The sequence below is a fragment of the Streptomyces sp. NPDC004134 genome (assembly GCF_042874195.1).
Taxonomy (GTDB): domain Bacteria; phylum Actinomycetota; class Actinomycetes; order Streptomycetales; family Streptomycetaceae; genus Streptomyces.
Map to the genome: position 1 here is coordinate 1 of NZ_JBIAMS010000038.1, position 57,671 is coordinate 57,671.

Below are 57,671 nucleotides of genomic sequence, written 5' to 3' on the forward strand. Positions count from 1 at the left end.
CCATCGTTCAACGACACCAGCGGAGCACCCGCCGAGATCGCCCTGTCCATGATCTTGTGGATCTTCTCCGCATGCGCCTCACCCAACGCACCACCAAAGATCCGGAAGTCATGCGCGTAGACGAACACCGTCCGCCCATGCACCGTCCCCCACCCCGTGATCACACCATCCGTATACGGCCGCTTCGCCTCCAGCCCGAACCCCGAAGCACGATGCCGCCGCAACGGCTCCACCTCACTGAACGACCCCTCGTCCAGCAGCAGATCGATCCGCTCCCGGGCAGTGAGCTTCCCCTTCGCCCTCTGCGCGGCAGTCGCCCGCTCACTCGGCCCCGCCTGCGCCTGGGCACGGATCCGGCGCAGTTCGGCCGCCCGCCCCCGGGCCTCGTTCTCGACGGCGCCTGCCGTCGCTGCCGCGTCGGAGGGGGCGTAGTCCACTGTGGTCATGAAACGACGGTACGGGTACTTGGGCATCGAACCTTATGTCATTTCCCTACAACGTCGGCCGGTAAATCATGAGCACCCGGCACTATGTGCAGGTGACGGGGCCAGAGATCGGCCAACGACACGTCGATCAGGGCTGTAGGGCTTCGACAAGCAGTTGGACAGATCGTTGATGCGCGAGAAGGTTCCGTAACAGACCTTCTTGTTAGCCTGGAGCCATGACCATCATGCCCGTATCCCGCGCGCCCGAACGTACCGTGCCGGACGTCACCGGCATCCTCATGCACACCGCGCACGTGCTCAACACCCGGCTGTCCGCCGCACTGACGGAGGTCGGCCTGCTCCAGCGCGAGCAGTGCGTGCTCGTCCACGCACTCGGGGCCGAGCGCACCCAGGGACAGCTCGCCGAGCTGTCGCGCATGGACAAGACCACGATGGTCGTGACCGTGGACGGCCTGGAGAAGGCCGGGTACGCCGAGCGGCGGCCGTCGAGCACGGACCGCAGGGCCCGCATCATCCACGTCACCGAGGCCGGCGCGGAGGTCGCCGCCCGCGGCCAGGAGGTCGTCGACCGGGTGCACCAGGAGGTGCTCGACGCCCTGCCTGCCGCGCAGCGGGACGCCTTCGTCGCCGCCCTGGAGGGCCTGATGGCCGGCCCGCTCGCCGAGCCCGTCCCGTCCGACCAGCCGGTGCGCAGGGCGCGGCAGGCCCGGCGGTAGCCGGCGAGAAGGTCCGTACAAGAAAACTGAATAAGAGATAGTCCCGTAGAAAACCATCTGCTACGGTCTCTCCTGTTGCCCAACGCATCAGGAGAGACCGCATGAACGCCACCGACGCACCGCAGGACCGATCCCGCTGGTTCGCACTCGCGATCCTCTGCACCGGCGCGCTGATGATCGTCCTCGACGGCAGCATCGTCACCGTCGCGCTGCCCGCCATCCAGCAGGACCTCGGGTTCTCCCCCGCCGACCTGACCTGGACCGTCAACGCCTACATGATCGCCTTCGGCGGTCTGCTCCTCCTCGCCGGCCGCCTCGGCGACCTGCTCGGCCGCAAGCGGGTGTTCGTCGCCGGCATCGCGCTCTTCACCGCCGCCTCGCTGCTGTGCGGCCTGGCCACGGAGCCGTGGACGCTGATCGCCGCCCGCTTCCTGCAGGGCGTCGGCGGGGCCCTGGCCTCGGCCGTCGGGCTCGGCATGATCGTCACGCTCTTCACCGATGCGAAGGAGCGGGCGAAGGCCATCGGCGCCTTCGCGTTCACCGGCGCGGTCGGCGCCTCGCTGGGCCAGGTGCTCGGCGGTCTGCTCACCGACGCGCTGAGCTGGCACTGGATCTTCTTCATCAACGTGCCCATCGGGCTGGCGACCGCCGCGCTGGCGCTGCGCCTGCTGCCGGGCGACCGCGGCATCGGCCTGGCCGCGGGGGCCGACGTCGCCGGGGCGCTGCTGGTCACCTCCGGGCTGATGCTCGGCGTCTACACCATCGTCGAGACCGAGAGCCACGGCTGGGGCTCCGGCCGCACCCTGGGCTCCGCCGCGCTCGCCGCGGCCCTGCTCGCCGGCTTCGTGCTCCGCCAGGCCCGCGCCGCCGCGCCGCTGCTGCCGCTGCGCGTGTTCCGCTCGCGCACCGTGGCCGGCGCCAACGCCGTCCAACTGCTCGTGATCTCGGGAATCTTCGCCTTCCAGATCATCGTGGCGCTCTACATGCAGCAGGTGCTGGGCTACGGAGCCGCCGAGACCGGTCTCGCGATGCTGCCGGCCGCGCTGACCATCGGCGTCACCTCGCTGCTCGTCTCCGCCCGGCTGGTGGCGCGGTTCGGCGAGCGGTCGGTGCTGCTGGCCGGTCTCGTACTGCTCGCGGCCGGTCTTGCGCTGCTCGTCCGGCTCCCGCGGGACCCGGCCGAGGTGAGCTACGCGGTCCACCTGCTGCCGACGATGCTGCTGCTCAGCGGCGGCGGGCTGGTGCTGCCCGCGATGACGGCGCTGGGCATGTCCGGGGCGCGCGAGGACGACGCCGGGGTGGTGTCGGGGCTCTTCAACACCGGGCAGCAGATGGGCGGCGCGCTGGGCGTCGCGGTGCTGACCACGCTGGCGGCGGGGCGCACGGAGTCGCTGGCCGCGGGCGGGGAGGGCCGGGACGCGGCGCTGACGGGCGGCTTCCAGCTCGCCTTCGGCATCGGGGCGGTGCTCGTCGCCGCGGCGGCGGTGCTGACGGTCGCGGTGCTGCGGCCGCGTACGGCCGGCGGACCGCGGCAGCCCGGCGGCGGCGCGGAGGCTCCCGGTACGGGGAGCGCCGTCGCGCAGAGCGCGGACGGGCAGGGTGCCGGTGCCGGCTCCGGCACCGCGGCGGCGCCCGGTGCTACTCCTGCGGCACGACTCCGGCCCGCAGCAGACCGTAGGCGTACGCATCGTCCAGCGCCTGCCACGACGCCGCGATGACGTTGTCCGCGACGCCGACGGTGTCCCACTCGCCCCGGCCGTCGCCGGTGGTGATCAGCACCCGCGTCGTCGACGCGGTGCCGTGGGTCCCCTCCAGGATCCGCACCTTGTAGTCGATCAGCTCGAAGTCGGCGAGCTGGGGGTAGATCCGCTCCAGCGCCACCCGCAGGGCCCGGTCCAGCGCATGGACCGGGCCTTTGCCCTCCGCCGTGACGACGGCCCGCTCCCCCTTCGCCCACAGCTTGACCGTGGCCTCGTTGGCGTGGGTGCCGTCCGGCCGGTCCTCGACGATGGCCCGCCAGGACTCGGTACGGAAGTAGCGCCGCGTCCGCCCGGACTCGCGCAACTGCAACTCCTCGCGGAGCAGCAGCTCGAAGGAGGCGTCGGCGGCCTCGTACGTCAGCCCGCGGTGCTCGTTCTCCTTCACCCGCTCCACCACCCGGCTCAGCAGCTCGCGGTCGTCGCCGAGGTCGAGGCCGAGGTCCTTGCCCTTCAGCTCGATGGACGCCCGCCCCGCCATGTCGGAGACCAGCATGCGCAGCCGGTTGCCGACCAGCTCGGGGTCGATGTGCTGGTAGAGGTCGGGGTCGACCTTGATCGCGGAGGCGTGCAGGCCGGCCTTGTGGGCGAAGGCCGAGACCCCGACGTACGGCTGGTGGGTGGCGGGCGCGATGTTGACGACCTCGGCGACGGCGTGCGAGATCCGGGTCATCTCCGCCAGCTTGCCCGCGGGCAGCACCCGCATGTCGTACTTCAGCTCCAGCGCGGCCACCACGGGGAAGAGGTTGGCGTTGCCGACGCGCTCGCCGTAGCCGTTGGCGGTGCACTGCACGTGGGTGGCGCCGCCGTCGACGGCCGCCAGGGTGTTGGCCACGGCGCAGCCGGAGTCGTCCTGGGCATGCATGCCCAGCCGCGCGCCGGTGGCGGCCAGCACCTCGGCGACGGTCTCGCGCACCTGGCCGGGGAGCATGCCGCCGTTGGTGTCGCAGAGCACGACGACGTCCGCGCCGGCCTCGTGCGCGGCGGCGACGACCTGCTTCGCGTACGCGGCATTGGCCCGGTGGCCGTCGAAGAAGTGCTCGCAGTCCACGAAGACCCGGCGGCCGTGTTCGCGCAGGTACGCGACCGTGTCGCGGATCATCGCCAGGTTCTCGGCGAGCGTGGTGCGCAGCGCCAGCTCCACGTGCCGGTCGTGCGCCTTGGCGACCAGGGTGACGACGGGGGCCTTCGACTCCAGCAGGGCGAGGACCTGGGGGTCGTCCTCGACCCGTACGCCCGCCTTGCGGGTGGCGCCGAAGGCGACGAGCTGCGCGTGCCGGAAGTCGACCTCGTCGCGGGCGCGGCGGAAGAACTCCGTGTCCCGGGGCACCGCGCCTGGCCAGCCGCCCTCGATGAAGCCCACGCCGAAGTCGTCGAGGTGCCGGGCGATGGCCAGCTTGTCCGCGACGGTCAGGCTGATGCCCTCGCGCTGCGCGCCGTCACGCAGCGTGGTGTCGAAGACGTGGAACGCGTCGTCGGGGGCCCCGGGGGCGGCGGGCTCTGTGCTCATCGAAGTGCTCCTGTCGGGATGGTGTGCTCTCAGGTCCCGGAAACGGAAAAGACCCCTCGCGGGTCGCGAGAGGTCTGCGCGCGGGTCTGGGACGCGGTGAGCCGGCACCGCATGCGGATCGCGGTACGGGTCAGCGCGGACCGGCGCGCCTGTTGCCAATAATCATGACGGCAGACGAGGTCACGTCGGGAAGTCTGGCACACACTCCGCCCGACCTGGAGACCCGTCTCACCATACGGGCAGAGTGCCCACGTTTCGTACGGGGAGGTCAGGGCGCAATTGCGGTCTTGTGTGGATGACATGCGCGTGCCAATTTGGTCCCCGGCCAGTCGGTACGGCACCTCCCACAACCCCCACATGGTTCACACAAAGGAGAACCACCGCATGAGCCCCCTGAAGTCCGCGCGTCTGGGCGGCACCCTCGCCGCCCTTCTCCTCCTCGGCACCGCCGCCCTCGGCTCCACGGCCGCCGCGGCGCCCCCGCCGGCCGACCGTCCCGGGCAGGGGGTGCAGGCCGACGCCGCCACCCTCGCGCTCGACGCCGACGTCACCCGCACCCTCGGCGGCGACAGCGCCGGCACGTATCTGGACGCCGGCACCGGCGAGCTGGTCGTGACGGTCACCGACGAGGCCGCCGCCGCCGAGGCCCGTGCCGCCGGCGCCCGCGCCGAGCTGGTCGAGCACAGCGCCGCGGAGCTGCGCTCCGCGATGGGCGCCTTCGAGGACCGGGCGAAGATCACCGGCACCTCCTGGGGTGTCGATCCGGCCACCAACCAGATAGCCGTGCAGGCCGACTCCACCGTCTCGGCCGCCGGGTACGCGAAGCTCAAGCGCGTCGCGAAGAGCCTCGACGGCGCGGCCCGGGTGGAGCGGATACCCGGGGCGTTCAAGAAGGAGGTCCTCGGCGGCGACGCGATCTACGGCGGCGGCTACCGCTGCTCCGCGGCGTTCAACGTGACCAAGAACAACGCCCGCTACTTCGTCACCGCGGGACACTGCACCAACGCCGGCGCCTCCTGGTCGGCCACCAGCGGCGGCGCGGCCATCGGCACCCGCGAGGGCACCAGCTTCCCGACCAACGACTACGGCATCGTCCGCTACACCGACGGCTCCTCCCCCGCGGGCACCGTGAACCTCTACAACGGCAGCACCCGGGACATCTCCAGCGCCGCCAACGCCGTCGTCGGCCAGGCCATCCAGAAGAGCGGCTCCACCACCCAGGTCACCAGCGGCACCGTGACCGCGGTGAACGTGACCGTCAACTACAGCGAAGGACCCGTCTACAACATGGTCCGCACCACCGCCTGCTCCGCCGGCGGCGACAGCGGCGGCGCCCACTTCTCGGGCAACGTCGCGTACGGCATCCACTCCGGCAGCTCGGGCTGCACCGGCACCAACGGCTCCGCCATCCACCAGCCGGTCACCGAGGCGCTCAGCGCGTACGGCGTGAGCGTCTACTGACGCACCGGACGCACCGGCAGCGCCACACGGCACGAAGGGGGCCGCCGCCGCAGCCCGGCGGCGGCCCCCGGCGCCGCGGTACGGGAGCCGCCGGCCCCGTACCGCGGCGTCAGCCAGCACCGTGCCCCGGCCCGGCCCGGCCCGGCCCGCGCTTCGGCGAGCCCCTGCCTCAGCCCAGCTCGTGCATCCACCCGTGCGGGTCCGGCGCCTGCCCCGTCTGCACGTCGACCAGCGCCTTGCGCAGCCGCGCCGTGATCGGCCCCATCGCCCCGTCGGCGACCGTCCACTCCGCCGTGCTCGACTTGGCGTGCCCCACCGGCGTGATGACCGCCGCCGTGCCGCACGCGAAGGTCTCCGAGATCGTGCCGTCCAGGCAGCCGGCCTGCCACTCCTCCTTGGAGATCCGCACCTCGCCGGTGCGGTAGCCGAGGTCGGCGGCGATGGTCAGCAGCGAGTCGCGGGTGATGCCCGGAAGCAGCGTGCCGGTCAGCTCGGGCGTGACCACCTCCGCCGCCCCTTCCTGCCCGCCGGGCCCGCCGCCCCGCACGAAGTACAGGTTCATCCCGCCCATCTCCTCGATCCACCGGCGCTCCACCGCGTCCAGCCAGACCACCTGGTCGCAGCCCTGCTGCACGGCCTGGAGGGTGGCGGCCATCGCGCCCGCATAGTTGCCCGCGCACTTGGCCTCGCCGGTGCCGCCGGGCGCGGCGCGCACGTACTCCTCGGTGAGCCAGACCGACACCGGCTTGATGCCGCCCGTGAAGTACGCGCCCGCGGGCGAGGCCAGCACCATGAACAGGTACTCGTGCGCCGGGGAGTTCACGCCGAGGCCGACCTCGGTGGCGAACATGAACGGGCGCAGATAGAGCGACTCCTCGCCGGTGCCCGGCACCCACGCCTTGTCCTGGCGCACCAGCGCGTCGATGGCCGCCACGAAGGTCTCGACGGGCAGCTCCGGCATCGCCAGCCGGCGCGCGGAGAGCTGGAAGCGGCGCGCGTTGGCGTCGGGACGGAATGTACGGACGCTGCCGTCCGGCTGCCGGTACGCCTTCAGCCCCTCGAAGATGGACTGCCCGTAGTGCAGCGCCATCGTCGCCGGGTCGAGGGTGAGCGGCGCGTACGGCTGGAGCTGCGCGTCGTGCCAGCCGCGGCCCTCGGTCCACTTGATCGTGACCATGTGGTCGGTGAAGTGCTTGCCGAAGCCGGGGTTGGTCAGGATCGCCTCGCGCTCCGCGTCGGACAGCGGGTGCGCGGACGGCTTGAGCTCGATCGTGGTCATGAGATTCGTGTCCTTCACCGTTCGGTGGGTGGCGGACCGCGTCCCGTACCGAGGTCCTCGCACCCGAAGGTACTAGGACGTCCGAGCATTACCCCGTGCCGCGGCCCCCTGTCGATTATGACGGGGGCGCGTGCAGCGGCAAGCGTGGCGGTGGTACGCGGCCCGAAGGGTCATCGTCGCACCGGCGCCGCCCGGAGGGCAGCGCCGGTCGGCCGTAAGGAGAAACCTGACCGGCCGGGCCGGCCGCGGCGAGCGTGTGTGGTCCCGGCGGTCAGCCGGATACTCGGGCGGCGAGCGCGTCGCCGATCTCGTCCGTGCTGCGGGCCGCGGTGCCCCGCGCGGCGAGGTCGGCCTCGACGGCCTCCTCGACACAGGCGGCCTGCGCGGCGTACCCGAGGTGGCGCAGCAGCAGGGCGACCGACAGCACCGTGGCCGTCGGGTCGGCCTTGCCGGTGCCGGCGATGTCCGGCGCGGAGCCGTGGACCGGCTCGAACATCGACGGGAAGGCGCCGGCCGGGTTGATGTTCCCGGAGGCGGCGAGGCCGATGCCACCGCTGATGGCGGCGGCGAGGTCGGTGAGGATGTCGCCGAAGAGGTTGTCGGTGACGATCACGTCGAACCGCTCGGGCTGGGTGGTGAGGAAGATCGTCGCGGCGTCGACGTGCAGGTAGTCCGTGCTGACGTCGGGGTACTCGGCGCCGACCCGGTCGAAGGTGTTCTTCCACAGGTGGCCGGCGTAGACGAGCACGTTGTTCTTGTGCACGAGCGTCAGCTTCCGGCGCGGGCGGGCCTGGGCGCGCTCGAACGCGTCCCGGACCACGCGCTCCACGCCGTACGCGGTGTTGACGCTGACCTCGGTGGCGACCTCGGCCGGGGTGCCGGTGCGCAGGCTGCCGCCGTTGCCGGTGTACGGGCCCTCGGTGCCCTCGCGGACGACGACGAAGTCGATGGCGGGGCGGCCGGCGAGCGGGGTCTCGGTGCCCGGGAAGAGCTTCGACGGGCGCAGGTTCACGTAGTGGTCGAAGGCGAAGCGCAGCTTCAGCAGCAGCCCGCGCTCCAGCACGCCGGACGGCACCGAGGGGTCGCCGATGGCGCCGAGCAGGATCGCGTCGTAGTCCTTGAGGGCCGCCAGCTCCGCGTCCGGCAGGGTCTCGCCGGTGGCGTGCCAGCGCCGGGCGCCCAGATCGTAGCTCTCGGTCTCCAGCTTCACGTCCTGCGGCAGGACGGCGGAGAGCACTTTCAGGCCCTGGGCCACGACCTCGGGGCCGATGCCGTCGCCGGGAATGGACGCGAGACGAATGCTGCGAGACATGTGGGGGAGCCTACGCGCTACGTCTTGCGGGATGACACCGCCGTCCGGGATGTGGACATACCGCGGGCGTTCACCACGCCGACGGCCGCGGTTCTCCGGTGAGTCGGCGACGAGGGGGAATGCTCGGGCTTATGGAGACCCCCGGCTTCGGCATCCCCCCGCGGCTCGCCCGCAGCATGAGCATGGCCGAACAGCACGAGTACCTGCGCCGCGCCCTCTCCCGGCGCCGCGTCGTCACCGGCGCCGGCGGGCTGGCCGGCGGCCTGCTGCTCGCCGGGTGCGGCGCCGGCGGCACTCCCGGGCGTACGGACGACTCCTCGGCGGAATCCGTCAGCGCCGCGCCCACCGGTGCGGCGGCGTTCGGCCGGCATCTGGCGTTCGGCGCCGACCCGCGCAGCCAGATGCGGGTGGGCTGGCAGCTCCCGCTGCCGGTGCGCCGGCCGTACGTGCGCTTCGGCACCGTGGACGGCGACCTCGGCGAGCGCGTCGAGGCGGAGATCCGGCCGCTGAAGACCCCGGCGCTCAGCGGCCTGCCGGCGGTGGAGCAGCACTACGTGCACGCCTCGCTGGACGGCCTCGCGCCCGGCACGGCCTACGTCTACGGCCTCGGCCACGACGAGTTCGACCCGGCCTCCCGCGACGCCGCCGGGCACCTCGCGACGTTCCGTACCGCGCCCGCCGGGCCCCGGCGCTTCGTCTTCACCGCCTTCGGCGACCAGGGCACGGGATCCGCCGCCCGCGCCATCACCCGGGGCATCCGTGACCTGCCCGGCGGCCCGCCGGCCTTCCATCTGCACGCCGGGGACATCTGCTACGCCGAGGACTCCGGGCGCGGCCTGGAGAGCGACCACTACGACGCCCGGGTCTGGGACCGCTTCATGCGGCAGATCGACCCGGTGTCCTCGCGGGTCCCGTGGATGCCGGCGATGGGCAACCACGACATGGAGGCGTGGTACTCCCCCGACGGCTACGGCGGCCAGCGCGCCCGCTGGACGCTGCCGGACAACGGCTTCGACCCGCGCGAGGCGCCCGGCGTGTACTCCTTCGTCTACGGCAACGTCGCCGTCGTGGCGCTGGACGCCAACGACGTGTCGTACGAGATCCCGGCCAACCTCGGCTACACCGACGGCGCCCAGGCGCGCTGGCTCGACCGGCGGCTCGGGGAGCTGCGCGGCGCGCCCGGCGTCGACTTCGTCGTGGTCTTCTTCCACCACTGCGCGTACTCCACCAGCACGCACGCCTCGGACGGCGGGGTGCGCGGGCACTTCGCGCCGCTCTTCGACAAGCACCGGGTGGATCTGGTGATCAACGGCCACAACCACGTCTACGAGCGCACCGACGCGCTGCGCGCCGGGACCCTGACCCGCCCGCTGCCGATCGGCGGCTCCGCGGATCCCGCGCGCGACGGCGCGGTCTACGTCACCGCGGGCGGCGGCGGCCGCAAGCTCTACGACTTCACCGCGCCGGACAGCTACGAGGGCCGGCGCCGCGACCGCGACGTGGTGCACACCTTCGCCTGGACGCGCGACGGCGAGAAGGCGCCGGAGGACGTGGAGTGGTCGCGGGTGCGCTACACCGGCTACTCGTTCCTGGCGGTGGAGTCCCGTCCCGGCACCTCGCCCGCGCTGCGGGTCGCCGCGTACGCCGAGGACGGCACGCGGATCGACCGGTTCGAGCTGGTACGGGGCCGCTGAGCGGCCGCCGTGCGCGGGCCGGGGTCCGGGTGGGCGGTGGCGTCACGGCCCGGTGCGGAAGTGGCGGACCGGGCAACGGGAGTGGCGCAGGGGCGGGGGGTGTGGCGGCTCAGTGGCCGGTCGCGCCGCCGTTGTCGCGGCGGTCGAACGCCCGCTGCAGCGCGGCGGCGGCGTTCTTCCGGGCGATGGCGGAGTCCTGGCTCTGCGCGGTGCGGGCGGAGTGGCGGGCGCGGCGGACCGTGGTGGTGGCAGCCATGGGGCAGCTCCTCTGGGGCGCTGGGAAGACGTGGGGACGCCGCTGGGGCGGGAGCGGCGCCGCAGGGGTGACCTGCGTGAGGCGCCAGACCTCGACCACCGTCGCTGTTCGGCGAGCGTTCGGCTCCTACAAAAGTAGGACGTCAAAGCGTTCTTGTCTCGCCATATACTCGGGCTTCCTACTATCTGAGACGGCACCGCCGCTGACCTGCGGTGATCGTTACGGGTCCAGGGTGCCGAGGAGCGGCCCGAGCTGGCCGGGCGAGGTGATGCGGCGCACGGCCGGGGCCGCGCTCCCGGCCGCCCGCGCGGCCGCGCCCGGGCGGTCCAGCCAGATCCCCGTGAGCCCCGCCGCGTCCGCGCCCGCCGCGTCGGTGTCGGGCCGGTCGCCGACGTACGCGACGCGCTCCGGCGGCAGTCCGAGGGCGGCGCAGGCGGCGTGGAAGGCGCCGGCGGCGGGCTTGGCGATGCCGAGTTCCTCGGAGCACACCAGCGCCTCGAACCGGTCGTGCACGCCGATGGCGCGGAGCTTCTCCTCCTGGTGCGGGGCGCTGTTGTTGGACAGCAGGCCGTGCCTGCGGGCCGGGGTGAGGCCGTCGAGCGCCGGTACGACGTCGGGGAAGACCCGCCAGTGCCGCCGGTACGCGGTCAGGTAGCCGGCCATCCACACGTCGGCCTCGGCGTCGGTCAGCGGCCGGCCGGCGAGCACCCGGGCCCGCTCGCGGCGCTGGGCCAGGAAGGTGAACTCCCCGGCGAGGTAGCGGTCCACGTACTCCTCGGAGACCGCGTGCCAGTGATCCGCGGCGGCCTCGGGCGAGGGGTACCGGCCCAGCAGCCCGCGCGCGGTCAGGTACTCGAGCGCGGCGCGCCGCTCGGCGCCTGAGTGGTCGAAGATCGTGTCGTCGATGTCCCAGACCACGGCGAGTATCCGCATGTCACGACGGTAACGCGGGGAGGGCGCCGGCGGCTGCCGGGAGAGCGCGCGCGGGCGTCCTTCAGACGGTGAAGCGGTCCGGGTCGGCCGCCAGCCAGTCCGCGGCCCAGGCCCGCGGCGGCTCGGCCAGGAGCTGGCCCGGCGCCGGCGGCGGCAGCGGCCGGTCGTCGCGCCTGACGGCGCGGGGCTCGATGCGGACGCGCAGTTGGTGCCGGCGCAGTTGGGCCGGGTCGTCCACGCCCATCGCCGACATGATCTCCAGGGCGCTCTGCACGGTGGCGCGCTGGAAGCGCTCGACGCGCACCGTCTTGTCGGCGACGTCCAGCGACTGCACCCGCCGCGGGTCCTGCGTGGTCACGCCGACCGGGCAGGTGTTGGTGTGGCAGCGCTGGGTCTGCAGGCAGCCGAGGGCGAACATCATCGCGCGGGCCGAGTTCGTGTAGTCCGCGCCCTGGATGAGCCGCTTGACGATGTCGGAGCCGGTGGCGACCTTGCCCGCGGCGCCGATGCGGATACGGTCCCGCAGCCCGGTGCCGATGAGGGCGCCGTGCACGGCCGCAAGACCCTGGGTGAGCGGGGCGCCGATGTTGTCGGCGAACTCCAGCGGGCCCGCCCCCGTACCGCCCTCCGAGCCGTCGACCAGGATGAAGTCCGGCGCGGTGCCCTCGGCGAGCATCGCCTTGCAGACCGCGAGCAACTGCACCCGCGAGCCGACGCACAGCTTGATCCCGGCCGGCTTGCCGCCGGCCAGCTCCCGCATCCGGGCGACGAACCGCACCAGCTCGCGCGGGGTGGAGAAGACCTGGTGGTACGGCGGCGAGACCACGGTCTCGCCCTGCGGCACGCCCCGGGTGCGGGCGATCCTGGCGTCGACCTTGGCGCCGGGCAGCAGCCCGCCGATGCCGGGCTTGGCGCCCTGGGACAGCTTCAGGGACACGCACTTGACCCGGTCGTCGGCGGCCTTGTCGGCGAACTGCCGGGCGTCGAAGCCGCCGTCGGCGGTACGGCAGCCGAAGTAGGCGGTGCCGATCTCCCACACCAGGTCACCGCCGGGCCGCAGGTGGAACTCGGAGATGCCGCCCTCGCCGGTGTCGTGCGCGAAGCCGCCGCGGGCGGCGCCGCCGTTGAGCGCGAGGACGGCGTGGGAGGAGATCGCGCCGAAGCTCATCGCGGAGACGTTCAGCAGCGCCATGTCGTACGGCCTGGTGCAGTCGGGTCCGCCGACGCGGACCCGCGGCGGGGTCGTGGGCATCCGCACCGGGGCCATGGAGTGCACGAGGAACTGGTAGCCGGGGGCCTCCACGTCGCGCTCCGTGCCGAAGGGCTCCTCGGCGTCGGTGCCCTTGGCGCGCTGGTAGACGATGCTGCGCACGTTGCGGTCGAAGGGGCGGCCGTCGAAGTTCCGCTCGATGAAGTACTGCTGGAGCTCGGGGCGGAGCTTTTCCAGCAGGAAGCGCAGATGGCCCACCAGCGGGTAGTTCCGCAGCACGGAGTGGCGGCGCTGGAGCACGTCCCACACACCGAGCCCGGTGAGCGCCAGCAGCACGCCCGCGGCCGGCCACCACGCACCCGACACCAGCGTCGCGGCGAGGGTGCACCCGATGGCGGCCACGACGACGGCGGCGAAGAAGCTCATCCTCTTCATACGTGATCCATACGACCACAGCCCCGGGCCGCGCGCATGGGACCGCCCCCGGCCGACGGGGGAGGCGACCGGGGGCGGCGTGTGCGGGGACCGCGGGGCGGTCCTTCGGGCGTCAGCCCATGTGGGGGTAGCGGTAGTCCGTCGGAGCGTCCATCGTCTCCTTGATCGCGCGCGGCGAGGACCAGCGCAGCAGGTTGAACTTCGAGCCCGCCTTGTCGTTGGTGCCGGAGGCGCGGGCGCCGCCGAAGGGCTGCTGGCCGACGATCGAGCCGGTGGGCCGGTCGTTGACGTAGAAGTTGCCGGCCGCGAAGCGCAGCCGCCGGGTGGCGTCGGCGATGACCGCGCGGTCCTGCGCGAGGACGGCGCCGGTCAGGGCGTAGGCGGCGACGGACTCCATCTGGTCCAGCATCGCGTCGTAGGTGTCGTCCTCGTACACGTGCACGGCGATGATCGGGCCGAAGTACTCCTCGGTGAAGACCTCGTTCTCCGGGTCCGAGCAGACGATGACCGTGGGGCGGACGAAGTAGCCGACGGTGTCGTCGTACGTGCCGCCCGCCACGATCTCGCACGCCGGGTCGGCCTCGGCGCGGTCGATGGCGGCCTTGTTCTTGGCGAACGCCCGGTCGTCGATGACGGCGCCGATGAAGTTCCCCAGGTCGGTGACGTCGCCCATGGCCAGCCCCTCGGCCTCGGTGACCAGCGACTCCTTCAGCCCGCCGTCCCACAGCGAGCGCGGGACGTACGCGCGGGAGGCGGCCGAGCACTTCTGGCCCTGGTACTCGAAGGCGCCGCGGGTGATGGCGGTCTTCAGCTTGGCCGGGTCCGCGGTCGGGTGGGCGACGATGAAGTCCTTGCCGCCGGTCTCGCCGACGATCCGCGGGTACGCCTTGTAGCCCGGCAGGTTCTTGCCGACCTCGCCCCACAGGTGCTGGAAGGTGCGGGTGGAGCCGGTGAAGTGGATGCCGGCCAGGTCCGGGTGCGGCAGCGCGGCCTCGGAGACCTCCTTGCCGTCGCCGGTGACGAGGTTGATGACGCCGGGCGGCATCCCGGCCTCCTCCAGCAGCCGCATGAGCAGCACGGCGGCGTGCGTCTGGGTCGGCGAGGGCTTCCAGACCACGACGTTGCCCATGAGGGCGGGCGCGGTCGGCAGGTTGCCGGCGATCGCGGTGAAGTTGAAGGGCGTGATCGCGTAGACGAAGCCCTCCAGCGGGCGGTGGTCGAGCCGGTTCCACACCCCGGGCGGCTGCACCGGCGGCTGCTCGTCCATGATCTGGCGGGCGAAGTGGACGTTGAAGCGCCAGAAGTCGACCAGCTCGCAGGGCGCGTCGATCTCCGCCTGCTGCGCGGTCTTCGACTGGCCCAGCATGGTGGACGCGGCGATCGTCTCGCGCCACGGTCCGGCGAGCAGGTCGGCGGCCTTGAGCAGGATCGCGGCGCGGTCGTCGAAGGACAGCGCGCGCCAGCCGGGCGCGGCGGCCAGGGCGGCGTCGATGGCGTCCTGCGCGTCGGCGCGGGTGGCGGTGCCGTACGTGCCGAGGACGGCCTTGTGGTTGTGCGGCTGCACGACGTCGACGCGCGCGCCGCCGCCCATGCGGTGTACGCCGCCGATGGTCATCGGCAGCTCCATGGGGCTCTCGGCCAGCTCCTTGAGCCTGGCCTCCAGCCGCGCACGCTCCGGCGTGCCGGGGGCGTAGGTGTGCACCGGCTCGTTGTACGGGGCGGGGACCTGGGTCACAGCGTCCATGGTTGCCGTTCTCCTTCGAGGTGCTGAGCCTTCGGGGGCTGTCGGGGGGCTCGCTGGGGTCGTCAGCGGCGGCCGGCCAGGGCGCGCAGGAAGAAGGCCGTGTTCGCCGGGCGCTCGGCGAGCCTGCGCATGAAGTAGCCGTACCAGTCGGTGCCGTAGGGGGTGTAGACGCGCATCCGGTGGCCCTCGGCCACCAGCCGCTGCTGCTCCTGGGTGCGGATGCCGTAGAGCATCTGGAACTCGTACTCGTCGGTCTTGCGGCCGTGCCGGCGGGCCAGCTCCTGGGTGATGGCGATCATCCGGGGGTCGTGGGTGCCGATCATGGGGTAGCCGCGGCCGGTCATGAGGATCTTCAGACACCGCACGTAGGCGCGGTCCACCTCCGGCTTGTCCTGGAAGGCGACGACGGCGGGCTCCTTGTACGCGCCCTTGACCAGCCGCACCCGGGAGCCCTCGCCGGCGAGGTCGCGGCAGTCCTCCTCGGTGCGGAAGAGGTACGCCTGGAGCACCGCGCCGGTCTGCGGGAACCGCTCGCGCAGGGTGCGCAGGATGGCGAGGGTGGAGTCGACGGTGGTGTGGTCCTCCATGTCGAGGGTGACCGTCGTGCCCGCCGCCGCGGCGGCTTCGACCACCGGGGTGACGTGGGCGAGCGCGAGGTCGTGGCCGCCGGGCAGCGCCTGGCCGAAGGCCGAGAGCTTCACGGACATCTCGGCGCGGGACCCGAGACCCTCGTGCTTCAGCGCCTCGGTGAGGCCGAGGTACGCGTCCCGGGCGCGCAGCGCCTCGCGGGGGTCGGTGACGTCCTCGCCCAGGTGGTCGAGGGTGACCTCCAGGCCGCGGGCCGTCAGGTCGCGGACGGCGGCGACGGCGTCGGCCAGCTCCTCGCCGGCCACGAAGCGCGCGACCACCTGGCGGCTGACCGGCGCGGCCGACACGACGCGACGGATTCCGTCGCTGCGCGCGGCGGCGAGAAGCACGGGACCCAGCACTGGGCACCTCCACGGTCGGGGCGCAGGTAACACCTCCGTGAAATCTAAGGATCGCTCCGATCCTGGGCCATCGACACCTGTCACGCATCCGGGAGCATCGCCTCATACAGATGTATGAGAAGCTGCGGTCATGCGCGGCGACTACCAGCAGTTGGTGGACGAGGTCTCGGCGGCGCTCGGCGCCCCCGCCACCCTGGAGGACCGGGACTTCGGGCTGATCGCCTTCGGCGTCCACGACACCGGCGACGGCTCGTCGGGCGGCGTCTCCTCGCTCATGGACCCGGTCCGGACGAAGTCCATCCTGCACCGGCGCTCGACGGCGGCGGTGCGGGCGTGGTTCGAGGCGTACGGGATCGCGCGCGCGACCGGGCCGCTGCGGATCCCGCCGGACCCCTCCGCCGGGGTGCTCACCGGGCGGATCTGCCTGCCGGCGCGGCACGACGGCGTGGTGCAGGGGTACGTCTGGCTGCTCGACGACGGGCACCTGGCCGACGTCGAACTGGGCGGGCCGGGACGGGCCCAGGACCCGCGGATCGCGCAGGCCATGCGGACGGCGGCGCGGATCGGGGCGCTGCTGGCGGCGGAGACCCGGGCAGGAGCGGCGGCCGGGGCGCTGCTGTACGACGTGCTGGCCGGCCCACCGGCGGGACGGGACGCGGCGCTGGCGGAGCTGCGGGACGCGCTGCCGGGCGGCGCCGCGGGGCCGGTGGCGGCGGTGGCGGTGCTGCCCTGGCGCCCGGCGGACCCGGCGGCGCCGGGACCGGGGCTGCCGCGGACGGCGGCGACGACGGTGGTGCGGGTGGCCGGCGCGGGCGCGCGGGACGGGGAAGGAACAGGCGCGGGCGCCGGCGCGCGGGTACGGACCGGCGCGGGCGGCGAGGCCGGGGGCGGGGCGGAACCGGCGCGGGCGCTGGCGGCGCTGGTGCTGCTGGCGTCCGCGGGCTCGGTGGAGCCGGCGGTGGCGGCGGCGGAGCGGCTGCTGCAGGCGGCGGGCGGCACGGCGGGCGGGGCGCGGAGCGCGGCACCGGGCGAGGTGCCGGCGGGGGTACGGCGCGGGGCGCGCACCCGCGCCGGGGAGCCCGCCGCCGGAGCCGGTGCGGCCGCCGTACCCGGCGCCGTGGCCGGCGTCGGCGACGCGCGGGCGGACCTCGCCGGGCTGCCCGGCACCTGGCGCGAGGCGCTGGCCGCCGCCCGGGCGGCGCGGGCCGCGCCGCGGCTGGGGCCGGTGGCGCGGTGGCCGGAGATCGGCCCGTACCGGCTGCTCACCGGCCTGCCCGGCGGCGCCGACCCGGCCGTCGGCCGGCTGCTGGAGCCGGCCCACGCCGCGCTGGCCCGCACCGCCGAGGTCTACCTCGACCACGCGGGCCAGGCCGCCCGCACCGCCGCGGCGCTGGGCATCCACCGCCAGACGCTGTACTACCGGCTGTCCCGCGTCGAGGAGCTGACCGGCCTGGACCTCGCCGCGGGCGAGGACCGCCTGCTCCTCCACATGTCCCTCAAGTCCGCCCGCCTCTGACCGCAGCCTGTACGGAGCACGGCGCCCCGCGGGTCCGGCCCGCCTCGGGGGTGCGGCGGGCCGGGGGGTGCGGGCCTCAGCCCAGGTGCGCGGCAGGGGCCGGGGCCGGGGCGCCGGGCTTGGCCGGGGCCGGACGGGGGGTGTTCATCACCACCGCCACCACCGCCGCGGCCGCGACGAGGATCACCGAGGCCACCGCGTACGCCGAGCTGAAGCCCTCGACCAGGCCCGCCTTGACCACGTCGGGCACCGGTCCGCCCGCCGCCCGCCGCTCCTCCAGCGCGCCCGCGTCCGGCAGCCGCTCGGCGAGGTAGCCGGCGGTGGTGCTGGTCGCCACGGTGTTGAGGAGGGCCGTGCCGATCGAGCCGCCGATCTGCTGCGCGGTGTTGACCGTGGCCGACGCCACCCCGGCCTCCTCCTCGCGCACGCCGTGGGTCGCGTAGTTGATCGCCGGGGCCATCACCATCCCCATCCCGAAGCCCAGGATCAGCTCCGCGGGCAGCACCCCGGCCGCGTACGACGTGTCCACGTCCACCGTCGCCAGCCATCCGGTGCCGGCCGAGGCGAGCAGCAGCCCGGGGGCGATCAGCGCCCGCGGCGGCACCCTGGGCAGCAGCCGGCCGGCGAGCCCCCCGGCCCCCGCCAGCACGCCCGCCGTCAGCGGCAGGAACGCCACCCCGGTCTTCAGCGCGGAGTAGCCCATGACGACCTGCATGTAGTACGTGAGGAAGAGGAACATGGCGAACATCCCCACGGTGGCCAGCGCGATGCCGAGAAACGCGCTCCCCCGGGCCCGGCTGAGCACCACCCGTAGCGGCAGCAGCGGCGCCGCGGCGTTCCGCTCGTACAGCACGAAGCCGGTGAGCAGGGCCGCGCCGAGGAAGAGCAGGCCGAGCACGAGCGCCGAGTCCCAGCCCTCGGACTCCGCCTCGCTGCACCCGTAGACGACGGCGACCAGGCCGGTCACGGCGAGCACCGCACCGGGCACGTCGATCCGCTTGCGCACCTGCGGGCGGGTGTCGGCGGGCAGCACCCACCAGCCGGCCGCCGCCAGCACCGCGATGGGCACGTTCACGTAGAGGCACCAGCGCCAGTCCAGATACTCGGTCAGCGCCCCGCCCGCGACCAGGCCGATCGCGCCGCCGCCGGCGGCGATCGCGCCGAAGATGCCGAAGGCGCGGGCGCGCTCGCGCTGCTCGGTGAAGCTCGTGGTGAGCAGTGACAGCGCCGCCGGCGCGAGCAGCGCGGCGAACGCCCCCTGCGCGGCCCGCGCGCCCAGCAGCGCGCCGAAGCCGGGCGCCGCGCCGCCGAGCGCGGAGGCCGCGGCGAAGCCGACGAGCCCGGTCAGGAAGGCCCGGCGGCGGCCGGTGTAGTCGGCGATCCGGCCGCCGAGGAGCAGCAGCCCGCCGAAGGCCAGGGTGTACGCGGTGATCACCCATTGCCGGTCGCCGTCGGAGATGTCCAGGTCCGCCTGGGCGGACGGCAGAGCGATGTTCACGACCGTGACGTCCAGGACGATCATGAGCTGCGCCAGCCCGATGAAGGCGAGGGCGAGCCAGCGCCGCGATCCGGTCGACGTGTATGTTCTTGTAGTGTCCATGCCACTACCTTTCTCGTGCGTGCTCGGGGTCTCGGGTGGCCGGGAGGATTGCGGGCGGTACGGCGGCTAGCGGTCGTCCCCGCCGACGATGCGGTCAGTGGCCCTGATGAACCGGGCGGCGGTGATCGCGGGACCGGGCAGCGCGGCGCCGCGGGCGCGGGCGGCCTCGGGGCGCAGCCCGTCGAGATACAGCTCCAGGTGGCGGTGGGCCAGTGCCTCATCCTCCGGCAGTCCGCCGCCGGGCAGCAGCAGCGTCAGCCGCATGACCATGAACGGCACGTCGCCGAAGACCACGTCGTCGCGGAGCTGGCCGGCCCGCTGCGCCCGTACGATCAGCTCCTGCACCGGGCGCAGCGTCCGCGAGCGCAGCTCCGCCAGCTCTTCGTCGATCCGGATCCGGCCGGAGAGCGCCGGGAGCACCGCGCCGATCCGCAGGTTGAGCGCCGTATGGGCGAACCGGCGCAGCGCCTCGAACGGCTCGTCCCCACCGGCCAGCGCCTCCTCGGCCGCGTGGCGCAGCTCGCCGAGGGTGGCGGCGGCGACGCCGCGGATCAGCGCCTCGCGGCTGCCGAAGTTGCGGTAGAGCGTGGCGATGCCGACGCCGGCCCGGCGGGCGACGTCCTCCAGCGGGGCGTCGGGGCCCTCGCCCACGAAGACCTCGCCGGCCGCCTTCAGGATCAGCTCGCGGTTCCGCCGGGCGTCCGCGCGCATCGGGGTCCGCATGGCCACTCCTCAACCGAAGGGAAATTCTCCACTTACTCGCACCGTAGGAGGCAACCGGAGAGATTTCATCCGTCTGGGAGGAAGTGAGAGGGCATCGCGCGAAGATCCTCCGCATCGCGCCGCGGTCCGCCCCGGACGGCCGGAATCCGGTGCCAGGACACGCGTACGGGCCCGGGCCGGCGACATCGCTGCCGCCCGCCCGGGCCCGTACCCCGGGATCCGACCCGGTCCGCTACTCGGTGAGGTTCACCGCGCGCGCCGAGGCCGCGCCGATCTCACCCGCGATCTCCTGCACGACGGCCGGCGGGATCGTGTCGTCCACGGTCAGCGCGACCAGCGCCTCGCCGCCCGCCTTGGCGCGGGACACCTGCATCCCGGCGATGTTGATGCCCGCCTCGCCCAGGATCCGGCCCATGGTGCCGACGACGCCGGGGCGGTCGCCGTAGCTGAAGAACGCCATGTGGTCGGCGAGGGTCAGGTCCACGTCGTGCTCGCCGACGGCGACGACCTTCTGCTGGTGCTTCGGCCCGGAGAGCGTGCCGGAGACCGACACCTCCTCGCCGCTGGCGAGGGTGCCGCGCACCGTCACCACGTTGCGGTGGGCGTTCGACTCCGAGCTGGTGGTCAGCCGCACCTCGACGCCGCGCTCCTGCGCGAACAGCGGGGCGTTCACGTAGCTCACGGTCTCGGCGACGATGTCCTCGAAGACGCCCTTGAGCGCGGACAGCTCCAGCACCTTCACGTCGTGCTGCGTGATCTCGCCGCAGACCTCCACGTCGAGCCGGACCGCGACCTCGCCGGCCAGCGCCGTGAAGATCCGGCCGAGCTTCTCGGCCAGCGGCAGCCCGGGGCGTACGTCCTCGGCGATGACGCCGCCCTGGACGTTGACCGCGTCCGGCACCAGCTCGCCGGCCAGCGCGAGCCGCACCGAGCGGGCCACGGAGATGCCCGCCTTCTCCTGCGCCTCGCCGGTGGAGGCGCCGAGGTGCGGGGTGGCGACGACGCTGTCGAACTGGAACAGCGGCGAGTCCGTGCAGGGCTCGGTGGCGTAGACGTCGAGGCCCGCGCCCGCGACCCGGCCCTCCTTCAGCGCGGCGGTCAGCGCCTCCTCGTCCACGATGCCGCCGCGGGCGGCGTTGACGATCCGGACGGACGGCTTGACCTTCTGCAGCGCCTCGTCGCCGATCAGACCCAGGGTCTCGGGGGTCTTCGGCAGGTGGACGGTGATGAAGTCGGAGGTCTCCAGCAGCTCGTCCAGCGAGACGAGCTTGACGCCCATCTGCGCGGCGCGCGCGGCCTGCACGTACGGGTCGTACGCCACGACGCTCATGCCGAACGCCGCCATGCGCTGCGCGACCAGCACGCCGATGCGGCCGAGGCCGACGACGCCGAGGACCTTCTCGTTCAGCTCGACGCCGGTGTACTTCGAGCGCTTCCACTCGCCGGCCTTCAGCGCGGCGTTGGCCTGCGGGATGTTGCGCGCGCTGGCGATGATCAGGCCGCAGGCCAGCTCGGCGGCGGTGACGATGTTGGAGGTCGGCGCGTTGACGACCATGACGCCGGCCTTGGTGGCGGCGGGTACGTCGACGTTGTCGAGACCGACGCCCGCGCGGGCGACGACCTTCAGCCGGCGCGCGGCCGCCACGGCCTCCGCGTCGACCTTGGTGGCGCTGCGGATCAGGATCGCGTCCACGTCGGCGATGGCCGCGAGCAGCTCGCCCCGGTCGGCGCCGTTGCAGTGGCGGATGTCGAAGTCGGGACCGAGGGCGTCGACGGTGGCCGGCGAGAGCTCCTCGGCGATCAGTACGGCGGGCTTCCCGGGGGTGGCGCCGGTGGCTGGGGCAGTGCTCACGTGGTCCTCACTGGATTCCTGTGCGGGACGGCCGTCCCGACGGCCGCAGGTGGAGGGATGCAGGCGCCGGTCCGCCGGACAGACGCGTGCTGCCGCGTTTGAAGGACACACGACGCTGTGAGCCTGACGCGCGATGTACCAAGAGTGTAGTGGCGCGGGGCGGTGGCCGGGCGCCGCTGCGCCCCGCCACCGCCCGAACGAGCGACCCGCTCCGCTCAGTCCTTGTCGTCGACCCAGCTCATGAGCTTCCGCAGCTCCTTGCCGGTCGTTTCGACCAGGTGGTCGGCGTCGCGCTTCTTGTACTCGTTGTAGCGCGGCAGGCCGTTGTGGTACTCGGCCATCCAGTCCTTGGCGAACGAGCCGTCCTGGATCTCGCCGAGGATCTTCTTCATCTCGGCCTTGGTGTTGTCGTTGATGATCCGCGGGCCGGAGACGTAGTCGCCCCACTCGGCGGTCTCGGAGACCGACCAGCGCATCTTCTCCAGGCCGCCCTCGTACATGAGGTCCACGATGAGCTTCAGCTCGTGCAGGCACTCGAAGTACGCGATCTCCGGCTGGTAGCCCGCCTCCACCAGGGTCTCGAAGCCGGCCTTGACCAGCGCCGAGGTGCCGCCGCACAGCACGGCCTGCTCACCGAAGAGGTCGGTCTCGGTCTCCTCGGTGAAGGTGGTCTTGATGACGCCGGCGCGGGTGCCGCCGATGGCCTTCGCGTACGACAGGGCCAGCGCGAAGCCGCCGCCGCTGGCGTCCTGCTCGACGGCCGCGATGCACGGCACGCCGCGGCCCTCCTCGAACTGGCGGCGGACCAGGTGGCCCGGGCCCTTCGGGGCGACCATGCAGACGTCGACGTTGGCGGGCGGCTTGACGAAGCCGTAGCGGATGTTCAGGCCGTGGCCGAAGAACAGCGCGTCGCCGTCCTTGAGGTTGTCCTTCACGGACTCCTCGTAGACCTGGCCCTGCACCGGGTCCGGCACCAGCATCATGATCACGTCGGCCTCGGCGGCCGCCTCGGCGGCGGTGACGACCCGCAGGCCCTGCTCCTCGGCCTTCGCCCGGGACTTGGAGCCCTCGTGCAGGCCGACGCGGACGTCCACACCGGAGTCGCGCAGCGACAGCGCGTGGGCGTGGCCCTGGCTGCCGTAGCCGAGGACCGCGACCTTGCGGCCCTGGATGATGGACAGGTCGGCGTCGTCGTCGTAGAACAGCTCGGCCACGGTTGCGATCTCCTTGAGTCTTGCGGGTGGCCCCACCGTACGTCTGGCGCGGCGGGGGGTCCTGGGGGGTTGTTAACGACGGTTGGCAGGAACGGTGTCGGCACGACCGCGGCGGCCGGTGCCCGCGGGCGGGCCGCCGGCGGGCCGGTGGCCGCCGCGGCGGCCGGCGGCCGGTCGCGGGGACGTGCCAGGAGGGCGCGCGCCGAGGCGCTACGCGCTTCGGTCGAGGGCGCGGAGCGAGCGGTCGGTGATGGAGCGGGCACCGCGGCCGATGGCGATCGTGCCGGACTGGACCAGCTCCTTGATGCCGTACGGCTCCAGCATCTTCAGCATCGCCTCCAGCTTCTCGCCGCTGCCGGTGGCCTCGATCGTGACCGCCTCCGGGGAGACGTCCACGGTCTTGGCGCGGAAGAGCTGGACGATCTCGACGACCTGGGAGCGGGTCTCGTTGTCGGCGCGCACCTTCACCAGGACGAGTTCGCGCTGCACCGCCGCGCCCGGCTCCAGCTCGACGATCTTCAGCACGTTGACGAGCTTGTTGAGCTGCTTGGTGACCTGCTCCAGGGGCTGGTCCTCGACGTTCACCACGATCGTCATCCGGGAGATGTCCGGGTGCTCGGTGGTGCCGACGGCGAGCGAGTCGATGTTGAAGCCGCGGCGGAAGAACATCGCGGAGATCCTGGCCAGGATGCCCGGCTTGTTCTCCACCAGGACCGACAGCGTGTGCTTGGACATGTCTTCGTCTCTCTCTTCGCTGCCCGGCCTCAGTCGTCTTCGCCGTCGCCGAAGTCCGGGCGGACGTCGCGCGCGGCCATGATCTCGTCGTTGGAGGTGCCGGCCGCGACCATCGGCCAGACCATCGCGTCCTGGTGGACGATGAAGTCCACGACGACGGGGCGGTCGTTGATGGCGTTGGCCTTCTCGATGACCGCGTCGAGCTGCTCGGGGTCCTCGCAGCGCAGCCCGACGCAGCCCATGGCCTCGGCGAGCTTGACGAAGTCCGGGCAGCGGGTGCCGGCCGCCTGGCGGGCCTGCTCCTCGGCGCCGCCGGCGCCCTCGGCCGAGCCGCCGTTGCCGTTCGGCCCGGAGTGCAGCACGGTGTTGGAGTAGCGGCGGTTGTAGAAGAGGGTCTGCCACTGGCGGACCATGCCCAGCGCGCCGTTGTTGATGATCGCGACCTTGATCGGGATGCCGTTCAGCGCGCAGGTGACCAGCTCCTGGTTGGTCATCTGGAAGCAGCCGTCGCCGTCGATGGCCCAGACCGTGGCGTCCGGCGCGCCGGCCTTGGCGCCCATGGCGGCCGGGACGGCGTAGCCCATGGTCCCGGCGCCGCCGGAGTTGAGCCAGGTGCGGGGCTTGTCGTAGTCGATGTAGTGGGCGGCCCACATCTGGTGCTGGCCGACGCCCGCGGTGTAGACCGTGTCCTCAGGGGCCAGCTCGCCGATGCGCTGGATCACCTGCTGGGGCGAGAGGGTGCCGTCGGAGGGCAGGTCGTAGCCGAGGGGGTACGTCTCGCGCCAGCGGTCGAGCTGCTGCCACCACTCCGCGTAGCGCTCGGTGCCCGTGCCCTGCCGGTCGCCCTGCTCCTGCTCGCTCTGCACCGCGACGATCAGGTCCGCGATGACCTCGCGGGCGTCGCCGACGATCGGCACGTCGGCCTCGCGGTTCTTGCCGATCTCCGCGGGGTCGATGTCGGCGTGCACGATCTTGGCGTGCGGCGCGAAGGTGTCCAGTCTGCCGGTCACCCGGTCGTCGAACCGGGCGCCGAGCGCCACGATCAGGTCGGCCTTCTGCAGCGAGGTGACGGCGGCCACCGTGCCGTGCATGCCCGGCATGCCCAGGTGCTGCGGGTGGGTGTCGGGGAAGGCGCCGAGGCCCATCAGGGTGGTGACGACCGGGGCGCCGGTCAGCTCCGCGAGCACCTTCAGCTCGGCGGTGGCGCGGGCCTTGAGCACGCCGCCGCCGACGTACAGCACCGGGCGCCGGGCGGCGCCGACGAGCCGGGCGGCCTCGCGGATCTGCTTGGCGTGCGGCTTGGTGACCGGGCGGTAGCCGGGCAGCTCGTGCCGCGGCGGCCAGGAGAAGACGGTGGGCGACTGCAGCGTGTCCTTGGCGATGTCGACCAGCACGGGCCCCGGCCGTCCGGTGGACGCGATGTGGAACGCCTCGGAGATCACCCGCGGGATGTCCGCGGGGTCCGTGACCAGGAAGTTGTGCTTCGTGATCGGCATGGTGATGCCGCAGATGTCCGCTTCCTGGAAGGCGTCGGTGCCGATCGACTTGACCACCACCTGGCCGGTGATCGCCACCAGCGGCACGGAGTCCATGTGCGCGTCGGCGATCGGCGTGACGAGGTTGGTCGCGCCCGGTCCCGAGGTGGCCATGCAGACGCCCACCTTGCCGGTGGCCTGCGCGTACCCGGTGGCGGCGTGCCCCGCGCCCTGCTCGTGGCGGACGAGGACGTGCCGGACCTTCGTGGAGTCCATCAGCGGGTCGTACGCGGGGAGGATGGTCCCGCCCGGAATGCCGAACACCGTGTCCGCGCCGACGGCCTCCAGGGCGAGGATGAGGGACTGCGCGCCCGTCACGGTCTTGTCTGCCGGTGTGTGCCCCGGAACGCGGGACTGTCCCCCGCTGCGGGCCCGCGGCGGCTGCGGGTGGGGCTCACTCCGCGGGGGAGCCTGCTCGGTCATCGGTTTCTCTTCTCGTCTTCGATCGGTGCGAGGGTTGGGGGGTGGAGCAGCGGGTTCGAGCAACAAAAAACCCCTCGTGCCGGATGGCAAGCGAGGGGAGCGCGTCGGCGCGGTCCGGGAGTCGGGATCCGCTTCAGCCGACGCGCTGTCCAAGTACGAGAATTCGGGTGCGCATGGACCCGACCTTGCCCCCGGCGCGCCGGGGGTGTCAAGTTCGTGGAACCCGGGTCTCACTATGTGAGCGCAATGGCCGAAGCGTCCTCTTCCGGCAGCGCGAACGCTCCCAGGGCCAGCGCGTCCCGTACTCGCTCCTCCTCCAGTGGTTCGCAGTAGGCCATGCCCTGCGCGTGCCGGCAGCCCAGCGCGCGCAGTACCTCGGCCTGCTCGGGCAGGTCGACTCCCTCGGCCGTCGAGTCCAGGCCCAGCTCGCCGGCGATGCCGATCATCCCGGCCGCGATGGCACGCAGCCGGGGCGACTCGGCCAGGCCGTCGACCAGGCCCCGGTCCAGCTTCAGCACGTCCACCGGCAGCCGGCGCAGCGCGGCGATGGCGGCGTGGCCGCTGCCGAAGCCGTCGAGCGCGATGCGCACGCCGAGGCGGCGCAGCGCCACCAGGCGCCGCTCCAGCTCGTCCATGCCGACCCGGGTGTCGCTGTCGGCGACCTCGACGGTCAGCGCGCCGGGCGGCAGCCCGTGCCGCACCAGCAGGGCCTCCACCAGTTGCGGTGACATGCTCCGGTCGGTGAGCCGGGCGGCGGACATCCGCACGGTCACGGGGATGCCCATGCCCGCCTCGTACCGCGCGGCGGCCTGCTCGACCGTCGCCTCCAGCAGCCAGCGCGCCAGCTCCGCGGTACGGGCCCGGTCCTGCCCGCTGCCGCGCCCACCGGTGTCCGGCGGACCTTGCATGAACTCGGCCGGCGTGTGCACGATGCCCTGCGCCGAGCGCCAGCGCGGCTGCGCCGACAGCGCCGCGAGACGGCCGCTCGACAGCTCCACCACCGGCTGGTGGACGAGCGTGAACTGCCCGTCGTCCAGCGCGGAGCGCAGCCGGTTCGCCATCTCTATCCGGCGAACCACCTCGGCCTGCATCTGCGGCGCGTACAGCTCGACGCGCGCCTTGCCCGCCTGCTTGGCGCGGTACATCGCCAGGTCGGCGTTGCGCATCAGCTCCGCGGGCGTGCTGCCGGGCTCGGCGAAGGCCACGCCGATGCTGGCCGCGACCCGCACCTCGACGCCGCCCGCGGTGTACGGCTCGGAGAGCCGCACCCGCAGCCGGTCGGCGACCTCGCGGGTGCGCCGCTCGCGCCCGGCGCCGTCCGACCGGTTCTCACCCGCCGCGCCGCCGACGAGCAGCACCGCGAACTCGTCGCCGCCGAGCCGGGCCGCCGAGTCCCCGGAGCGGATCGACTCCTGCAGCCGGCGGCCGGCCTGGATGAGCAGCTCGTCGCCGGCGGCGTGGCCCACGGTGTCGTTGACCGCCTTGAAGCCGTCGAGGTCGATGAAGAGCACGGCCGCGTTCGCGTCCCCGGCCCGGCGGCCGCCGAGGGCATGCCCGACGCGCTCGGTGAACAGCGCCCGGTTCGGCAGGTCGGTGAGCGCGTCGTGCGAGGCGCTGTGCTGCAACTGCGCCTGGAGCCGGACGCGCTCGGTGACGTCCCGGGAGTTGAAGATCAGGCCGTTGTGGTGCCGGTTGACCGTCGACTCGACGTTCAGCCAGCCGTCCTCGCCGTAGCCGCCCTCGCCGCCGGCGCGGGCGCCGCGGCGGCCCCGGCCGGCCCGGAAGCGGCACTCGATGCGGATCGAGCGCGCCCCGCCGGGCGGCGCCGACAGGAACCGGCGCACCTCATGCAGCACCCGGCCCAGGTCGTCGGGGTGGATGAGCCCGGCCAGCTCACAGCCGACCAGCTCCTCCGGGTCCGTGCCGTAGACCCCCTGGGCGGCCGGGCTGACGTAGCGCAGCACGCCGGACGGCGCCGCGATCATGATGACGTCGCTCGAACCCTGCACGAGCGAGCGGAAGTGGTTCTCCTTCTGGGCGAGCTCCTGGGTGAGGCTGATGTTGTCCAGCAGCATGATCGCCTGGCGTACGACCAGCGCCAGCACGACCGTGCAGGCGGTCATCAGCACCACGCGGTCGACGCTGCGGCCGTCCAGCAGGTTGTACAGGATCCCCAGCGTGCAGACCCCGGCCGCGAGATACGGTGCGAGCGCGCCGATGTGGCCGGCGATGGGGCGGCCGCGCTCCTTCTGGCCGCGCTCCTCGGCCTCCTCCGCCTCCTCGGCCCTGCCGACCCAGGGGGCGTACGCGAGGAGCACCGAGCCGGCGAACCAGCCGGCGTCCAGCAACTGCCCCGAGCGGTACTGCTCCTGCAGCAGCGGCGAGGTGAACAGTGCGTCGCACAGCACCGTGAGCACCAGCGCGCCGATCGCCGTGTTGATCGCGGACCGGCCGGCCGCGGTGCGCCGGAAGTGCAGCGCCAGCACCATGCTGACCAGCACGATGTCCAGCAGCGGGTACGCGAGCGAGAGCGCGACCCGCGGCACCGACTCGTCGTCCCCCGCGGCGTGCGCCAGGGCGAGCGTCCAGGAGATGGTGAGCAGGGAGCCGCCGATGAGCCAGGTGTCCAGGCCCAGGCAGATCCAGCCCGCTCTGCTCACCGGCCGCCGGGCGAGCACCAGCAGGCCGATGACCGCCGGCGGCGCGAAGAGCAGGAAGAAGAAGTCCGCCACGGACGCCTCGGGCAGCGGGCGCTGGAGCACGACCTCGTACCAGCCCCAGATGCCGTTGCCGATGCCCGCCATGGCGGACGAGACGCCGAACATGAGCCAGGCCGGCCGAAAGCGGCCCTGGCGGATACGCGCGTAGTAGAGACACGAGAAGGCGGCCGCGAACGCCGCCGCGCTCAGCCCGAAGTCCCCCATGATCAGGGCGACTCGGGAAGAGCCCCAGCCCAGAGCGGCACCGGTGGCATACCCCGCGCAGAGCACCGCGAGGACCATTTGGGGTACGACCCCCGCGGGCAACGGCGGCCTGGGCACCACCGCCCCGATCGACGCGGTCACCGCGCCCCCCGGCTGCCGGGAGCCGGCTCCGGCCGCGGCCGCGCCGCGACGCCGGCTCTGAAGGCCCGGAGGCGCGCGGGACTACCGCGCTGCCCGCGTTCCGGAAAGGTTTCCCACTTGCCGTGCATGTGCCCATCGCCCCCCTCGATATCGGTTGCGCCGCCGGCAGCGGGCCGGCCACGTTGACGTCGGGAGCAATCCCCGCTGCGGACGATACACCAGGTTCGTCACGCAGGGACATACTTCCTCTACGGAGCGTAACTAAAACCGAGAGTCGCGCGTCAACTACGTAGAGTGTTCAAGCGGTTGTCCATCAGGCAACGGCGACCACGTGCTCCACCGGTTCACCGGCGGCGAACCGCCGCAACTGGGCACGCAGCAGCCTCTCCGCACGCGGCCGGAAGGCGGACGTCGGGCCGCCGGTGTGCGGGCTGATCAGCACGCCGGGAGCGCGCCACAGCGGGTGTCCCGGCGGCAGCGGCTCGGGGTCCGTCACGTCGAGCGCGGCCCGCAGCCGGCCCGGTCCCACCTCGTCCAGCAGGGCCTTCGTGTCGACGACGGCGCCGCGGGCGACGTTCACGAGCAGCGCGCCGTCCTTCATCCGGGCCAGGAACCCGGCGTCGACCAGGCCGCGGGTGGCGTCGGTCAGCGGGGTCGTCACGATCACCACGTCGGCGGCGGGCAGCAACTCCCCTACGCCGTCGAGGGCGTGGACGGGACCGCGCGGTGTGGTGCGCGGGGAGCGCGCGATGCGTATGACCCGCTCGCACTCGAAGCCCGCAAGCCGGTCTTCCACCGCGCTTCCGATGGCGCCGTAGCCGAGGATCAGCACGGTCTTGTCGGCGAGCGACGGGTGGAAGCCGCCGCGCCACTCCTCCGCGTCCTGCCGGCGTACGAAGTCGGGGATGCCGCGCAGCGACGCGAGGGTGAGCGCCAGCGCCAGCTCCGCGGTCGACGCCTCGTGGACGCCGCGGGCGTTGCACAGCCGGGCCCCCGGCGGCAGCGTGGACAGCACGGGCAGGAAGTCGTCGACGCCGGCGGTGAGCGTCTGCAGCACCCGCAGCGCCGTCATCCGCGGCACCGGGTCGTGCGTGATCCGGCGCATGTAGGGGGCCACCAGGAACACGCAGTCCGCCGGGTCCGCCGGGAACTCGGGCTCGGCGTCCCAGTGCACGTAGTCGAGTTCCGGCGGCAGACCGGTGATCTCGTCCGGCGGAATCGGCAGCCACACCTGTCCATCGCTCATGGACACGAGGCTAGGTGATCAGCGCGGGCGTGCGGAGCGCGAGGGGGGCGTGCGAGGCCCGAGGCCGCGGGGCCGGTGTCGGCGGCAGGGTTTAGTGTGCCTTGCGTGGAGCGCAGGACGATCGGGGCGGCGGCCCTGGAGGTGGGCGCGGTCGGCCTCGGCTGCATGCCGATGAGCTGGGCGTACAGCACGTCGCGGCAGCAGGGCGACGAGTCGGTACGGGCCGTGTGGGCGGCGCTCGACGCCGGCGTGAGCCTCCTCGACACCGCCGACATGTACGGGCCGTTCACCAACGAGCTGCTGGTCGGCCGGGTGCTCAAGGAGCGGCGCGCGGATGCGTTCGTCTCCACCAAGGTCGGCCTCCTCGTCGGCGAGCAGCACGTCGTCGCCAACGGCCGCCCGTCGTACGTCAGGCGCGCCTGCGACGCCTCGCTGCGCCGGCTGCAGACCGACGTCATCGACCTGTACCAACTGCACCGCGAGGACCCCGAGGTGCCGGTCGAGGAGACCTGGGGCGCGATGGCGGAGCTGGTGGCGGCCGGCAAGGTGCGCTCGCTGGGGTTCTGCGCGGTCGGCGCGCGGGCGGACCGCAGGGCGGGCGGCGGGATGTACGACGCGACGATCCGCCGGCTGGGCCGGGTGCAGCAGGTGTTCCCGGTCAGCAGCGTGCAGGCGGAGCTGTCCGTGTGGTCACCCGAGGCGCTGGCGAGCCTGCTGCCGTGGTGCGAGGCCCGGCAGGTCGGGTTCCTCGCGGCGATGCCGCTGGGGCACGGGTTCCTCACCGGCACGCTGACGCCGGGGCAGGGCTTCGAGCCGGACGACATACGGGCCAGGCACCCGCGGTTCACCGCCGAGATGATGGCGGCGAACCAGCCGGTGGTCGCCGGGCTGCGCCGGGTCGCCGAGCGGCACGGCGCGACGCCGGCGCAGGCTGCGCTGGCCTGGGTGCTGACGCAGGGGGCGCACGTGGTGCCGGTGCCGGGGGCGAAGCGGGCGCGGTGGTCGGTGGAGAACGCGGCGGCGGCGGGGTTGCGGCTGGCGCCCGCGGACCTGGCGGAGATCGCGGCGCTGCCGCCGGCGCAGGGGTCGTGGGAGTAGCCGCGCGGCCGGACTGAGGGCCGGGGGCCGCCGGGCGGCCGGTCCGTACGGGAACGGGCGGGCGGGTCCGTACGGATGCGCGGCACTCGTCCGTACGGGCGGGAACGCTCCACCGGCGCGCGGTGTACGCCCGGTTGTGATGTGCTGGGGTACGTTCCGGCCACCGCCCGCCGAAGGAGAACCGTCCCGTGAGAGCCCGCGCCTTCACCGCCGTGGCCGCCGCCGCACTCGTGCTCGCCGCCGGCTGCTCGTCGGACGACGACGGGGGCTCCGGCGGGTCCGCCGCGGAGTCCTCCGCCGCGCCCGCCGGCAGCGGCGGCGCCGCCGACCGGGGCGAGCCGCCGCCGGCCAAGGGCTCCGCGAAGGTCGTCGGCACCGTCGCCGAGAATCTGAAGACCCCGTGGGGCCTGGCCGAGCTGCCCGGCGGCGACCTGCTGGTCTCCTCCCGCGACACCGGCACCGTCCACCACGTGGCCGCCGAGGGCGGGAAGGTCACCGAGGTGGGACAGGTGCCCGGCGTGCAGCGCGAACCGGGCAACGAGGGCGGCCTCCTGGGGCTCGCGCTCGGCGCCGACGAGATGCTCTACGCCTACCTCACCTCCGACAGCGACAACCGCATCGTGCGGATGACGTACGACCCGGACGGCCCCGAGGGCAACCGGCTGGGCGCGCCGGACACCGTCTTCCGCGGCATCCCCAAGGGCGGCCGGCACAACGGCGGGAGGATCGCGTTCGGCCCGGACAAGATGCTGTACGTCGGCACCGGCGAGGCCGGCGACCCGGCACTGGCGCAGGACAAGGACTCGCTCGGCGGCAAGATCCTGCGGATGACGCCCGACGGCGAGCCGGCGCGCGGCAACCCGGAGGCGGGCTCGGTGGTGTACTCGTACGGCCACCGCAACGTGCAGGGCCTGGCCTGGGACGACGACAAGCGGCTGTGGGCGGCGGAGTTCGGCGACCAGAAGTGGGACGAGCTGAACCTGATCGAGCCGGGGAAGAACTACGGCTGGCCCGAGGTCGAGGGCAAGGAGGACCGGAAGGGCTTCGTCGACCCCGTCGTGCAGTGGCCCACCCCGGACGCCTCGCCGAGCGGCATCGCGTTCGCGGAGGGGTCGATCTGGATGGCGTCCCTGCGCGGCGAGCGGCTGTGGCGGATCCCCCTGGACGGCACCAAGGCAGCGGCGGACCCGCAGGCGTTCTTCGACGGCAAGTACGGGCGGCTGCGCACGGTGGTCCGGGCGTCGGACGGCGAGCTGCTGCTGATGACCAACGAGACGGACCTGCGGGGCACGCCGGAGAAGGGCGACGACCGCATCCTGCGGCTCGAGGTCAGCTAGGGCACGGGCCCCGGGCCCGGTCCGGAAGGCGTACGCCAGGGGGCGTACGCGGGCGCGCGGCTGCGGCGCGGGAACTCACCCGCCGTCGAACAGCCGCAGCCGGTGCGCCACCGCCGCCGCCTCGCCCCGCGCCGCCACCCCCAGCTTCGCCAGGATGTTGGACACGTGCACGCTCGCCGTCTTGGGCGAGATGAACAGCTCTTCCGCGATCTGCCTGTTGCTCCGCCCCGCCGCCACCAGCCGCAGCACGTCCGCCTCGCGCGCCGTCAGCCCCAGCGACTCCGCCGGATCCTCCGCTTCCGCCGGGGCAGCGGCCGCGGTCAGGGCGATCCGGGCGCGGGCCGCCAGGGCCTCCGCGTCGCGGACGAGCCCGGCCGCGCCGAGGTCCCTTGCCGCGTCGTACGCGAGCCGCAGCGCCCGCGCCGCGCCGTCCCGGGCGGCGGCCGTGGCCTGGCCGCTCACGAGCGCCGACTCCGCCCAGCGGTAGCGGGTCACGGCCTGCTCGTACGGCCACTCCAGCTCCGCCCACGCCGCCTCGGCCTCCGCCCAGCGCGCCGTCGCGTCGCGGCCCTCGGCCGCGCACAGCTCCGCCTCCGTCATCAGCGCCTGTGCCTCCCACGGCGGCGCGAACCGCGGCAGGTTGCGCATCGCCGCGCGGATCGCGGCCAGCGCCGCGGGCCGCCCCGTCTCGGCCGCGGGCAGGCCGCGCAGCCGGGCCTCGGCGGCGGCCGTGGCGTACAGCAGCGGCCAGGCGTAGCGCTGCATGCCCAGCCGCAGCCCGTCGCCGACGGCCTGCCCGAACGCGGCGCGCACCTCGGCGACGCGGCCCTCCGCGGCGGCGAGGCGGACCGTCATCTCGGCCCGCGGCAGCTCGTACTGCGGCTGCCGGTCGTTGCCGAACTCGTCCCGGGCCGCGGCGAGTTCGCCGTGCACCGCGGCGTGGTCGCCGCGCAGCAGCGCCAGCAGCGCCCGGCTCAGCAGCGCGCTGCCGCGCAACTGCGTGCTGCGCGCGGTCCGGAACTGCGCGTCCATGGCCTCCGCCGCCTCGGCCCAGCGGCCGAGCGACAGCAGCCCGTTGGCGCGGTTGCCGTGGCTGAGCGAGAGGAAGGTGGCGAGTCCGGAGTCGGCCAGCATCGCGACCGCCTCGTCGGCCGCGGCCACCGACTCGGCGGACCTGCCGACGCCTTCGAGGGCCGAGGGCAGGTTCGCATACGCCCGGGCCGCGGCCACCATGAGGCCGTCGGCCACCGCCCGTTCCCGTACCGCGTGGAACTCCGCGATGCCGCCCTCGACATCGCCGGAGTCGACCATCATCCAGGCCCGCGGAATGCGCACGGTCAGCTCGGTCTCCTCGGCGCCGACCAGCCGGGCGAGCTGCACGGCGCGCTCCGCGGCCTCGATGGCGCCGCCGCCGGGGGTGTGCATCGCCTGCCAGTTGGCGACCTCGGCGAGCACCTGCGCGTGCACCGGCGACGGCGGCAGGCCGCGGACCAGCTCCTGCGCCCGGTCCAGGTCCGCCCAGCCGTCGCCGCGGCCGAGGCCCTGCATGCAGCGGGCGCGCTCGACGCGGAACCACGCGGCGCGCAGCGGGGCGCGGGTGCCGAGCAGCCGCAGCGCCCGGTCGCCGAGCGTGAGGGCCCGGCCGAACGCGGACGCGAGCCGGGCCGCGAACACCGTCTCGGCCAGCAGGTCGGCGAACTCGGGCTCCGCGGCCCGCGGGTACGCGCCGCCGGAGTCCGGCACGGTACGGGACCCGGGCGGCGCCTCGTCCCACAGCGCGACGGCCCGCTCCAGCAGCGCGAGCTGGTCGGCGAAGGCGTGCCGGGCGCGGGCGTCCGCGGCGGCGGCGAGGACGGCGGGCAGGGCGCGGGCAGGATCGCCGGCCAGATACCAGTATCCGGCCAGCCGCGCGGGGCGCTCGTCGGCCCGTACGAGGGCGGGGTCGGCCTCCAGCGCCTCGGCGAAGCGGCGGCTGAGGCGGGCGCGTTCGCCGGGCAGCAGGTCGTCGGAGACGGCCTCGCGCATGAGGGCGTGCCGGAAGCGGTACGCGTCCACCCGCTCGTCCGCCGGGAGCAGCACCCCGGCGCCGATGGCGGTGCGCAGCGCGTCGAACAGGGCGTCCTCGCCGAGCCCGGAGACGGCGGCGAGCAGCGGGGTGTCGACGCGGTCGCCGCCGACCGCCGCCAGCGCGACGATCCGGCGGGCGGGGTCCGGCAGCGCCTCGGCCCGTACGAGCAGCAGGTCGCGCAGCGACTCGCCGATCCCGCCCGCGGGGCGCCCGGCGGCCGCGCCGCGCGTGCCGGTGCCGAGGCCCGCGGCCAGCTCCTCGACGAAGAACGCGTTGCCGTCGGAGCGCCCGTAGACCTCCGCCACCAGGTCCTCGGGCGGCTGACCGCCGCGCAGCCCGGCGAGCTGGCTGCGCACCTCGTCGCGGCTGAAGCGGGCCAGCTCGAAGCGGCGGACGGCGCGCAGCCGGTCCAGCTCGGCGAGACCGGGGCGCAGCGGGTGGCGGCGGTGCAGGTCGTCCGAGCGGTAGGTGGCGACGACGAGCAGCCGGGCGGCCTGGACGGAGCGCAGCAGGTAGCCGAGAAGTTCGCGGGTGGAGTTGTCGGCCCAGTGGAGGTCCTCGACGACCAGCACGAGCACCCGCTCCTCGGCCAGCTTCTCCAACATCCGGGCGGCCAGCTCGTACAGCCGGGCCCGCCCGGCCTCGCCCTGCGCGGCCGCCGGGGGGCCGGGGATCGGCCCCAGCTCGGGCAGCAGCCGGGCCAGCTCGCCCTGCTGCCCGGCGACGGCCTCGTCCAGCCGGTCGCCGAGGCGGCGGCGCAGGGCGCGCAGCGCGGTGGAGAAGGGCGCGAAGGGCAGGCCGTCGGCGCCGGACTCGATGCAGTTGCCGACGGCGGTGACGGCGCCCGCGGCCTCGGCGCGCGCCAGGAACTCCTCCACCAGACGGGACTTGCCGACGCCCGCCTCGCCGCCGACGAGCACGGCGCACGGCTCCCCCGCGGCGGCCCGGTCGTACGCCTCCGTCAGCGCGCCCAGCTCCGCGGCGCGGCCGACGAAGACCCGGGCGCCGGTACGCGTGCCGGCGTCCGCGCCTGACGGCTCCAGGGGCTCCGGGGACTCCACGCGACCGAGCATCGCACGTCACGCGGCCGCGCGCGGCGCCGGCCCGAAGGTCACCGGGGAACCGGGCGCGACCAGGGCCGGAAGGGGTCCTGAGAGGGGGTCCCCGGGGCACGTAAGAGGGGCCTTAGGCCGCGGGGCCCGGCCGGGGCGGGCATCTAAGGCGCCGGGCCCGCGGAGATGAGGAAGTCGCCCGATGCGCCGCACCCCCCTGGGGGACGAGTCTTGAGGCACAGGGAGAACACGGCGGGGACGCCGACTCACAGGGGAGCGAAGATGTACGACTACGAGATCCACCGGGCCAGGTCCGCCGAGCTGCGCCGCGAGGCGGAGCAGTACCGGCTGGCGCGCGGCGCCACCGCCGCCCGCCGGGCGCGCCGCCGCGGCGCGGCCGGCCGGGGCGAGCCGGGCGGTGCCGCCGCCCGCCGCGGGAGCTGGGTGAAGGCGGCCTGAGGATGGCCGCCCCGCCGGCACCTGTCGCCGGGGCCGAGGCGCATGACATCCTCGGCGGCGTGAGAGCCGTCCGCCTCAGCCCCGTACTCGCAGGGCGCACGGAAGAACTGAAGACACTCGACGCCGCGCTCGCCCGCGCCTCCGCGGGCGAGCCGCAGGCGTTCGTGGTCGCGGGCGAGGCCGGGGTCGGCAAGACCCGCCTGGTGGAGGAGTTCCTGGCCGCCGCGCGGGCCGCGGGCGCGGTGACCGCGGCCGGCGGCTGCGTCGAGCTGGGCGCGGACGGGCTGCCGTTCGCCCCCTTCACCACCGCCCTGCGGTCCCTCCAGCGCGAGCTGGGAGAGGACGCGATCGCCGAGGCCGTCGGCGGCCGCGAGGACGAGCTGTCCCGGCTGCTGCCCGACTCCTCGTACGCGCCCCCGGCCGGCGCCCCGCCGCACGAGCGCGACGGGCGCACCCGCCTCTTCGAGCTGACCGCGCAGAGCCTGGAGCGGCTGGCCGCGGACCGCACCGTCGTCCTCGCCCTGGAGGACCTGCACTGGTCCGACCGCTCCACCCGCGAGCTGCTCTCCTATCTCTTCCGCACCATGCAGGCCACCCGGCTCGTGGTGCTGGCGACGTACCGCTCCGACGACATCCACCGCCGCCACCCCCTGCGCCCCTTCCTCGCCGAGCTGGACCGGCTGCGCTCCGTACGCCGCATCGAGCTGGCCCGGCTCAGCCGCGACGAGGTCGCCGCCCAGCTCACCGGCATCCACGGCACCGCGCCGAAGCCCACCCACGCCGACGACATCTTCCGGCGCAGCGAGGGCAACCCCTTCTTCGTCGAGGAGCTGTCGGCCAACCCCGACTGCAGCCTCAGCGAGTCGCTGCGGGACCTGCTCCTCGTCCGGGTCGAGCGGCTGGCCGAGCCCGCCCAGCGGGTGGTACGGGTCGCCGCAGAGGCCGGCAGCCACGCGGAGCACGCGCTGCTCGCCGCGGTCACCGGCGAGGGCGAGGACGCGCTGCTGGAGTCGCTGCGCGCGGCCGTCGCCGACAACGTGCTCGTACCCGACGAGGACGGCGAGTCGTACCGCTTCCGGCACGCCCTGCTGCGCGAGGCGGTCCGCGACGACCTGCTGCCCGGCGAGCGCTCCCGGCTCAACCGCCGCTACGCCGAGGTGCTCCAGGCCGACCCCACGCTCGTCCGGGCCGAGCAGCGGCTCACCCGCATCGCCCGGCACTGGCACCAGGGCCGGGACAGCGCGCGGGCGCTGCCCGCGGTGCTGGCGGCGGCGGTGGAGGCGCGCTGCCGGCACGCGTTCGCCGAGCAGTACGAGCTGCTGAAGCGGGCGATGGAGCTGTGGGACGACGTGCCGGCGGAGGTCTGCGCCCGGCTGCGGCCCGCGGACCGCATCGAGGACTACGAGCCGGGTGCGGCCGACACCCCGCTCACCGAGCTGGACCTGCTCGCCGAGACCGTCGTCGCCGCCCGGCTCGCGGACGAGCGGGAGCGGGCCCTGGCGCTCACCCGGCGCGCGCTGGAGGCCATCGACGAGACCGCCGAGCCGCTGCGCGCGGCGTGGTTCTGGGTACAGCGGCACTGGCTGGTGGAGGACCTGGCGCGCGGCGACGGCCGCGCCGAGCTGGACCACGCGCTGCGGCTGGTACGGGACCTGCCGCCGTCGCGGGTGCCGGCGCTGGCGCTGACGGCCGCGGCGAGCTGGGAGATGCTGCACCGGCCCGGCCGGCCCGAGGGACTGGCGGCGGCCGAGCTGGCGGTACGTACCGCCGCCGCGGCCGGCGAGGAGAACCTGGAGCTGAACGCCCAGGTGATGCTCGGCATCCACCTGGAGGACTCCGGCCGCGAGGACGTGGGCCTGGACATCCTGCGCGAGGCCCGCGACCGGGCCAGGCGCAGCGGCGACTACACGGCGGCGGCACGCGCGGAGCTGAACCTGTCCGCGGCGCTGGAGAACCTGGGCCGCTCCCGGGAGGCGGCGGAGGTCGCCGCGGACGCGGCGCGGGCCGCGGCGAGCCGCGGGCGGCGCGACAAGGTGGCGTTCTCGCTCGGCAACCAGGTGGACTCCCTGGTGGCGATGGGCCGTTGGGACGAGGCGGAGCGGGTCGCCGGCCGGGCGGAGCGGGACGCGGTCGTCGCCCTGACGTACGGCAACCTCGTCCAGGCCCGCGCCCGGCTGGCCCTGTTCCGCGGTGACGTGGCGCGGGCGGAGGCGCTGCTGGCCACCGCCCGCGACCGGCTCGGACCGCAGCAGACGCAGCCGCAGATGGCGATCCCGCTGAGCACGCTGACGGTGGCGGTCGCGGCGGCGCGCGGCGATCTGACCGGCGCCCGCGAGGAGGCCGCGCGCACCGTCGACGCCGGTCTTGCGCCCGGCGTGCACCGGTACGCGTGGCTGCTGCTGGAGGTGGCGGCGGAGGCCGAGGGGGACGGGCGGCGGGTGCCTGCGTTCGCCCGGGGCAGCGCCGCGGCGCTGGCGCGGATCCGTACGGCGGCGGCGGGGCTGTCCTGCTCGGCGCCGGTGTGGGCGGCGCACGCGCTGCTCCTGCGCGCGCAGTTGGCGCGCGCCGCAGGCGACCAGGACCCGGCGCCGTGGGCCGCGGCGGCGGCCGCGTTCGAGCCGCTGGACCGGCCGTACGAGCTGGCCCGGGTACGGCACCGGTGGGCGGAGGCGCTGCTGGCCGCCGGCGACCGGGAGGGCGCCGCGCCCCTTCTCGCCGGCGCGCACGCGACGGCCGGCGCCCTCGGCGCCGTCCCCCTGCGCACGGCGGTCACGGCGCTGGCCTCCCGTGCCCGGGTGTCCCTCGGCGGCCCGGACCCGGCCCCGGCGGACCCGGTGCGGGCGCTGGGGCTGACCTCGCGGGAGCAGGAGGTGCTGAGGCTGGTGACGGCGGGCCGCAGCAACCGCCAGATCGCGGAAGAGCTGTTCATCTCGCCGAAGACGGCGAGCGTGCACGTCTCCAACCTGATGGCCAAACTCGGCGTCTCCGCCCGCGGCGAGGCCGCGGCGACGGCACACCGCCTCCGGCTCTTCGAGGACGCGTAGGCGTACGGCCGCGACCTGCGGGTTCGGCGCCGTCTGAGGCGGCCGGCGGCCGGCATAAGGCACCTGAGGCCCCCGGTGGCGCGAATCCCCGGGGGCCTTAGGCATGTACGCGCGCGTAGGTGCCCCGGGTAAGGCGGCGGGCGCCCGGAGATGCGGAAGTCTCCCGATGCGGCGGACCCCCCTGGGCCGCGAAGCTGGAGCCACACCGCAAGGGACCAGCCAAAACGCAGGGGAGAAAGAGATGTTCGCGTACCAGATGCACGAGACCCGCTCCGCCGACCTGCGCCGCGAGGCGGCGCAGTACCGCCTCGCCCGCGAGGCCGCCGTCGCCCGCCGGGAGGAGCGCCGCGCGGCCCGCCGGGCGCGCGTCCTGGCCCGCTGGGTGAAGGCCGCGTGAGGTGCCGTACGGAGCGGCGGACCGGCGTACCGGCCGGGTGGCGGGGAGACGGGACCCCGCCGCGGGACCCGGGGACCCCGGGCGGCCGGCCGCTGCCCCGCTGAGCAGCGGCCGCCGCCCCCACCGGAGACCGGACCCGGACCCACTCACCGGGACCCGCGTACCGGGACAGGACCACAGAGCGCCCACCCGCGCACCGCGGGCCGGGCGCTCTCGCCGTCCGCGGCCCCTGCCCCGCGCCTTCGCCGGGCTGCCCCCCGTGTCGTAAGGCTGTGCGATGCTCTCAACTGTGACGATCTCGTGCGTGAGCCCCGTGCTCGTCGGCCGGGCCGACGAGCTGCGCTCCCTCGGCGCCGCCCTGGAGCGGGCCGGTGCCGGTGCGCCGCAGGCCCTGCTGGTCGGCGGCGAGGCCGGGGTGGGCAAGACCCGGCTGGTGGAGGAGTTCGCCGGCCGCGCCGAGCGGGCCGGTGCCGTGGTGGCCGTCGGTGGCTGTCTGGAGCTGGGCGCCGAAGGGCTGCCGTTCGCGCCGTTCGCCACCGCGCTGCGCGCGCTGCACCGCCAGCTCGGCGACGAGCTGGCGCGGTCCGCCCGCGGCGGCGAGGCCGAGCTGGCGCGGCTGCTGCCCGAGCTGGCGGGCGCCGGCGGCGCGGAGGGGCCCGGGGACCGGCACGACGTCGAGGCCAAGGCGCGGCTCTTCGAGCACGCCGCCCGGCTGCTGGAGAAGCTGGCCGCCGAGCGGACGGTGGTGCTGGTCCTGGAGGACCTGCACTGGTCGGACCGCTCCACCCGGGAGCTGCTGGGCTATCTCATCCGGTCCCTCCAGGGCGCCCGCGTCGTGCTGCTGGGCACGTACCGCTCGGACGACATCCACCGCCGCCACCCGCTGCGCCCCTTCCTCGCCGAGCTGGAGCGGCTGCGCACCGTCGAGCGGCTGGAGCTGGCGCGCTTCTCCCGGCAGGAGGTGATCGGCCAGCTCACCGCGATCCGCGGCACCGGTCCGCTGCCCCACCTGGTGGACACGATCTTCCAGCGCTCGGACGGCAACCCCTTCTTCGTCGAGGAGCTGACCGCCCTGCTGGACTGCGGCGGCTCGCCGGACGCACTGTCGGAGTCGCTGCGCGACCTGCTGCTCGTCCGGGTCGAGACGCTGCCGGAGGCGACGCAGCGGGTGCTGCGGACTGCCGCGGAAGCCGGCTCGACCGTGGAGTTCGGGCTGCTGCTCGCGGTGTCGGGGCAGGGCGAGGAGGAGCTGATCGAGGCGCTGCGGCCCGCGGTCGACGCCGGTATCCTGCTGCCCGCTGCGGGCGGCCCCGGCGCCGACAGCTACCGCTTCCGGCACGCGCTGCTGCGCGAGGCCACCGGGGACGACCTGCTGCCCGGCGAGCGCTCCCGGCTGCACCGGCGCTACGCCGAGGCGCTGGCGGCCGACCCCTCCCTGGTCCGCACGGAGGAGCACGCCGCCCGGCTGGCCAGCCACTGGTACGCGGCCCGCGACCCGGCCCGGGCGCTGCCCGCCGCGCTCAAGGCGGCCGACGAGGCGGGCATGCGGCACGCGTTCGCCGAGCAACTGGCCCTGCTGCGGCGGGCCGTCGAGCTGTGGGACGAGGTGCCGGAGGAGCAGTTGCGCGAGCTGCCCGCCGCCCGCTACGCCGAGTCGTATCCGCTGTGCCGCTGCGCCGACCAGCCCCACCTGCACTTCGTCGACCTGCTCGCCGAGGCCGCCGTCGCCGCCCGTCTCGACGACGCGCACGAGCAGGCGCGCACGCTGACCCGCCGGGCGCTGGAGCTGCTAGACGACGAGGCCGAGCCGGAGCGGGCGGCGTGGTTCTGGCTGGAGCGGCAGTGGCAGGTCGTGAACAGCGGCGGCGCCGACGGCTGGGCGGAGCTGGGCAAGGCGCAGGAGCTGGTGGCCGACCGGCCACCGTCGCCGGTGAAGGCGGACGTGCTGGCGACGGCCGCGCTGTGGAAGATGCTGCACAGCCCGGATCCGGCGAGCATCCCGCTGGCGGAGAGCGCGGTGGAGCAGGCCCGGCTGGTCGGCGCCGGGGAGGTCGAGCTGCACGCGCGGATCACGCTGGCCACGCTGCGTACGCACGCCGCCGACGTCGACCGCGGCATCGCCGAGCTGTACGAGCTGCGCGACGCCGCCGACCGCAGCGGCGCCCCGACCGTCATCGGCCGGGCGCACAACAACCTCGCGTCCGTGCTGGAGATGACCGGCAGGTCCCGCGAGGCCATCGAGGCGGCGCGCGGCGGTCTCGCGGCGGCCAGGAAGCAGGGCCTGCGCGACTCGATCGCCTTCATCGGGTGCAACATGGTCGACGCGATGATCTCCGTCGGCGAGTGGGACGCCGCCGAAGGAGACCTCGCCCGGCTGCGGTCGTACGGGGCCCAGGCCCGTACCCGCGCGTTCGCGGGGCTCGCCGCCGCCTGGCTGGCGCTGTACCGCGGGGACGTGGACCGGGCCGGGGAGCTGCTGGCCGAGGCGCGCGCGGACGCGGGGGCGAGCCAGGCGGAGCCGCAGGGCTCGTACCGCATGGTGCAGATCGAGGCGCGGATCCTGATGGAGCGCGGGCAGTACGGGCAGGCGCGGGCGGTGCTCGCCGAAGGGCTGGTGAAGCTGCCGGAGCTGGGGCACGAGTCGTATCTGTGGCAGCTCCTGGTCTCCGCGGCGGCGGCCGAGGGCGACGCACGCGGGCTGCCGGGGACGGCGGACGGCCGCGACGAGCTGCTGGACCAACTGGAGCGCGCAGCGGGGCAGTTGGACACCCCGACGCCGATCTGGGCGGCGTGGCAGCGGTACTTCGTCGCGGAGCTGGGCCGGGCGCGGGGCCGCTCCGAGGTGGCCCTGTGGGAGGCGGCGGCGTCGGCGCTGGAGCCGCTGGAGCGGCCGCACGAGCTGGGCTGGGTGCGGTACCGGTGGGCGGAGGCGCTGCTCGCCGGCGGCGCGGCCGGGCCCGTACGCGAGCGGGCGGCGCGGCTGCTCGGGCAGGCGCACGCGGCGGCGGAGTCGCTGGGCGCGGCGCCGCTGCGCGACGGCGTCGAGCAGTTGGCGGCGCGGGCGAGGATCCCGCTCACCGCTCCGGGCGACGCGGCGGCGCCGGGGCCGGAGGATCCGGTGGAGGCTCTGGGTCTGACGGCGCGGGAGGCGGACGTGCTGCGGCTGGTCACGGCGGGGCGGAGCAACCGGCAGATCGCCGAGGAGCTGTTCATCTCGCCGAAGACGGCGAGCGTGCACGTGTCGAACCTGATGGCGAAGCTGGGGGTGTCCAACCGCGGGGAGGCCGCGGCGCTGGCGCACCGGATGCGCCTCTTCGAGAGCGCCTGACACCCGGCCGTACGCGCCGGGCCCGGCACCCCCGGGCGGGCGGCCGGCGCTACGGCGCCGTGGCGGACCAGTCGAGCGCGGCGCGGTGCCGCCGGGACAGATACGTCCAGGCGGCGAGGAACGGCAGCCCGCCGAGCGCGAGCACGCCGAACGCCCCCTCCCCCGACACCTCGAAGGCCGCGCCCTCGCCGACGAAGAGCTGCGCGGCGCTCTGGTAGGCGACGTGGAAGCCGATGCCGGCCCAGATGTCGCCGGTCGCGACGCGGAACGCGCCGAGGAGCAGGCCGAAGGCGAGGAAGACGAAGAGCCGGAAGGGCGACTGGGCGACGCCGACGAGGAAGCCGAAGAGCATGAACAGCACGCCCTGGACGGCGACCGCCTGCCCGGCGGGCAGTTCGGTGTGCAGGTTGCGCTGGAGGTAGCCGCGGAACACCAGTTCCTCGGGCAGCGCCTCGTACAGGAAGACCAGCACCACCAGCATCGCCGCCACCCCGGCCACCTCGGCGACGGGCTCCCGGCGGGTGATCTCCACCCACCCGGTGGCCAGGCAGAGCGCGAACCCGGCGGCGGCGGGCAGCAGCCAGCAGACCGCGCCGAGGAGGAAGCGGCGCGCGGCCGTACGGGACAGGGGCAGCCCGAGCCCGTGCCAGGGGCGGCGGTCGAGCAGCCGCCGGGCGAGGACGACCGCGGGGACGACGAGGACGGTGGTGAGGACGGCGCGGGCGGCGTGGGTGGGGCGGTCGTAGTCGCGGCCGAGGGGGGTGCCGTAGAAGACGAACAGCCAGAGCAGCACGGCGGCGGCGAAGACGGCGGGGACGCGCAGCCGCATCCCGGGTAACGCGGGCGGCTCGGCCGGAGTGCCGGGCGCCGGTGTGTCTCCTGGGTCCGGCGGCTCGGCGGGCATGGTCGCGTGCCTCTCTGCGGACGACCGCGCCCGTACGGCGCGGGCCGCCATCCTGCACCGCCCCGGGCCCCCCGTCACCGTACGAGTCCGGCAATCCCGCCACGCCACGCGTGACCCGAACCCGGAAACCGCGGCGCCTAGTCCTCGAACAGCCGCAGCCGGTGCGCCATCGCGGCGGCCTCGCCCCGGTTCGACACACCGAGCTTCGCCATCAGGTTCGACACGTGCACACTCGCCGTCTTCGGCGCGATGAACAGCTCTTCCGCTATCTCGCGGTTGCTCCGCCCCACCGCCACCCGCCGCAGCACGTCCGTCTCGCGGGCCGTCAGCCCCAGCGACTCCACCGGATCCGCCGGCGGCCGGGACGCCCGGCCCAGCGGGACGCGGGCGCGCCCGGCGAGCTGCTCCACGGACTCGCGGAGCGGGGCCGCGCCGAGGCGGACCGCCGTCGCGTGCGCCTCGGCCAGCAGGGGGGCGGCGATGTCGCGGGCCGCCGCGCCGCCGCCCGGGGCACCGGCGAGCAGCGCCTCCGCCCGGCGGTACGCGATGTGCGCCAGCGTGTGCGGGTGGGCCAGCGGCTCGTACGCCGCGGCGGCCGCCGCCCATACGACGGGGTCGGCGAGCCCGCGGGCGCAGGCCAGTTCGGCGGCGAAGAGACGGGACGACGGCGTCCAGAGCGGGCCCTCGGCCGGCAGGTCCGCCGCCGCGTCCGCCAGCCGCGCCACGATCTCCGCGCGCCGCGGCTCCGGCACGCCCGGCACCCCGGCGACGTCCCCCGCCAGCCGGGCACCGGCGACCAGGAGCTGCCAGACGTACGCCTCCTGTCCGGACAGCGGCAGCAGCGCGAGATGCCGCTCCAGCAGGTCGAGCGCCTCCGGCGCCTGGCCCAGCGTCCACAGGGCGCTCATCTCCACCGCGGCGAACGGCAGTTCGTACTGCGGCTCGCCGTCGTTGCGCCCCCGGTACCTGCGGGCCGCGGCGATCAGCTCCGGCACCAGCTCGAACTCCCCGCGCAGCAGCGCGAGCTGGGCGCGCCGCAGCGCCACCGACGCGCCGGTGCGGGAGCCGGCCGCGTGCCGCTTCCACTCCTGGCGCATCTGCTCGGCGCGGTCCCACTCGCCCAGCGAGGTCAGCGACTCCACGACGTTGAGCGCGGCGAAGGCGGCGGCATCGTAGAGCCCGCGGCCGTACATGTCCTTCATGCCGGCCAGACCCGCCTCGACCGCCTCCGCGGACCGGCCGGCCTTCTCCAGCGCGTCGCAGAGGTTGATACACGCGCGGCCCATCTGGCGGTGGGCGCCGCGCTGCCCGGCCAGCTCCCGGATCTCGTACAGCTCGGCGATCCAGGCGTCGGAGTCGCCCTTGGCCGAGCGCAGCGTGCACAGCGTGATCCGCGCGCCCAGCTCGACGTCCACGGCGCCGGCCTGCCGGGCCAGCACGACGGCGCGCTCGGCGAGCGCCATGCTGTCCAGGTCGGAGGCGTGCAGCAGCTCCCACATCGCCACCTGCGCGAGCACGTCGGCGTGGGTGGCGGAGGCCGGCAGGTCGTGCACCAGCTCGTGCGCCCGGGTCAGCTCGCCGCGGCCGTCGCCGCGGCCGGCGAGCGCGATGAGCTTGGAGCGCTCCAGCCAGAACCAGGCGGCGCGCAGCGGGTCCTGCGTCTCGTCGACGACCTTGAGCCCCTTCTTCACGAACTTCAGCGCCGGCTCCCACTGGTGGTCGAGCCGGGCCGCGAACGCGGCGTGCGCCAGCAGGTCGACCAGGTGCAGCTCGATCTCCTCCGGCCGGTCCCCGCAGCCGCACGGCGGATACGACTCGAGACCGCCCTGCGAAGGCAGCCCGCGGCGCTCCTCAGGCGACACCTCGTCCCACAGCTCAAGTGCCCGCTCCAGCAGCTTGAGCTGCTCGGCGTAGGCGTGCCGGGCGCGGGTCTCCAGGGCGGCGTGGAGCACGGCGGGCAGGGCCTTGGCGGAGTCGCGCGCGTAGTACCAGTAGCTCGCCAGGCGGGTCGCCCGCTCCTCCGCCGCGACCAGCCCGGGGTCGGCCTCCAGGGCCTCCGCGTACCGCCTGCTGAGACGGGTGCGCTCGCCGGGCAGCAGGTCGTCGAGGACGGCCTCGCGCAGCAGCGCGTGCCGGAAGCGGTACGCCTCGCCCTCCTCGTCGGGTACGAGCACGTTCGCCCCGACGGCGGCACGCAGGCCCTCGATCAGCTCGTCCTCGGTGAGTCCTGAGACGACGGCGAGCAGGGCGTGCGGGACGCGCGTGTTCCGCGCGGCGAGGCGCACGACGCGCTGGGCGCCCTCGGACAGCGCCTCGACCCGTACCAGCAGCAGGTCCCGGAGGGAGTCGCTGAGGCGGCCCGCGTCCTCGCTGAGGGCCAGCTCCTCGACGAAGAAGGGGATGCCCTCGCTGCGCGCGTACACCTCGGCGGTCAGCTCGCGCTCGGGCTCGGCCACCCCGCGGATACCGGCGAGCTGGCTGCGCACCTCGTCCTCGCTGAGCCGGGCCAGCTCCAGCCGCTGCACGGAGCGCAGCCGGTCCAGCTCGGCGAGGAAGGGGCGCAGCGGATGGCGCCTGTGGACGTCGTCCGAGCGGTACGTCATGAGGACCACGAGGCGGGCGCCCTGGACCGAGCGGACGAGATAGCCGAGCAGCTCGCGGGTGGAGCGGTCCGCCCAGTGCAGGTCCTCCAGGGCCAGCACCACGGTGCGCCCCGCGGCCAGCCGCTCCAGCAGGCCGACGGTGAGCTCGAAGAGCCGGGCCCGGCTGTCCTGGCCGTGCGGCTCCTCGGTGACCGGGCCCAGGTCGGGCAGCAGCCGGGCGAGCACCGGCTCCTGCCCCGCGGCCAGCTCCGTCAGCTCGGCGCCGACCTTGCGGTGCAGCATGCGCAGCGCCGTGGCGAACGGCGCGAAGGGCAGGCCGTCCGCGCCCAGCTCCAGACAGCCGCCGACCGCGCTGACCGCGCCGGCGTCCTGCGCCGCCTCCAGGAACTCGTCCAGCAGCCGGCTCTTGCCCACGCCTGCCTCGCCCCCCACGAGCAGCACCTGCGGCTCGCCGAGCGCGGCGCGGGCGAGCGCGGCGCCAAGGGTCTTCAACTCGTCATGACGGCCTGCGAACACCGGGCTGATGGATCGGCTCTGCACGCTGTCGAGCATCGCACGCTGCACTGACAGCGTGGAATCGGTTTTCTCACTGACCGGGCACGGTGGGCAGGTCCGCGAAGACGTCGAAGCGCATGACGGCCGCGATCACCAGCCCGAGCAGGCCCAGCACCAGCCCCGCGACGGCCACGGCCCGTACCCACACCACGGGCCGCAGGCCGCTGTCGCCGAACGCCGGGCGGACGAGCACCGCGGCGGACACGATCAGGGCGACGACCGCGGTGAGGCCGTTGAAGAGGGCGATGGTGTGCCAGGGGGTGCCGTACGCGGCGGAGATCTGCTCGGCGGCGGTGCCGTTGGCGGATTCGAGCTGGCCGGTCAGCTCCCGGCGGGCGGAGACGAGGTCGGCCAGCCAGGTGCCGGTCAGCGAGGCGAGGCCCAGGGCGGCGCCCACGATGGCCGCGGCGCCTGCGGCCACGCCGGTGGAGGCGCGGGCGGCGGGGGGCAGCCCGGCGGGCCCGTCGTCGTCCGCGTCGCCTTCGTGCTCCCCCGGCGCGGCGCTCTCGCCGGCCTCCGCCGTGTCGTCGTCAGCGGCCTCCCCGGCCGCCGGCGCGTCCGCCGGGTCCGCGGTCTTCGCGGCGTCCTCGGCGTCGGTCCCGGCGGCGCCGGCCGCCCGGTCGGTCTTCGATAGTGCAGTCATGCCGGGCACCGTAGGCGGCCCGTCTGAGAGGAGTATTAACGTACGGCCGTCTCCTCCGGCAGCCGGATGTGCTCGGCCGCCGCCGGCTGCCCGGGCCCTTCGACGCCGATGTGCGGCAGCCGCTTCTCCAGCCAGCCCGGCAGCCACCAGTTGGCCCGGCCCAGCAGGTGCATCAGCGCCGGCACCAGGAGCGTGCGCAGCACGAAGGCGTCCAGCGCCACCGCCGCGGCCAGCGCCACCCCGAACATCGCGATGATCCGGTCCCCGCCCAGCGCGAACGCCGAGAAGACCGCGATCATGATGAGCGCCGCGCAGTTGATGACCCGGCCGGTCTCGGCGAGCCCGACCCGTACCGCCCGCCGGTTGTCGCGGGTCGCCCGCCACTCCTCGTACATCCTGCTGACCAGGAAGACCTGGTAGTCCATCGAGAGCCCGAAGAGCACCGAGATCATGATCACCGGCAGGAACGGCTCGATCGGCCCGGTGGCCTCGAGACCCAGCAGCCCGGCCCCCCAGCCCCACTGGAAGACCGCCACCACCACCCCGAAGGACGCCGTCACGGCCAGCACGTTCATCAGCGCGGCCTTGAGCGGTACGCCCACGCTGCGGAACGCCACCAGCAGCAGCAGGCAGCCCAGCGCGATCACGACGCCGCCGAAGAGCGGCAGCTTGCCGACGATCACCTCGGCGAAGTCGTCCTGTCCGGCCGTGATGCCGCCCACGTGCACCTGCATCGACGTGCCGTCCGCGGCCTCCGGCAGCACGTCCGAGCGCAGCCGGTCCACCAGGTCCGACGTCGCCTCGTCCTGGGGCGCGGTCTCCGGGGTGACGGTGATCATCCCGGTGCCGCCGCCCTTGCCGTGCACCGCGGCGGTGGCGTCGGCGACCCCCGGGGTGCCGCGCAGCGTCTCGGGCAGCGAGTCGAAGGCGACCCGGTCGCCGGCCCCGTCGAGGTGGGCGACGAGCGTGAGCGGGCCGTTGCTGCCCGGGCCGAAGGAGTCGGCCATCATGTCGTACGCCTGCCTGGTGGTGGCGCTCGCCGGATGGTTGCCCTGGTCGGAGCTGCCCAGGTGGAGCGCGGCCACGGGCAGCGCGAGGACGCCCATCAGCACCAGCGCCAGCGCGCCCAGCAGCCGCGGCCGGCGCTGCACCAGGACGGCCCAGCGGGCGGCGAGCCCGCGCGGCACCTCGGGCCGCGGGCCGTGCTCGACGAGCGCGCGCCGCTCGCGGCGGCTGAGGGCCTTCATGCCGATGACGCCGAGCAGCGCGGGCAGCAGCGTGATCGAGGCGGCGACGGTGAGCACCACGGTCAGCGAGGCGGCGACGGCAACGCCGGTGAGGAAGTTCAGCCGCAGCACGAGCATGCCGAGCAGCGCGATGCACACGGTGACGCCCGCGAAGACCACGGCCCGCCCGGCCGTGGCCACGGCGCGCTGCGCCGCCTCGCCCACGGGCAGCCCCTCGCGCAGCCCGCGGCGGTGTCTGGTGACGATGAACAGGGCGTAGTCGATGCCGACGCCCAGGCCGACGAGCATGCCGAGCATGGGGGCGAAGTCGGCCACGGCCATGGCGTGGCCGAGGAGCGTGACGCACCAGTACGCGGTGCCGACGCCGACGAGCGCGGTCGCGATCGGCAGCGCCATCGCGGCGAGCGAGCCGAAGGCGACGAAGAGCACGACCGCCGCGACGAGCACCCCGATGGCCTCGCCGTAGTGCACGGACGGTGCCTGGAGCAGCCCGGCCCCCGGGCCGCCCACGGCGACCTCCAGACCGTCGCCCGCCGCCGTCTCCGCGGCCTCGACGACCTTGCGGACGTCACCGGTCGCCAGGTCGTCCACGGCACCGTCGTAGGTGACGGTGGCGTACGCCGTGCGCCCGTCGGCGCTGACCGCCCCGCCGTCGCCGGCGCCGTTCCCGGTGGCCGCTCCGGTGCCGTCGGCCGCGTACGAGCCGTAGGGACCGGTCACCTCCGAGACCCCGGGCAGCCCGGCGATCTCCGTCAGCGCCGCGTCCACCCGCTCCCGGGTCTGCGCGTCGCGCACCCCGCCGTCGTCGTGCCAGACGACGGAGTCCGCGACGCCGTCCATGCCGGGGAACGCCTCGGCCACGAGCACCTGCGCCCGTCCGGACTCGGTGCCCGGGACGTCGTAGTCGTTCGAGTACGCCGGCCCCAGCAGGGCCGCCGCGACGGCGGTCCCGGCGAAGGCGGCGAGCCAGAGCAGGACCACGACCAGGCGGCGGCGTAGACACCACCGGGCGAGACCGGACACGGGCGGCTCCCTGGGATATTCACGATCTTTCAGGGAGGTCGGCCCTCAAAGACTCCTGCACCTGCGCTGCCACTGTTACAGGTGCGGGAGATCGTTTGTCCGGTGAGTGGCTTTTTTCACACGATCAGTCCGCTACGCCCAGCTTCTCCATGATCAGCTCCCGGGCGCGGGCCGCGTCCGCCTGGCCGCGGGTGGCCTTCATGACCGCGCCGACCAGCGCCCCGGCCGCCTGCACCTTGCCGCCGCGGATCTTGTCCGCGATGGCCGGGTTGCCCGCGATGGCCTCGTCGACCGCGGCGCCGAGCGCGCCCTCGTCCTTGACGATGGCGAGGCCGCGCTTGTCGACGACCTCGTCCGGGGTGCCCTCGCCGTCCAGGACGCCGGTGATGACCTGGCGGGCCAGCTTGTCGTTCAGCTTGCCCTCCGCGACCAGCGCCGCCACCCGCGCGACCTGCTCGGGCGTGATCGCCAGCGCGGCCAGCTCGACGCCGTCCTCGTTGGCCCGGCGGGCCAGCTCGCCCATCCACCACTTGCGCGCCGCGGTGGCGTCCGCGCCCGCGTCGATGGTGGCGACGATCGGGCCGATGGCCCCGGCGTTGAGGATGGACTGCATGTCGTGCGCGGAGACGCCCCACTCCTCGCGCAGCCGGTTGCGGCGCAGCCGCGGCAGCTCCGGCAGCCCGGCGCGCAGGTGCTCCACCCAGGTGCGGGCGGGCGCGACGGGCACGAGGTCGGGCTCGGGGAAGTAGCGGTAGTCCTCCGCCTCCTCCTTGGTACGGCCCGAGGTGGTGGTGCCGGTGTCCTCGTGGAAGTGGCGGGTCTCCTGGACGATCTTGCCGCCGCCGTCGAGGACTTCGGCGTGCCGGACGACCTCGGAGCGCACCGCGCGCTCGACGCTGCGCAGCGAGTTGACGTTCTTCGTCTCGCTGCGGGTGCCGAAGACGGTGGCGCCCACGGGCATCAGCGACAGGTTCACGTCGCAGCGCATCTGGCCCTGCTCCATGCGGGCCTCGGAGACGCCGAGGGCCTTGATCAGCTCCCGCAGCTCGGCCACGTACGCCTTCGCCACGTCGGGCGCCTTGGCGCCGGCGCCGGTGATCGGCTTGGTGACGATCTCGATCAGCGGGATGCCGGCCCTGTTGTAGTCCAGCAGCGAGTGCGAGGCGCCGTGGATCCGCCCGGTGGCGCCGCCGACGTGGGTGGACTTGCCGGTGTCCTCCTCCATGTGGGCGCGCTCGATCTCGACCCGGAAGACCTCGCCGTCGACCTCGACGTCGAGGTAGCCGTCGTACGCGATGGGCTCGTCGTACTGCGAGGTCTGGAAGTTCTTCGGCATGTCCGGATAGAAGTAGTTCTTCCGGGCGAAGCGGCACCACTCGGCGATCTCGCAGTTGAGCGCCAGGCCGATCTTGACCGCGGACTCCACGCCCGTCTCGTTGACCACCGGCAGCGCGCCGGGCAGGCCGAGGCAGACGGGGCAGGTCTGGGTGTTGGGCCCGGCGCCCAGCGCGGTGGCGCAGCCGCAGAACATCTTGGTCGCGGTGCCGAGCTCGACGTGGACCTCCAGGCCCAGCACCGGCTCGTACGTCGCGAGGGCGTCCTCGTACGTGACAGTCACAGCTCTCTTCCAGCCTCTCGACCCCGGCGCGGCCCGCTCAGCCGGCGAGGATGTCGTCGTCGTTCATCCGGCGCAGCTCCCGCACCAGCAGGGCGACGCCGGTGGCGATGGCGGCGGCGGACACCGCGGCGTCGAGCTGACGCAGCCGGTCCTCGTCGAAGCGCGCCTGCTTCATCTGCTTGGCGACGCCGATCACGCCGAAGAGCGTGGACGTGAGGGAGATGTACACACCGGTCTTGGACTTCTTGAAGTCCTTGGCCTTGGCGAACTTGCTCATAGGGCGGGTGCCTCCTCCAGCAGGGGGTGGCCCCACCGGTCGGTGAACGCGGCCTCCACCGCGGCACCGACCTTGTAGAGCCGGTCGTCGGCCATGGCGGGGGCGATGATCTGCAGCCCCACCGGGAGCCCGTCCTCCGGCGCGAGGCCGCAGGGCAGCGACATGGCGGCGTTGCCGGCCAGGTTGGACGGGATGGTGCACAGATCGGCGAGGTACATCGCCATCGGGTCGTCGACCCGCTCGCCGATCGGGAACGCGGTCGTCGGGGTGGTCGGCGAGACGAGCACGTCGACCTGCTCGTAGGCGCGCTCGAAGTCGCGGGTGATGAGGGTGCGGACCTTCTGCGCCGAGCCGTAGTAGGCGTCGTAGTAGCCGGAGCTGAGCGCGTACGTGCCGAGCATGATGCGGCGCTTGACCTCGGGGCCGAAGCCCGCCGCCCGGGTCAGCGAGGTGACCTCCTCGGCGGAGTGCGCGCCGTCGTCGCCGGCGCGCAGGCCGTAGCGCAGGCCGTCGTAGCGGGCGAGGTTCGAGGAGACCTCGGCGGGCGCGATCAGGTAGTACGCCGCGAGCGCCTTGTCGAACGTCGGGCAGGACACCTCCACGACCTCGGCGCCCAGCTCGCGCAGCAGCTCGACGGCCTCGTCGAAGCGCTGCATGACGCCCTGCTGGTAGCCCTCGCCGCGGAACTCCTTGACCACGCCGACGCGCATCCCGGCCACCGAGCCGTGGCGCGCGGCCTCGACGACGGGCGGGACGGGGGCGTCGATGGAGGTGGAGTCCATCGGGTCGTGACCGGCCAGCACCTCGTGCAGCAGCGCCGCGTCCAGCACCGTACGGGCGCACGGACCGCCCTGGTCGAGGCTGGAGGAGAACGCGATCATCCCGTACCGCGAGACGCCGCCGTAGGTCGGCTTGACGCCGACCGTGCCGGTGACGGACGCGGGCTGGCGGATGGAGCCGCCGGTGTCGGTGCCGATGGCCAGCGCCGCCATGTACGCGGTGATGGCGGCCGACGAGCCGCCGCCGGAGCCGCCGGGGATCCGGGTGAGGTCCCAGGGGTTGCCGGTGTGGCCGTAGGCGCTGTTCTCGGTGGAGGAGCCCATCGCGAACTCGTCCATGTTGGTCTTGCCGAGGATGACGACGCCGGCTTCCTTCAGCCGGCGGGTGACGGTCGCGTCGTACGGCGGGACCCAGCCCTGGAGCATCTTCGACCCCGCGGTGGTGGGCACCCCCTCGGTGGTGAAGATGTCCTTGAGCGCCAGCGGCACGCCGGCCAGCGGGCCGAGCTTCTCGCCGCGCTCGCGCCGGGCGTCCACGGCGCGCGCCTGGGCGAGCGCGCCCTCGCGGTCGACGTGCAGGAACGCGTGCACCTTCTCGTCCACGGCGTCGATGCGGGCGAGATGGGCCTCCGCCACCTCGACGGCGCTGACGTCGCCTGCGGCGATCTGCGCGGCGGTCTCGGCCGCGGTCTGCCTGATGGTTCCCGAGCTGTCCGCCACGGTCACTCCTCCCCCAGGATCTGCGGCACCTTGAAACGCTGCTGCTCCTGCGCGGGCGCGCCGGAGAGCGCCTGCTGCGCGGTCAGGCTCGGCCGGACGGCGTCCGGGCGCATGACGTTCGTCAGGGGCAGCGGGTGGCTGGTCGGCGGTACGTCCTCGCCGGCCACATCGGCGACGCGGGCGACCGCGCCGATGATGGCGTCGAGCTGGCCGGCGAAGTGGTCCAGCTCCTCGCCGCTCAGCTCCAGGCGCGCCAGCCGGGCGAGGTGGGCGACCTCCTCGCGCGTGATGCCAGGCATGCGGGTCATCCTCACAGGGTGGTGTGACGGTTTCGGGGCAATCCTATGGGGCGCGGGGCGGTGCGCCCGACCGGGTTTCCCGGCGGGGCCGTTCTGGCCGCCCGCACGGCCGCCCCGGCGGTACGGGACAGTTCGCCCGACCGGGTGCCGTACCGCGCCCGGCCGCCGGTCACTTCACCGGCTTCACCGGCTCCTCCGCCTCACCCGGCTGCGGCAGGGACGCGGCCGCCGCGGGCTCGTCCGCCGCGGCGGACGCCGCGGCCGGCAGCGCCCGGGCCCCGGCGGGTCCCGGACCGCGGGCGCGCAGCCAGGCGGTGGTCTCCTGCGGCGGCATGGCCGCGGCGACGAGCCAGCCCTGCACCGCGTCGCAGCCGAGGTCCCGCAGGTGCTCCCAGGTCTCGTCGTCCTCGACGCCCTCGGCGACGACGCGCAGCCCGAGGGAGTGCGCGAGGTCGACGGTGCAGCGGACGATCTCCAGGTCCTCCGGGTCGACGGCCAGCCGGGCGACGAACGAGCGGTCGATCTTCAACTCGCTGACCGGCAGCCGGCGCAGATGGACCAGCGAGGAGTAGCCGGTGCCGAAGTCGTCGAGCGACATCTTCACGCCGTGCCCGGTGAGCCCGGCGAGGGTGTCGGCCGCGCGCTGCGGGTCCTCCAGCAGCACGTGCTCCGTTATCTCCAGTTGCAGCGCGCCGGGCGGCACGCCGTGCCGGGCGAGGCGGGCGGCGACGGCGCCGGCGAAGCCGGGCGTGTGCACGTCGCGCGGCGAGACGTTGACGGCGACGGGGACCTGGAGCCCGGCGGCGCGCCAGTCGGCGACCTGGGCGAGCGCGGTCTCCAGCACGTACTCGGTGAGCACCGGCATCAGGCCCGAGGTCTCGGCGATGGCGATGAACTCCTCCGGGTTCACGTGCCCGCGCTCCGGGTGCGCCCAGCGGACCAGGGCCTCCAGGCCGACGACGCGGCCGTCGAAGCCGACCTTCGGCTGGTAGTGCAGCGCGACCTCGCGGGCCTGGAGCGCCCGGCGCAGGTCGCCCAGCAGGCCGAGCCGGTCGGGGGTGTTGCCGTCGCGGCGGGCCTCGTAGACCTCGACGCCGCTGCGGTCCCGCTTGGCCTGGTACATCGCCACGTCGGCGCGCTGGAGCAGGCCCTCGGTCTCGGTGGCGTGCTCGGGGTAGACGGCGACGCCTGCGCTGGCCTCCAGCACCAGGCTCATCCCGTCGAGATCGAGCGGGGAGCCGAGGGCGGCGACGAGCGTACGGGCCACCCGCTGGGCGCTGGTGGCGGAGTCGGTCAGCGGGATGAGCACGGCGAACTCGTCGCCGCCGAGGCGGGCGGCCTCCGCGCCGCGGGGCAGCGCGAGCCGCAGCCGGCCGGCGAGCTGGAGCAGCAGCCGGTCGCCGGCGCGGTGGCCGAGGGTGTCGTTGACGGCGCGGAAGCGGTCGAGGTCGATGAGGATGAGGGCGGCGCGGCGGCCGGTGCTCTCGGCCTCGTCCAGCGCGTGCCGGGTGCGCTCCAGCAGCCACTGGCGGTTGGGCAGCCCGGTCAGCGGGTCGCGCAACTGCTCCTCGGCGCGGGCGCGGGCCATCCACAGGCTGGAGTCGAGCGCGATGAGCGGCACGGCGAACAGCGGCAGCAGCACGGGGGTGTTGACGGCCACGACGATGATGAGCGGCGCGATGCCGAGCAGCGCGGCACCGCCCAGGCCCTGGCGGGTGAGGGCGGCGCGGGCGAGCAGGCCGGGGCCCTCGCGGTGGCCGGGGTCCGCGTACCAGGTGAGCACGCGGGTCACCAGGACGTACGCCAGGGCGGCGGCGATCAGCTCGGGCAGCGCGTACAGGTCCCAGGAGCCCGGCTCCCAGGGCTCCTCGACGGTCGGGTGCTCGCCGCAGGTCCACAGCACCAGGGCGGCCGTCGAGATGCCGAGGATCTCGACGGCCCCGTGCAGCGGCGCCTGGCGGCGGTGCGGCCGGCGGACGAGGGCGACGGCGAGGATGACCAGCAGGCTGACGGCGACGGCCGGGATCCAGCCGTAGAGCAGCAGCACGGCGAGGGTGAGCGCGGCCGCCGAGCCGTTGCCGCCGGACCAGCGGTCGCGGCCGGGTGCGACCAGATGGGCGATGAGGACGGCCGTCAGGACGGCCAGGCCCCAGCCCGCGGTGCCGCGCGGGAAGAGCGCGTGGCCCTGCCGCAGCCCGTACAGCGCCCCGATGGCGAACACCAGGCCGCCCGCGGTCTGCGCCAGCCACGGCAGGGCGGGCAGCACCAACCGGCGCAGCACCGGCGCCGGTTCCGTGCTCTCCGTCGGTCGCATCCCGTCCCTCTCACCGCCTGGGCGCGCGTCGGCGCGCCCATCCACACTAGGCGGCGAAAGCCGGTCTGGGGCGCCGATCGGCTGCGGTCGCCCGATTGCCCCCGACTCGCCGGGTTTCGGTCAGCACTCGAACAGGCCGCGCCCCGGCGGTTACCCGGGCGGGGGCAGGGCGGCGTCGCGGGCGGCGTCGGGGCCCTGCTCCAAAAGGACGGCGAAGCCCGCGTCGTCGAGGATCGCGAGCTTCAACTGCACGGCCTTGTCGTACTTGGACCCGGGGTTGTCGCCGGAGACGACGAAATCGGTCTTCTTCGAGACCGAACCCGTCACCTTGGCGCCGCGGGACTGCAGCGCCTCCTTCGCGCCGTCCCGGGTGTGCGACTGGAGCGTGCCCGTGACGACGACCGTCATCCCCTCCAGCGGACGCGCACCCTCCGAGTCCTTCGCCTCCTCCTCCATCCGCACGCCCGCCGCGCGCCAGCGCTCGACGATCTCGCGGTGCCAGTCCTCGGCGAACCACTGCGTCAGCGAGGCCGCGATGGTGGGCCCGACGCCCTCGGCCGCGGCCAGTTCCTCCTCGCTCGCCGCCATGATCCGCTCGATGGAGCGGAACTCGCGGGCCAGAGCCTCCGCGGCGACGGGGCCGACGTGCCGGATGGACAGTCCGGCGATGACCCGGGCCAGCGGGCGGTCCTTGGCGGCCTGGATGTGACCGAGCATCAGCTCGGTGTTCTTCTTCGGGTTGCCCTCCTTGTTGGCGAAGAAGGTGACGACCTTCTCCTCGCCCGTCTCCGGGTCGCGCTTGGGCAGTCCGGTGTCCTGGTCGAGGACGTACGACTTGATGGGCAGCAGGTCCTCGACCTTCAGGTCGAACAGGCCGCCCTCGTCCCTGAGCGGCGGCTCCGCCGGCTCCAGCGGCTGGGTGAGCGCCGTCGCCGCGACGTACCCGAAGTTCTCGATGTCCAGGCAGCGGCGCCCGGCGAGATAGAACAGCCGCTCGCGGAGCTGGGCCGGGCAGGAGCGGGCGTTGGGGCAGCGCAGGTCGACGTCGCCCTCCTTCATGGGCTTGAGCGCCGTCCCGCACTCGGGGCACTCCGCGGGCATCACGAACTCCCGTTCGCTGCCGTCCCTGAGGTCGCTCAGCGGGCCCATGATCTCGGGGATCACGTCGCCCGCCTTGCGCAGCGCGACCGTGTCGCCGATGAGGACGCCCTTGGCCCTGACCACGTCCTGGTTGTGCAGCGTGGCGAACTCGACCTCGGATCCCGCCACCGTCACCGGCTCGACCACCGCGTACGGCGTGACCCGGCCGGTGCGCCCGACGCCGACGCGGATGTCGACCAGCCTGGTGTTGACCTCCTCCGGCGGGAACTTCCACGCGATGGCCCAGCGCGGCGCGCGGGACGTGGAGCCGAGGCGGCCCTGGAGGGCGATCTCGTCGAGCTTGACGACGACGCCGTCGAACTCGTACGCCACGTCGTGCCGGCGGTCGGCGTAGCCGGCGACGTAGGCCCGTACGCCGTCGATGCCGTCGACCACCTTCGTGTACGGCGAGGTGGGCAGGCCCCACTCCTTGAGCAGTTCGTACGCCCCGGAGAGGCGGTCGAAGCGGGCGCCTTCGAGCGCGCCGATGCCGTGGACCACCATGTGCAGCGGGCGGGAGGCGCTGATCTGGGGGTTCTTCTGGCGCAGCGAACCGGCCGCGGAGTTGCGCGGGTTGGCGAAGGGGGGCTTGCCCTCGGCCACCAGGTCCGCGTTGAGCTTCTGGAAGTCCCCGAGCGAGAAGTACACCTCGCCGCGGATCTCCACGAGGTCCGGGATGTTCTCCCCCTGGAGCCGGTGCGGGATCTCGCCGATGGTGCGGATGTTGGGCGTGATGTCCTCGCCGGCGCGGCCGTCGCCGCGGGTGGCGCCGCGGACCAGCCGGCCGTGCTCGTACGTCAGGCTGACCGCGAGGCCGTCGACCTTCAGCTCGCACAGCAGGTGGTACGGCTGGGGGTCCAGCTCCCTGGCCATCCGGTCGGCCCAGGCGTCCAGCTCCTCGTCCGTGAACGCGTTGTCCAGGGAGAGCATCCGCTCGCGGTGCTGGACGGAGGTGAACTCCGTCTCGTACGCCCCGGCGACCTTCTGGGTCGGCGAGTCGGGCGTGCGCAGCTCCGGGTGCTCCTCCTCCAGCGCCTCCAGCTCCCGCAGCAGCTTGTCGAAGTCGGCGTCGCTGATGACGGGCGTCGTCACGTAGTACCTGAAGCGGTGCTCCT

The 57,671-nt window shown here is 74.3% G+C and carries 39 protein-coding genes (1 of these 39 running past the window's edge); 11 read left to right on the forward strand and 28 right to left on the reverse strand.

The window, feature by feature from the left end:
• The coding region (locus ACFYVJ_RS32875) for a carboxyl transferase domain-containing protein (protein ID WP_388899524.1) at positions 1-446 on the reverse strand (446 nt) is incomplete at its 3' end.
• 215 nt (positions 447-661) lie between these two features.
• Here ACFYVJ_RS32875 and ACFYVJ_RS32880 point away from each other — a divergent pair.
• A complete protein-coding gene (locus ACFYVJ_RS32880; protein ID WP_388899527.1) occupies positions 662-1,162 on the forward strand; it encodes a MarR family winged helix-turn-helix transcriptional regulator in 501 nt (166 codons plus the stop codon).
• A gap of 101 nt (positions 1,163-1,263) precedes the next feature.
• Entirely contained in the window at positions 1,264-2,880 is a 1,617-nt protein-coding gene (locus ACFYVJ_RS32885; protein WP_388899529.1) for an MFS transporter, read from the forward strand.
• On the opposite strand, the gene cimA is transcribed toward ACFYVJ_RS32885, so the two are convergent.
• Complete coding sequence (gene cimA, locus ACFYVJ_RS32890) at positions 2,801-4,429, reverse strand: citramalate synthase (protein WP_388899532.1); 1,629 nt, start codon at positions 4,427-4,429, stop codon at positions 2,801-2,803. The genes ACFYVJ_RS32885 and cimA overlap by 80 nt on opposite strands.
• Before the next feature lie 384 nt (positions 4,430-4,813).
• Here cimA and ACFYVJ_RS32895 point away from each other — a divergent pair, with 384 nt between their 5' ends.
• Entirely contained in the window at positions 4,814-5,890 is a 1,077-nt protein-coding gene (locus tag ACFYVJ_RS32895; protein ID WP_388899535.1) for a S1 family peptidase, read from the forward strand.
• Between the two features lie 169 nt (positions 5,891-6,059).
• Here the strand turns inward: ACFYVJ_RS32895 and ACFYVJ_RS32900 are convergent, their stop codons facing one another.
• Together ACFYVJ_RS32900 and ACFYVJ_RS32905 are read right to left on the reverse strand one after the other, a co-directional pair.
• Positions 6,060-7,169: a branched-chain amino acid aminotransferase gene (locus tag ACFYVJ_RS32900; protein WP_388899538.1), complete on the reverse strand. Its 1,110-nt coding sequence runs from the start codon at positions 7,167-7,169 to the stop codon at positions 6,060-6,062.
• Positions 7,170-7,440: 271 nt separating this feature from the next.
• Positions 7,441-8,481 carry a 3-isopropylmalate dehydrogenase gene (locus tag ACFYVJ_RS32905; protein WP_388899541.1) on the reverse strand — a complete coding sequence of 347 codons (1,041 nt, stop codon included), beginning with the start codon at positions 8,479-8,481 and terminating at the stop codon, positions 7,441-7,443.
• Positions 8,482-8,612: 131 nt separating this feature from the next.
• Here ACFYVJ_RS32905 and ACFYVJ_RS32910 point away from each other — a divergent pair, with 131 nt between their 5' ends.
• Positions 8,613-10,175, forward strand: coding sequence for a purple acid phosphatase family protein (locus tag ACFYVJ_RS32910; protein WP_388899544.1), 1,563 nt, complete (start codon positions 8,613-8,615; stop codon positions 10,173-10,175).
• 109 nt (positions 10,176-10,284) lie between these two features.
• On the opposite strand, the gene ACFYVJ_RS32915 is transcribed toward ACFYVJ_RS32910, so the two are convergent.
• From ACFYVJ_RS32915 to ACFYVJ_RS32935, 5 genes are all read right to left on the reverse strand, one after another.
• Positions 10,285-10,431 carry a hypothetical protein gene (locus ACFYVJ_RS32915; RefSeq protein WP_164492587.1) on the reverse strand — a complete coding sequence of 49 codons (147 nt, stop codon included), beginning with the start codon at positions 10,429-10,431 and terminating at the stop codon, positions 10,285-10,287.
• A 219-nt stretch (positions 10,432-10,650) separates the two neighbouring features.
• The gene (locus ACFYVJ_RS32920) at positions 10,651-11,364 is read right to left on the reverse strand and encodes an HAD family hydrolase (protein ID WP_388899547.1); all 714 of its coding nucleotides are present in this window, start codon (positions 11,362-11,364) and stop codon (positions 10,651-10,653) included.
• Between the two features lie 61 nt (positions 11,365-11,425).
• The gene (locus tag ACFYVJ_RS32925) at positions 11,426-13,009 is read right to left on the reverse strand and encodes an FMN-binding glutamate synthase family protein (protein ID WP_388899550.1); all 1,584 of its coding nucleotides are present in this window, start codon (positions 13,007-13,009) and stop codon (positions 11,426-11,428) included.
• A 112-nt stretch (positions 13,010-13,121) separates the two neighbouring features.
• Complete coding sequence (pruA, locus tag ACFYVJ_RS32930) at positions 13,122-14,753, reverse strand: L-glutamate gamma-semialdehyde dehydrogenase (protein WP_388899552.1); 1,632 nt, start codon at positions 14,751-14,753, stop codon at positions 13,122-13,124.
• 62 nt (positions 14,754-14,815) lie between these two features.
• A complete protein-coding gene (locus tag ACFYVJ_RS32935) occupies positions 14,816-15,742 on the reverse strand; it encodes a proline dehydrogenase family protein (protein WP_388899555.1) in 927 nt (308 codons plus the stop codon).
• 130 nt (positions 15,743-15,872) lie between these two features.
• Between ACFYVJ_RS32935 and ACFYVJ_RS32940 the strand changes: the two genes are divergently transcribed.
• Positions 15,873-17,258: a PucR family transcriptional regulator gene (locus tag ACFYVJ_RS32940; RefSeq protein WP_388899558.1), complete on the forward strand. Its 1,386-nt coding sequence runs from the start codon at positions 15,873-15,875 to the stop codon at positions 17,256-17,258.
• A 76-nt stretch (positions 17,259-17,334) separates the two neighbouring features.
• On the opposite strand, the gene ACFYVJ_RS32945 is transcribed toward ACFYVJ_RS32940, so the two are convergent.
• The 8 genes from ACFYVJ_RS32945 to ACFYVJ_RS32980 form a co-directional block, all read right to left on the reverse strand.
• Positions 17,335-18,858, reverse strand: a complete 1,524-nt coding sequence (locus ACFYVJ_RS32945) for an MFS transporter (protein WP_388899560.1) — start codon at positions 18,856-18,858, stop codon at positions 17,335-17,337.
• Between the two features lie 66 nt (positions 18,859-18,924).
• Positions 18,925-19,581 carry a TetR/AcrR family transcriptional regulator gene (locus tag ACFYVJ_RS32950; protein WP_388899563.1) on the reverse strand — a complete coding sequence of 219 codons (657 nt, stop codon included), beginning with the start codon at positions 19,579-19,581 and terminating at the stop codon, positions 18,925-18,927.
• 232 nt (positions 19,582-19,813) lie between these two features.
• Positions 19,814-21,433, reverse strand: coding sequence for a phosphoglycerate dehydrogenase (gene serA, locus ACFYVJ_RS32955; RefSeq protein ID WP_388899566.1), 1,620 nt, complete (start codon positions 21,431-21,433; stop codon positions 19,814-19,816).
• A 215-nt stretch (positions 21,434-21,648) separates the two neighbouring features.
• Positions 21,649-22,647, reverse strand: coding sequence for a ketol-acid reductoisomerase (ilvC, locus tag ACFYVJ_RS32960; protein WP_388899569.1), 999 nt, complete (start codon positions 22,645-22,647; stop codon positions 21,649-21,651).
• Positions 22,648-22,857: 210 nt separating this feature from the next.
• Complete coding sequence (gene ilvN, locus ACFYVJ_RS32965) at positions 22,858-23,382, reverse strand: acetolactate synthase small subunit (RefSeq protein WP_027772032.1); 525 nt, start codon at positions 23,380-23,382, stop codon at positions 22,858-22,860.
• 29 nt (positions 23,383-23,411) lie between these two features.
• A complete protein-coding gene (locus tag ACFYVJ_RS32970; protein ID WP_388899572.1) occupies positions 23,412-25,340 on the reverse strand; it encodes an acetolactate synthase large subunit in 1,929 nt (642 codons plus the stop codon).
• 233 nt (positions 25,341-25,573) lie between these two features.
• Positions 25,574-28,342 carry a putative bifunctional diguanylate cyclase/phosphodiesterase gene (locus ACFYVJ_RS32975; protein WP_388899575.1) on the reverse strand — a complete coding sequence of 923 codons (2,769 nt, stop codon included), beginning with the start codon at positions 28,340-28,342 and terminating at the stop codon, positions 25,574-25,576.
• A 376-nt stretch (positions 28,343-28,718) separates the two neighbouring features.
• Positions 28,719-29,636 (reverse strand): 2-hydroxyacid dehydrogenase, encoded by a 918-nt coding sequence (locus ACFYVJ_RS32980; protein WP_388899645.1) that lies wholly within the window; start codon positions 29,634-29,636, stop codon positions 28,719-28,721.
• A gap of 120 nt (positions 29,637-29,756) precedes the next feature.
• Here ACFYVJ_RS32980 and ACFYVJ_RS32985 point away from each other — a divergent pair, with 120 nt between their 5' ends.
• Positions 29,757-30,749 (forward strand): aldo/keto reductase, encoded by a 993-nt coding sequence (locus tag ACFYVJ_RS32985; RefSeq protein ID WP_388899578.1) that lies wholly within the window; start codon positions 29,757-29,759, stop codon positions 30,747-30,749.
• A 188-nt stretch (positions 30,750-30,937) separates the two neighbouring features.
• On the forward strand, positions 30,938-32,086 hold the full coding sequence (locus ACFYVJ_RS32990; protein ID WP_388899581.1) for a PQQ-dependent sugar dehydrogenase: 1,149 nt from the start codon (positions 30,938-30,940) through the stop codon (positions 32,084-32,086).
• 75 nt (positions 32,087-32,161) lie between these two features.
• Here ACFYVJ_RS32990 and ACFYVJ_RS32995 read toward each other — a convergent pair whose 3' ends face one another.
• On the reverse strand, positions 32,162-35,227 hold the full coding sequence (locus ACFYVJ_RS32995) for an AAA family ATPase (protein WP_388899583.1): 3,066 nt from the start codon (positions 35,225-35,227) through the stop codon (positions 32,162-32,164).
• A 261-nt stretch (positions 35,228-35,488) separates the two neighbouring features.
• Between ACFYVJ_RS32995 and ACFYVJ_RS33000 the strand changes: the two genes are divergently transcribed.
• From ACFYVJ_RS33000 to ACFYVJ_RS33015, 4 genes are all read left to right on the forward strand, one after another.
• Positions 35,489-35,665 carry a hypothetical protein gene (locus ACFYVJ_RS33000; protein WP_388899586.1) on the forward strand — a complete coding sequence of 59 codons (177 nt, stop codon included), beginning with the start codon at positions 35,489-35,491 and terminating at the stop codon, positions 35,663-35,665.
• 2 nt (positions 35,666-35,667) lie between these two features.
• The gene (locus ACFYVJ_RS33005; RefSeq protein WP_388899589.1) at positions 35,668-38,709 is read left to right on the forward strand and encodes an AAA family ATPase; all 3,042 of its coding nucleotides are present in this window, start codon (positions 35,668-35,670) and stop codon (positions 38,707-38,709) included.
• A 241-nt stretch (positions 38,710-38,950) separates the two neighbouring features.
• Positions 38,951-39,106: a hypothetical protein gene (locus ACFYVJ_RS33010; RefSeq protein WP_388899592.1), complete on the forward strand. Its 156-nt coding sequence runs from the start codon at positions 38,951-38,953 to the stop codon at positions 39,104-39,106.
• A 313-nt stretch (positions 39,107-39,419) separates the two neighbouring features.
• Complete coding sequence (locus ACFYVJ_RS33015) at positions 39,420-42,434, forward strand: AAA family ATPase (RefSeq protein ID WP_388899647.1); 3,015 nt, start codon at positions 39,420-39,422, stop codon at positions 42,432-42,434.
• A 49-nt stretch (positions 42,435-42,483) separates the two neighbouring features.
• Here the strand turns inward: ACFYVJ_RS33015 and ACFYVJ_RS33020 are convergent, their stop codons facing one another.
• From ACFYVJ_RS33020 to ligA, 10 genes are all read right to left on the reverse strand, one after another.
• Entirely contained in the window at positions 42,484-43,263 is a 780-nt protein-coding gene (locus ACFYVJ_RS33020; RefSeq protein ID WP_388899595.1) for a CPBP family intramembrane glutamic endopeptidase, read from the reverse strand.
• Between the two features lie 212 nt (positions 43,264-43,475).
• Positions 43,476-46,493: a helix-turn-helix transcriptional regulator gene (locus tag ACFYVJ_RS33025; protein ID WP_388899650.1), complete on the reverse strand. Its 3,018-nt coding sequence runs from the start codon at positions 46,491-46,493 to the stop codon at positions 43,476-43,478.
• A gap of 34 nt (positions 46,494-46,527) precedes the next feature.
• Positions 46,528-47,139 carry a hypothetical protein gene (locus ACFYVJ_RS33030; RefSeq protein ID WP_388899597.1) on the reverse strand — a complete coding sequence of 204 codons (612 nt, stop codon included), beginning with the start codon at positions 47,137-47,139 and terminating at the stop codon, positions 46,528-46,530.
• A gap of 35 nt (positions 47,140-47,174) precedes the next feature.
• Entirely contained in the window at positions 47,175-49,409 is a 2,235-nt protein-coding gene (locus tag ACFYVJ_RS33035; protein WP_388899600.1) for an MMPL family transporter, read from the reverse strand.
• Positions 49,410-49,533: 124 nt separating this feature from the next.
• On the reverse strand, positions 49,534-51,027 hold the full coding sequence (gatB, locus tag ACFYVJ_RS33040; RefSeq protein ID WP_388899603.1) for an Asp-tRNA(Asn)/Glu-tRNA(Gln) amidotransferase subunit GatB: 1,494 nt from the start codon (positions 51,025-51,027) through the stop codon (positions 49,534-49,536).
• A gap of 37 nt (positions 51,028-51,064) precedes the next feature.
• A complete protein-coding gene (locus tag ACFYVJ_RS33045; RefSeq protein WP_388899606.1) occupies positions 51,065-51,304 on the reverse strand; it encodes a hypothetical protein in 240 nt (79 codons plus the stop codon).
• A complete protein-coding gene (gene gatA / locus ACFYVJ_RS33050; protein WP_388899608.1) occupies positions 51,301-52,809 on the reverse strand; it encodes an Asp-tRNA(Asn)/Glu-tRNA(Gln) amidotransferase subunit GatA in 1,509 nt (502 codons plus the stop codon). Before gatA ends, ACFYVJ_RS33045 begins: the two co-directional genes overlap by 4 nt.
• Positions 52,806-53,102 carry an Asp-tRNA(Asn)/Glu-tRNA(Gln) amidotransferase subunit GatC gene (gatC, locus tag ACFYVJ_RS33055; RefSeq protein WP_018838916.1) on the reverse strand — a complete coding sequence of 99 codons (297 nt, stop codon included), beginning with the start codon at positions 53,100-53,102 and terminating at the stop codon, positions 52,806-52,808. Before gatC ends, gatA begins: the two co-directional genes overlap by 4 nt.
• Positions 53,103-53,271: 169 nt before the next feature.
• The gene (locus tag ACFYVJ_RS33060; protein WP_388899611.1) at positions 53,272-55,416 is read right to left on the reverse strand and encodes a putative bifunctional diguanylate cyclase/phosphodiesterase; all 2,145 of its coding nucleotides are present in this window, start codon (positions 55,414-55,416) and stop codon (positions 53,272-53,274) included.
• A gap of 150 nt (positions 55,417-55,566) precedes the next feature.
• On the reverse strand, positions 55,567-57,671 hold the 3' portion of the coding sequence (gene ligA, locus ACFYVJ_RS33065; protein ID WP_388899614.1) for an NAD-dependent DNA ligase LigA. 55 nt of this gene lie beyond the right edge of the window; 2,105 of the gene's 2,160 nt are visible here — the last part of the coding sequence; its start codon lies off the right edge, out of view; it ends in the stop codon at positions 55,567-55,569.

Bases quoted from the DNA above. Each gene is read 5' to 3' on its own strand.
- ACFYVJ_RS32885 (WP_388899529.1), top strand. From the start codon at position 1,264: ATGAACGCCACCGACGCACCGCAGGACCGATCCCGCTGGTTCGCACTC.
- ACFYVJ_RS32975 (WP_388899575.1), bottom strand. From the start codon at position 28,342: ATGGTCCTCGCGGTGCTCTGCGCGGGGTATGCCACCGGTGCCGCTCTG.
- ACFYVJ_RS33060 (WP_388899611.1), bottom strand. From the start codon at position 55,416: ATGCGACCGACGGAGAGCACGGAACCGGCGCCGGTGCTGCGCCGGTTG.
- ACFYVJ_RS32995 (WP_388899583.1), bottom strand. From the start codon at position 35,227: ATGCTCGGTCGCGTGGAGTCCCCGGAGCCCCTGGAGCCGTCAGGCGCG.
- ACFYVJ_RS32940 (WP_388899558.1), top strand. From the start codon at position 15,873: ATGCGCGGCGACTACCAGCAGTTGGTGGACGAGGTCTCGGCGGCGCTC.
- gatC (WP_018838916.1), bottom strand. From the start codon at position 53,102: ATGCCTGGCATCACGCGCGAGGAGGTCGCCCACCTCGCCCGGCTGGCG.
- ACFYVJ_RS32925 (WP_388899550.1), bottom strand. From the start codon at position 13,009: ATGAAGAGGATGAGCTTCTTCGCCGCCGTCGTCGTGGCCGCCATCGGG.
- ilvN (WP_027772032.1), bottom strand. From the start codon at position 23,382: ATGTCCAAGCACACGCTGTCGGTCCTGGTGGAGAACAAGCCGGGCATC.
- ACFYVJ_RS33030 (WP_388899597.1), bottom strand. From the start codon at position 47,139: ATGACTGCACTATCGAAGACCGACCGGGCGGCCGGCGCCGCCGGGACC.
- ACFYVJ_RS32945 (WP_388899560.1), bottom strand. From the start codon at position 18,858: ATGGACACTACAAGAACATACACGTCGACCGGATCGCGGCGCTGGCTC.
- ACFYVJ_RS32915 (WP_164492587.1), bottom strand. From the start codon at position 10,431: ATGGCTGCCACCACCACGGTCCGCCGCGCCCGCCACTCCGCCCGCACC.
- ACFYVJ_RS32905 (WP_388899541.1), bottom strand. From the start codon at position 8,481: ATGTCTCGCAGCATTCGTCTCGCGTCCATTCCCGGCGACGGCATCGGC.
- ACFYVJ_RS32950 (WP_388899563.1), bottom strand. From the start codon at position 19,581: ATGCGGACCCCGATGCGCGCGGACGCCCGGCGGAACCGCGAGCTGATC.
- ACFYVJ_RS32880 (WP_388899527.1), top strand. From the start codon at position 662: ATGACCATCATGCCCGTATCCCGCGCGCCCGAACGTACCGTGCCGGAC.
- ACFYVJ_RS32895 (WP_388899535.1), top strand. From the start codon at position 4,814: ATGAGCCCCCTGAAGTCCGCGCGTCTGGGCGGCACCCTCGCCGCCCTT.
- ACFYVJ_RS32970 (WP_388899572.1), bottom strand. From the start codon at position 25,340: ATGACCGAGCAGGCTCCCCCGCGGAGTGAGCCCCACCCGCAGCCGCCG.
- ACFYVJ_RS32900 (WP_388899538.1), bottom strand. From the start codon at position 7,169: ATGACCACGATCGAGCTCAAGCCGTCCGCGCACCCGCTGTCCGACGCG.
- ACFYVJ_RS33020 (WP_388899595.1), bottom strand. From the start codon at position 43,263: ATGCGGCTGCGCGTCCCCGCCGTCTTCGCCGCCGCCGTGCTGCTCTGG.
- ACFYVJ_RS33010 (WP_388899592.1), top strand. From the start codon at position 38,951: ATGTTCGCGTACCAGATGCACGAGACCCGCTCCGCCGACCTGCGCCGC.
- ACFYVJ_RS33005 (WP_388899589.1), top strand. From the start codon at position 35,668: ATGGCCGCCCCGCCGGCACCTGTCGCCGGGGCCGAGGCGCATGACATC.
- pruA (WP_388899552.1), bottom strand. From the start codon at position 14,753: ATGGACGCTGTGACCCAGGTCCCCGCCCCGTACAACGAGCCGGTGCAC.
- cimA (WP_388899532.1), bottom strand. From the start codon at position 4,429: ATGAGCACAGAGCCCGCCGCCCCCGGGGCCCCCGACGACGCGTTCCAC.
- ACFYVJ_RS33025 (WP_388899650.1), bottom strand. From the start codon at position 46,493: ATGCTCGACAGCGTGCAGAGCCGATCCATCAGCCCGGTGTTCGCAGGC.
- ACFYVJ_RS33000 (WP_388899586.1), top strand. From the start codon at position 35,489: ATGTACGACTACGAGATCCACCGGGCCAGGTCCGCCGAGCTGCGCCGC.
- ACFYVJ_RS33045 (WP_388899606.1), bottom strand. From the start codon at position 51,304: ATGAGCAAGTTCGCCAAGGCCAAGGACTTCAAGAAGTCCAAGACCGGT.
- ACFYVJ_RS32920 (WP_388899547.1), bottom strand. From the start codon at position 11,364: ATGCGGATACTCGCCGTGGTCTGGGACATCGACGACACGATCTTCGAC.
- ACFYVJ_RS32910 (WP_388899544.1), top strand. From the start codon at position 8,613: ATGGAGACCCCCGGCTTCGGCATCCCCCCGCGGCTCGCCCGCAGCATG.